The organism is Aeromonas schubertii, from assembly GCF_000820105.1.
GTDB classification, from domain to species: Bacteria; Pseudomonadota; Gammaproteobacteria; order Enterobacterales; family Aeromonadaceae; genus Aeromonas; species Aeromonas schubertii.
Genome location: NZ_CDDB01000072.1, coordinates 1 through 57,131, shown reverse-complemented (window position 1 = coordinate 57,131; position 57,131 = coordinate 1). Strand labels below are relative to the sequence as shown.

General features: G+C 63.2%; 50 protein-coding genes (1 of these 50 running past the window's edge). 21 read left to right on the top strand and 29 right to left on the bottom strand.

From position 1 onward, the window contains the following. The 7 genes from BN1133_RS14835 to BN1133_RS14805 form a co-directional block, all read right to left on the bottom strand. Positions 1–1,014: the 5' portion of an MFS transporter gene (locus tag BN1133_RS14835; protein ID WP_050667268.1), read on the bottom strand. Its footprint begins 360 nt before the window's first position; only the first 1,014 of its 1,374 coding nucleotides appear in the window; its start codon is at positions 1,012–1,014; its stop codon lies beyond the left edge, outside the window. 116 nt (positions 1,015–1,130) lie between these two features. Next, positions 1,131–2,024 (bottom strand): heme o synthase, encoded by an 894-nt coding sequence (gene cyoE, locus BN1133_RS14830; RefSeq protein ID WP_050667267.1) that lies wholly within the window; start codon positions 2,022–2,024, stop codon positions 1,131–1,133. A gap of 5 nt (positions 2,025–2,029) precedes the next feature. Next, positions 2,030–2,359 carry a cytochrome o ubiquinol oxidase subunit IV gene (locus BN1133_RS14825; protein WP_050667266.1) on the bottom strand — a complete coding sequence of 110 codons (330 nt, stop codon included), beginning with the start codon at positions 2,357–2,359 and terminating at the stop codon, positions 2,030–2,032. After that, complete coding sequence (locus BN1133_RS14820; RefSeq protein ID WP_050667265.1) at positions 2,360–2,971, bottom strand: cytochrome o ubiquinol oxidase subunit III; 612 nt, start codon at positions 2,969–2,971, stop codon at positions 2,360–2,362. Positions 2,972–2,975: 4 nt separating this feature from the next. Then, positions 2,976–4,952 (bottom strand): cytochrome o ubiquinol oxidase subunit I, encoded by a 1,977-nt coding sequence (cyoB, locus tag BN1133_RS14815; protein WP_050667264.1) that lies wholly within the window; start codon positions 4,950–4,952, stop codon positions 2,976–2,978. Next, positions 4,952–5,989, bottom strand: a complete 1,038-nt coding sequence (gene cyoA / locus BN1133_RS14810; protein ID WP_330218682.1) for a cytochrome o ubiquinol oxidase subunit II — start codon at positions 5,987–5,989, stop codon at positions 4,952–4,954. The genes cyoB and cyoA overlap by 1 nt, the downstream gene beginning before the upstream one ends. A 631-nt stretch (positions 5,990–6,620) precedes the next feature. After that, positions 6,621–7,592, bottom strand: coding sequence for a nucleoside hydrolase (locus BN1133_RS14805; protein ID WP_050667262.1), 972 nt, complete (start codon positions 7,590–7,592; stop codon positions 6,621–6,623). A gap of 137 nt (positions 7,593–7,729) precedes the next feature. Here BN1133_RS14805 and BN1133_RS14800 point away from each other — a divergent pair, with 137 nt between their 5' ends. Next, positions 7,730–8,290: a HutD family protein gene (locus tag BN1133_RS14800; RefSeq protein WP_050667261.1), complete on the top strand. Its 561-nt coding sequence runs from the start codon at positions 7,730–7,732 to the stop codon at positions 8,288–8,290. 45 nt (positions 8,291–8,335) lie between these two features. Here BN1133_RS14800 and azu read toward each other — a convergent pair whose 3' ends face one another. Then, positions 8,336–8,776 carry an azurin gene (gene azu, locus BN1133_RS14795; RefSeq protein ID WP_050667260.1) on the bottom strand — a complete coding sequence of 147 codons (441 nt, stop codon included), beginning with the start codon at positions 8,774–8,776 and terminating at the stop codon, positions 8,336–8,338. Between the two features lie 192 nt (positions 8,777–8,968). Here azu and BN1133_RS14790 point away from each other — a divergent pair, with 192 nt between their 5' ends. Beyond that, complete coding sequence (locus tag BN1133_RS14790; RefSeq protein WP_050667259.1) at positions 8,969–9,322, top strand: DsrE/DsrF/TusD sulfur relay family protein; 354 nt, start codon at positions 8,969–8,971, stop codon at positions 9,320–9,322. Here the strand turns inward: BN1133_RS14790 and BN1133_RS14785 are convergent. Next, entirely contained in the window at positions 9,319–10,524 is a 1,206-nt protein-coding gene (locus BN1133_RS14785) for an MDR family MFS transporter (protein WP_050667258.1), read from the bottom strand. The two genes, BN1133_RS14790 and BN1133_RS14785, sit on opposite strands and share 4 nt — an antisense overlap. Positions 10,525–10,642: 118 nt before the next feature. Continuing rightward, on the bottom strand, positions 10,643–12,274 hold the full coding sequence (locus tag BN1133_RS14780) for a methyl-accepting chemotaxis protein (protein WP_050667257.1): 1,632 nt from the start codon (positions 12,272–12,274) through the stop codon (positions 10,643–10,645). A 524-nt stretch (positions 12,275–12,798) separates the two neighbouring features. Between BN1133_RS14780 and BN1133_RS14775 the strand changes: the two genes are divergently transcribed. Next, the gene (locus BN1133_RS14775; protein ID WP_153006712.1) at positions 12,799–13,617 is read left to right on the top strand and encodes a hypothetical protein; all 819 of its coding nucleotides are present in this window, start codon (positions 12,799–12,801) and stop codon (positions 13,615–13,617) included. A 33-nt stretch (positions 13,618–13,650) separates the two neighbouring features. Beyond that, a complete protein-coding gene (locus tag BN1133_RS14770) occupies positions 13,651–17,550 on the top strand; it encodes a zinc-dependent metalloprotease (protein ID WP_050667255.1) in 3,900 nt (1,299 codons plus the stop codon). Between the two features lie 66 nt (positions 17,551–17,616). Here BN1133_RS14770 and BN1133_RS14765 read toward each other — a convergent pair whose 3' ends face one another. Together BN1133_RS14765 and BN1133_RS14760 are read right to left on the bottom strand one after the other, a co-directional pair. After that, the gene (locus tag BN1133_RS14765) at positions 17,617–18,051 is read right to left on the bottom strand and encodes a GNAT family N-acetyltransferase (protein WP_050667254.1); all 435 of its coding nucleotides are present in this window, start codon (positions 18,049–18,051) and stop codon (positions 17,617–17,619) included. Between the two features lie 4 nt (positions 18,052–18,055). Further along, positions 18,056–18,226, bottom strand: coding sequence for a YqaE/Pmp3 family membrane protein (locus tag BN1133_RS14760; RefSeq protein WP_082178021.1), 171 nt, complete (start codon positions 18,224–18,226; stop codon positions 18,056–18,058). Positions 18,227–18,455: 229 nt separating this feature from the next. On the opposite strand from BN1133_RS14760, the gene trhP reads away from it, so the two are divergent. From trhP to BN1133_RS14745, 3 genes are all read left to right on the top strand, one after another. Next, positions 18,456–19,820, top strand: coding sequence for a prephenate-dependent tRNA uridine(34) hydroxylase TrhP (gene trhP, locus BN1133_RS14755; RefSeq protein WP_050667252.1), 1,365 nt, complete (start codon positions 18,456–18,458; stop codon positions 19,818–19,820). Position 19,821: 1 nt separating this feature from the next. Then, positions 19,822–20,070, top strand: coding sequence for a YfhL family 4Fe-4S dicluster ferredoxin (locus BN1133_RS14750; RefSeq protein ID WP_017787727.1), 249 nt, complete (start codon positions 19,822–19,824; stop codon positions 20,068–20,070). Positions 20,071–20,401: 331 nt separating this feature from the next. After that, complete coding sequence (locus tag BN1133_RS14745; RefSeq protein ID WP_050667251.1) at positions 20,402–21,364, top strand: DUF481 domain-containing protein; 963 nt, start codon at positions 20,402–20,404, stop codon at positions 21,362–21,364. A 29-nt stretch (positions 21,365–21,393) separates the two neighbouring features. On the opposite strand, the gene BN1133_RS14740 is transcribed toward BN1133_RS14745, so the two are convergent. Next, entirely contained in the window at positions 21,394–21,759 is a 366-nt protein-coding gene (locus tag BN1133_RS14740) for a hypothetical protein (RefSeq protein WP_050667250.1), read from the bottom strand. Between the two features lie 179 nt (positions 21,760–21,938). Here BN1133_RS14740 and BN1133_RS14735 point away from each other — a divergent pair, with 179 nt between their 5' ends. From BN1133_RS14735 to BN1133_RS14725, 3 genes are read left to right on the top strand one after another with little or no spacing between them, the layout of a single operon-like run. Beyond that, on the top strand, positions 21,939–23,093 hold the full coding sequence (locus BN1133_RS14735) for an efflux RND transporter periplasmic adaptor subunit (RefSeq protein ID WP_050667249.1): 1,155 nt from the start codon (positions 21,939–21,941) through the stop codon (positions 23,091–23,093). Beyond that, on the top strand, positions 23,090–25,024 hold the full coding sequence (locus BN1133_RS14730) for a MacB family efflux pump subunit (RefSeq protein WP_050667248.1): 1,935 nt from the start codon (positions 23,090–23,092) through the stop codon (positions 25,022–25,024). The genes BN1133_RS14735 and BN1133_RS14730 overlap by 4 nt, the downstream gene beginning before the upstream one ends. Further along, complete coding sequence (locus tag BN1133_RS14725) at positions 25,021–26,400, top strand: TolC family protein (RefSeq protein WP_153006711.1); 1,380 nt, start codon at positions 25,021–25,023, stop codon at positions 26,398–26,400. Before BN1133_RS14730 ends, BN1133_RS14725 begins: the two co-directional genes overlap by 4 nt. Before the next feature lie 31 nt (positions 26,401–26,431). Here BN1133_RS14725 and BN1133_RS14720 read toward each other — a convergent pair whose 3' ends face one another. Next, on the bottom strand, positions 26,432–27,340 hold the full coding sequence (locus BN1133_RS14720; RefSeq protein ID WP_050667247.1) for a sulfite exporter TauE/SafE family protein: 909 nt from the start codon (positions 27,338–27,340) through the stop codon (positions 26,432–26,434). Between the two features lie 244 nt (positions 27,341–27,584). Further along, the gene (locus tag BN1133_RS14715; protein ID WP_050667246.1) at positions 27,585–28,307 is read right to left on the bottom strand and encodes a phosphatase PAP2 family protein; all 723 of its coding nucleotides are present in this window, start codon (positions 28,305–28,307) and stop codon (positions 27,585–27,587) included. A 173-nt stretch (positions 28,308–28,480) separates the two neighbouring features. Here BN1133_RS14715 and BN1133_RS14710 point away from each other — a divergent pair, with 173 nt between their 5' ends. Further along, positions 28,481–28,993 carry a DUF2937 family protein gene (locus BN1133_RS14710; RefSeq protein ID WP_050667245.1) on the top strand — a complete coding sequence of 171 codons (513 nt, stop codon included), beginning with the start codon at positions 28,481–28,483 and terminating at the stop codon, positions 28,991–28,993. Positions 28,994–29,007: 14 nt separating this feature from the next. Here BN1133_RS14710 and BN1133_RS14705 read toward each other — a convergent pair whose 3' ends face one another. From BN1133_RS14705 to hrpB, 4 genes are all read right to left on the bottom strand, one after another. Beyond that, on the bottom strand, positions 29,008–30,594 hold the full coding sequence (locus BN1133_RS14705) for a response regulator (protein ID WP_050667244.1): 1,587 nt from the start codon (positions 30,592–30,594) through the stop codon (positions 29,008–29,010). Positions 30,595–30,685: 91 nt separating this feature from the next. Next, a complete protein-coding gene (gene gloA2 / locus BN1133_RS14700) occupies positions 30,686–31,096 on the bottom strand; it encodes an SMU1112c/YaeR family gloxylase I-like metalloprotein (RefSeq protein WP_136614061.1) in 411 nt (136 codons plus the stop codon). Between the two features lie 8 nt (positions 31,097–31,104). Further along, positions 31,105–33,417: a penicillin-binding protein 1B gene (gene mrcB / locus BN1133_RS14695; protein ID WP_050667242.1), complete on the bottom strand. Its 2,313-nt coding sequence runs from the start codon at positions 33,415–33,417 to the stop codon at positions 31,105–31,107. A 43-nt stretch (positions 33,418–33,460) separates the two neighbouring features. Then, a complete protein-coding gene (gene hrpB / locus BN1133_RS14690) occupies positions 33,461–35,905 on the bottom strand; it encodes an ATP-dependent helicase HrpB (RefSeq protein ID WP_050667241.1) in 2,445 nt (814 codons plus the stop codon). 83 nt (positions 35,906–35,988) lie between these two features. On the opposite strand from hrpB, the gene thpR reads away from it, so the two are divergent. From thpR to prmA, 4 genes are all read left to right on the top strand, one after another. Continuing rightward, on the top strand, positions 35,989–36,510 hold the full coding sequence (gene thpR, locus BN1133_RS14685) for an RNA 2',3'-cyclic phosphodiesterase (RefSeq protein WP_050667240.1): 522 nt from the start codon (positions 35,989–35,991) through the stop codon (positions 36,508–36,510). Then, entirely contained in the window at positions 36,507–37,250 is a 744-nt protein-coding gene (gene sfsA / locus BN1133_RS14680; protein WP_050667239.1) for a DNA/RNA nuclease SfsA, read from the top strand. The genes thpR and sfsA overlap by 4 nt, the downstream gene beginning before the upstream one ends. A 118-nt stretch (positions 37,251–37,368) precedes the next feature. Then, positions 37,369–37,818, top strand: a complete 450-nt coding sequence (dksA, locus tag BN1133_RS14675; RefSeq protein WP_050667238.1) for an RNA polymerase-binding protein DksA — start codon at positions 37,369–37,371, stop codon at positions 37,816–37,818. Between the two features lie 117 nt (positions 37,819–37,935). Then, complete coding sequence (prmA, locus tag BN1133_RS14670; RefSeq protein WP_005352194.1) at positions 37,936–38,814, top strand: 50S ribosomal protein L11 methyltransferase; 879 nt, start codon at positions 37,936–37,938, stop codon at positions 38,812–38,814. Positions 38,815–38,860: 46 nt separating this feature from the next. Here prmA and BN1133_RS14665 read toward each other — a convergent pair whose 3' ends face one another. Continuing rightward, positions 38,861–39,934, bottom strand: a complete 1,074-nt coding sequence (locus BN1133_RS14665; RefSeq protein WP_050667237.1) for a calcium/sodium antiporter — start codon at positions 39,932–39,934, stop codon at positions 38,861–38,863. Positions 39,935–40,031: 97 nt separating this feature from the next. On the opposite strand from BN1133_RS14665, the gene BN1133_RS14660 reads away from it, so the two are divergent. Further along, a complete protein-coding gene (locus BN1133_RS14660) occupies positions 40,032–40,673 on the top strand; it encodes an SDR family oxidoreductase (protein ID WP_050667236.1) in 642 nt (213 codons plus the stop codon). Positions 40,674–40,698: 25 nt separating this feature from the next. Here the strand turns inward: BN1133_RS14660 and BN1133_RS14655 are convergent, their stop codons facing one another. The 4 genes from BN1133_RS14655 to BN1133_RS14640 are packed head-to-tail and all read right to left on the bottom strand — an operon-like array spanning position 40,699 to position 45,388. After that, the gene (locus BN1133_RS14655) at positions 40,699–41,880 is read right to left on the bottom strand and encodes an ABC transporter permease (protein WP_050667235.1); all 1,182 of its coding nucleotides are present in this window, start codon (positions 41,878–41,880) and stop codon (positions 40,699–40,701) included. Next, positions 41,874–42,995: an ABC transporter permease gene (locus tag BN1133_RS14650; RefSeq protein ID WP_050667234.1), complete on the bottom strand. Its 1,122-nt coding sequence runs from the start codon at positions 42,993–42,995 to the stop codon at positions 41,874–41,876. The genes BN1133_RS14655 and BN1133_RS14650 overlap by 7 nt, the downstream gene beginning before the upstream one ends. Then, a complete protein-coding gene (locus tag BN1133_RS14645) occupies positions 42,996–43,973 on the bottom strand; it encodes an HlyD family secretion protein (protein WP_407922044.1) in 978 nt (325 codons plus the stop codon). It lies immediately after the preceding gene. A 17-nt stretch (positions 43,974–43,990) separates the two neighbouring features. Beyond that, a complete protein-coding gene (locus BN1133_RS14640) occupies positions 43,991–45,388 on the bottom strand; it encodes a TolC family protein (RefSeq protein ID WP_050667232.1) in 1,398 nt (465 codons plus the stop codon). A gap of 278 nt (positions 45,389–45,666) precedes the next feature. Between BN1133_RS14640 and dusB the strand changes: the two genes are divergently transcribed. After that, the gene (gene dusB, locus BN1133_RS14635; RefSeq protein ID WP_050667231.1) at positions 45,667–46,632 is read left to right on the top strand and encodes a tRNA dihydrouridine synthase DusB; all 966 of its coding nucleotides are present in this window, start codon (positions 45,667–45,669) and stop codon (positions 46,630–46,632) included. Between the two features lie 25 nt (positions 46,633–46,657). Further along, positions 46,658–46,954: a DNA-binding transcriptional regulator Fis gene (fis, locus tag BN1133_RS14630; protein WP_005352164.1), complete on the top strand. Its 297-nt coding sequence runs from the start codon at positions 46,658–46,660 to the stop codon at positions 46,952–46,954. A 312-nt stretch (positions 46,955–47,266) separates the two neighbouring features. On the opposite strand, the gene BN1133_RS14625 is transcribed toward fis, so the two are convergent. The 5 genes from BN1133_RS14625 to BN1133_RS14605 are packed head-to-tail and all read right to left on the bottom strand — an operon-like array spanning position 47,267 to position 54,636. Then, on the bottom strand, positions 47,267–50,059 hold the full coding sequence (locus BN1133_RS14625) for an FAD-binding and (Fe-S)-binding domain-containing protein (protein WP_050667230.1): 2,793 nt from the start codon (positions 50,057–50,059) through the stop codon (positions 47,267–47,269). After that, on the bottom strand, positions 50,059–50,703 hold the full coding sequence (locus BN1133_RS14620) for a LutC/YkgG family protein (RefSeq protein ID WP_050667229.1): 645 nt from the start codon (positions 50,701–50,703) through the stop codon (positions 50,059–50,061). Before BN1133_RS14620 ends, BN1133_RS14625 begins: the two co-directional genes overlap by 1 nt. Position 50,704: 1 nt before the next feature. Continuing rightward, complete coding sequence (locus BN1133_RS14615; RefSeq protein WP_050667228.1) at positions 50,705–52,141, bottom strand: LutB/LldF family L-lactate oxidation iron-sulfur protein; 1,437 nt, start codon at positions 52,139–52,141, stop codon at positions 50,705–50,707. Further along, positions 52,134–52,925, bottom strand: coding sequence for a (Fe-S)-binding protein (locus tag BN1133_RS14610; RefSeq protein ID WP_082178020.1), 792 nt, complete (start codon positions 52,923–52,925; stop codon positions 52,134–52,136). Before BN1133_RS14610 ends, BN1133_RS14615 begins: the two co-directional genes overlap by 8 nt. Positions 52,926–52,938: 13 nt before the next feature. Then, positions 52,939–54,636, bottom strand: a complete 1,698-nt coding sequence (locus tag BN1133_RS14605; protein WP_050667227.1) for an L-lactate permease — start codon at positions 54,634–54,636, stop codon at positions 52,939–52,941. Between the two features lie 59 nt (positions 54,637–54,695). On the opposite strand from BN1133_RS14605, the gene BN1133_RS14600 reads away from it, so the two are divergent. The 3 genes from BN1133_RS14600 to BN1133_RS19790 all read left to right on the top strand — a co-directional run bounded on the left by BN1133_RS14600 (position 54,696) and on the right by BN1133_RS19790 (position 56,983). Then, positions 54,696–55,673 (top strand): LysR family transcriptional regulator, encoded by a 978-nt coding sequence (locus BN1133_RS14600; RefSeq protein ID WP_136614073.1) that lies wholly within the window; start codon positions 54,696–54,698, stop codon positions 55,671–55,673. A gap of 101 nt (positions 55,674–55,774) precedes the next feature. Continuing rightward, positions 55,775–56,650, top strand: coding sequence for a DMT family transporter (locus tag BN1133_RS14595; protein ID WP_050667225.1), 876 nt, complete (start codon positions 55,775–55,777; stop codon positions 56,648–56,650). A 216-nt stretch (positions 56,651–56,866) separates the two neighbouring features. After that, complete coding sequence (locus BN1133_RS19790) at positions 56,867–56,983, top strand: acetyltransferase (RefSeq protein WP_082178019.1); 117 nt, start codon at positions 56,867–56,869, stop codon at positions 56,981–56,983. The last annotated feature ends 148 nt before the right edge of the window (positions 56,984–57,131 follow it).

Genomic DNA, 57,131 nt, shown 5'->3' with positions numbered 1-57,131 from the left:
GGTCCCCTTGTAGCCGGGGGGCGACTCCTTGCTGATGAGCGACGGCAACAGGGCCTCCATCAGGTTGAAGGCGACGAAGAAGAGTTGCAGGCCGGCGAGCAGCCCCCACAGCTGCTGACCGCTTTGCCACAGCACCAGCTCTGCCCCCAGCATCACCAGCACGCAGGCCTGAAATACCCGCCTCATCTGACGACGCTTCTCGGCATAGATGATAAAGGGCACCACGCCGACAAAGGCGATAGCCATGGTCGCGAGGTAGGCCTGCCACTGGTTTTCACGCGCCAGCCCCGCCTCTACCAGCAGCGGAGGCAGGGCCACGAAGCTCGCCATCAGCAGGGTATGCACGCAGAGGATCCCGGCGTTGAGCTTGAGCAGGCGCCCATTGGTGAGCACGGTGCGAAAGCCGCCGCGCACCATGGCGGATTCGCGGTTGAGCAGGTGCGCCGCCGGGGTGGGCACGACCCACAGCACCATGACGATGGCGGCCAGGGCCAGCAGCGCGATGAGCCAGAACAGGCCACTGAGCCCGACCGCCCGGGTGATGAGGGGGCCGGTCACCATGGCCACGGCGAAGGTGAGGCCAAAACTCACCCCGATAAAGGCCATCGCCTTGGTGCGATTCTGTTCGCGGGTGAGATCCGACAAGAGCGCCATGACGGCGGCCGAGATGGCGCCGCTGCCCTGCAGGGCCCGCCCGGCGATAACCCCCCAGATAGAGTGAGCGCTCGCTGCCAGCACGCTGCCGGCGGCGAAGAGCAGCAGGCCCCCGACGATGAGGGGCTTTCTGCCGATGCGATCCGAGAGCAGGCCAAAGGGGATCTGCAACAAAGCCTGGGTCATGCCATAGACGCCGATGGCCAGCCCGATGAGGGGTTCGGAGGCGCCGGCCAGCGTCATGCCATAGGTGGTCAGCACCGGCAGCACCATAAACATGCCCAGCATGCGCAAGGAGAAGACGGTGCCGAGCGCCCAGGTGGCGCGCCGCTCACCGCGGGTCATGGTGAAATCGTTCATAACGGCCTCTTTGCTTGGAATTCACGCGCCGGGCGCGTCGGAAAATGGACCGGGGGAGGACCCCAGAGACAGCAGAGCCGGGAAAGTCCCGGCTCTGAATTCTACGCCATATGCACTCAGGGCAACATGCTTACCAGCACAGGCGCCGCCTCGGGCTGGAAGTCCACCGACATCATCACACTCAGACAGGTGATGGTGACGATCGAGAAGAGGAACAACTTGCGCGCCCAGAGGGAGTCATCCACCGCCGGCTTGTAACCCGACAGGGCCATTCCCAGCCACCAGACACTCACGGCACCGGCGACGATAAGGTACTTGTAGCCGGCGTAGCCGCCCAAGAACAACATCAAGGTCGGCACCATAAAGGCCAGGATGTAGAGGATGATATGGCGCTTGGCCACGACAATCCCCTTCACCACCGGCAGCACAGGGATGTTGGCCGCCTGGTAATCCTTGAGACGGAAGATGGCAATCGCATAGGAGTGGGGCATCTGCCACAGGCTGAAGATCGCCAGCAGGATAAGCGCCCCGGAGTCGAACTGGCCGCTCACGGCGCAATAGCCGATGACCGGCGGCGCGGCGCCGGAGAGGCTGCCGACCAGGGTGCCATAGACCGAGTGGCGCTTCATGTAGAGGCTGTAGACCCCCACATAGACGATGAAGCCCAGCACCGCCAACAGGGCGGCCAACGGATTGGCCGCGAAGTAGAGCAGTGCAATCCCCGCAAGGCCCAGCGCCGTGGCGTACCAGAGGGTGACCCCGGGGGCGATCAACCCCCGCACCAGCACCCGGTTCTTGGTCCGCTCCATGATGCGGTCGATGTCCCGATCGATGTAGTTGTTGAACACACAGCCGGAGGCGACCACCAGGGAGACCCCCCCCATGGTCAGGAGGAAGAGAGGCAGATCCAGGCTCCCTCTGGAGGCGAGCAGGAAGCCACCGATAACCGAGATGAGGTTACCGAAGATGATGCCCGGCTTGGTCACTTGCAGGTACTGCTTCATCATCACCGGCCTCAGTGAACCATCATGTTGATGTTGAGGTTGTACATGATCCACAGGGATCCCACGACCACGATGGCGATGATGATCACCGTAAACACCAGGGCGGTCAGGTTCCAGCGCTCCTCGGACGAGGTGTTCATGTGCAGGAAGTAGACCAGGTGCACGAAGATCTGCACCACCGCCAGTCCCACCACGGTCAGCAGGGTGGTCTGGTGGGAGAAGCCCCCGTCCATCACCATCCAGAACGGAATACCGGTGAGGATCAGCGACAGCACGAAGCCGATCAGGTAGGAGTTGGCAGAGCCGTGGCTGGCGCCGTGATTGTCGACAGAATGACTCATTTACATTGCCCCCATCAGGTAGACCACGGTGAAGACGCAGATCCACACCACATCGAGGAAGTGCCAGAACAGGCTCAGGCACATCAGGCGAGTACGGTTGCGCTCGGTCAGCCCCTTCCTGGCCACCAGGATCATCATGACGACGATCCAGACAAGGCCGCTGGTCACGTGGATACCGTGGGTACCGACCAGGGTAAAGAAGGCGGAGAGGAAGGCGCTGCGATCGGGACCGAAGCCCTCGGCGATCAGGTGATGGAACTCGTAGATCTCCATCGCGATAAAGCCGGCACCGAACAGGAAGGTGATGAACAGCCAGGTATTGACCACCGTCACCTTGTTCTTGTTCATGGCCAGCATGGCGAAGCCGAAGGTGATCGAGCTTAGCAACAGCAACATGGTCTCGCCGAGCACGAAGGGCAGCTCGAAGAGATCCTTGCCGCTCGGACCGCCAGCGGTACCGTTAACCAGGACTGCATAGGTTGCAAACAGGCATGCAAACAGGATGCAGTCACTCATCAGGTAGATCCAGAAACCGAACACCTTGGTGGCGCCGGCATCATGGTGCCCATCCTCGTGGGCACCGTGAGTGTGATGTAAAACGTCAGTCGCCATGGAGTTAAGCCACCTTGTTGATGTTGGCAAAATGGTGCGCCTCGATGCGCTCGATCTCGTCCACCTGGACGTAGTAGTCCACGTCGTCGTTGAAGCTGTGGGCAATCCAGGTCGCGATCATGCCGACGAAGCCCAGCCCCGCCATCCACCAGATATGCCAGATCATGGCAAAGCCGAAGAGAACGCTGAAGGCGGCGATGATGACCCCGGCGCCGGTGTTCTTGGGCATGTGGATCGGTGCGTACCTGGCCGGCTGCCTGAAGGCGCTGCCGTCTTCCTTGGCATCCCAGAAGGCATCCAGACCCTTCACCTTCGGCTCGATGGCGAAGTTGTAGAAGGGGGGCGGAGAGGAAGTGGACCACTCCAGGGTACGGCCCCCCCAGGGGTCGCCGGTCCAGTCGCGGTTCTTCTCGCGGTCGCGGATGCTGACCACGAGCTGGATCACCTGGCACAGCACGCCGATGGCGATGAGGGCGGCGCCGACGGCGGCCACCACCAGCCAGGGGTGGAACTCAGGGTCAATCTGCTGGCTGACGCGACGGGTCATGCCCATGAAGCCCAGCACGTAGAGGGGCATAAAGGCCACGAAGAAGCCGACGATCCAGAACCAGAAGGAGCGCTTGCCCCAGGTGTCATTGAGCTTGAAGCCGAACGCCTTGGGGAACCAGTAGGTGATACCGGCGAAGCAACCGAACACCACGCCACCGATGATGACGTTGTGGAAGTGGGCTATCAAAAACAGGCTGTTGTGCAGCACGAAGTTGGCGGCCGGCACCGAGAGCAGCACCCCGGTCATGCCACCGATGGAGAAGGTGATGATGAAGCCGACGGTCCAGAGCATGGGCGAGGTGAACTCGATGCGACCACGGTACATGGTGAACAGCCAGTTGAAGATCTTCACCCCGGTCGGGATGGAGATGATCATGGTGGTGATGCCGAAGAAGGCATTCACGTTGGCCCCGGAGCCCATGGTGAAGAAGTGGTGCAGCCACACGATAAAGGAGAGCACGGTAATGGCGACGGTCGCCCACACCAGGGAGGTGTAACCGAACAGCTTCTTCTTGCAGAAGGTGGCCACCACTTCGGAGAAGATACCGAACACCGGCAGCACCAAGATGTACACCTCGGGGTGACCCCAGGCCCAGATCAGGTTGATGTACATCATCATGTTGCCACCCATGTCATTGGTAAAGAAATGGGTACCCAGATAACGGTCTGCGGTGAGCAGGGCGATGGTGACGGTGAGGATCGGGAAGGAGGCGATGATCAGCACGTTGGCACACAGGGCGGTCCAGGTGAAGACCGGCAGACGCATCATGGTCATGCCCGGGGCGCGCATCTTGATGATGGTGGCGAAGAAGTTCACCCCGGTCAGCAGGGTGCCCAGACCCGATATCTGCAGACTCCAGATCCAGTAATCGACCCCGACCCCGGGGCTGAACTCCAGTCCCGACAGGGGCGGATAGGCCAGCCAGCCGGTCTGGGCGAATTCACCGACCCCGAGGGAGACGTTGATCAGCACCACGGCGGCGGCGGTGAACCAGAAGCTCAGGTTGTTCAGGAAGGGGAAGGCCACGTCGCGGGCACCGATCTGCAGCGGCACGACGATGTTCATCAGACCGATCACCAGCGGCATGGCCACGAAGAAGATCATGATGACACCGTGGGCGGTGAAGATCTGGTCGTAGTGGTGTGGCGGCAGAATGCCGTCGCCGCCGGCAGAGGCCATCACCTGCTGGGTGCGCATCATCACCGCATCGGCGAAGCCGCGGATGAGCATGATCATGCCGAGGATGAGGTACATGATCCCGAGGCGCTTGTGGTCCACCGAAGTGAGCCACTCTTTCCACAGATATTGCCACTTGCCGTAGTAGGTGATGAGCCCGGTGATGGCCAGACCGCCCAGCAGGATGCAGGCGATGGTGACCATGATGATAGGCTCATGAAACGGGATGGCGTCGAGGGTTAATTTTCCAAACATCAGTGAGTACCCGCTGTCACAGTCTTGTCGGCCGGCAGGTGGCCGCTGTGGCCAGCCTGCTCCTCATGGTGCATGGGCGCGTCGTGCGCCATGCCTTCGTGATTCATGCCTTCATGATTCATGGGGGCCTTGGCATCGTCGTGATGCATGCCTTCATGATTCATGGGGGCCTTGGCTCCGTCGTGATTCATGCCTTCATGACTCATTGCGGCGTGCTCACCATGCTTCATGTCGCCCATAAACTTGTTGATCAGGTTGACGAACAGTTGGGGATCGGCGCTGGAGTAGTACTCCACCGGATGGTACTGGGTCGGCTTGGCGAGTTCATCGTACTGGGCCATGGTGGTGAGTTGCCTGGGCGAGCCCTTGACCTTGGCGACCCAGGCGTCGAAGGCGGCCTGGTCCGGGGTGGCGATGGCCTTGAACTTCATGCCCGAGAAGCCGGCGCCGCTGTAGCTGCCGGAGATCCCCTTGTACTCGCCCGGTTCGTTGGCGATGAGGTGCAGCTTGGTCTGCATGCCGGCCATGGCGTAGATCTGGCCACCCAGTTGCGGGATGAAGAAGGAGTTCATCACAGTGCCCGAGGTGACGCGGAAGTTGACCGGGGTGTTGGCCGGGAAAGCCAGCTCGTTGACGGTAGCGATGCCAAGATCCGGATAGACGAACAGCCACTTCCAGTCCAGAGAGACCACATCGACCCTGACCGGTTTCACCGCCGAGTCGAGGGGCTTGTAGGGATCCAGCTCGTGAGCCGTCTTCCAGGTAATGGTCGCCAGGATGACGATGATGATGACCGGAATGGTCCAGACGACCGCTTCGATTTTATTGGAGTGGGCCCAGTTGGGGGCATAGGTGGCCCCGGTGTTGGCGGCCCGATACTTGCGGGCGAAGGCGACGGTCATGATGATGACAGGAATCACCACGATGAGCATCAGCATCAGGGCGGTCAGGATCAGGGATTTCTGCTCCACACCGATCTGCCCTTTGGGGTTCATCAAGGCCATGTCACAACCGCTGAGCAGCAGGCTCAATGGCACTCCCAGCAAGGCTGCACACCCTCTTATCAGCCGAGAAGGTCTCATACTGCGTCCTCTAATACGAAAGGGGTAAAGGTATCGATAAAATGCATTATTCTATTGCAATGCCCCATCCCGTTAACAACGCGAAAAATTAATCGCAACAAGGCGCCTCAATTTATTCAAGCGACCTACCGTGCCGCTTGATATATCGCCTCAACAGGATTAATTATTTCGAACAACAAAACCCCAGAAAGGCTGTTTTCTGTCCGATCACGCGAAAAAAAGCCCGATAAAACCATATGAAAATTGATGCCATTCAAGGATTTTCATTCAACATTCAGAAAGCACCTCCCGACGACACCCAACAACAAGGCCCAATGGAGTCACAAATTAATCACAATAAACAATCTCGGATTGGATAAAATAACGACAGCGCGCATTTCCCACCTCGCCACAAATAAACATTTCATTAACACACCAAGTTAATATGGAAATTAGGAAATAAAGGAGGAAAAACAGAGAGGATAAATTGAATCGGGAAGGAAATAATAAGTCTCAATGGCGACCCTTTCAGGCACCCGCGGCGGCAGAGACATAAGGGGAAAACAGGGTGGCCCGAGCGATAGACGCCACAGGCCACCCAAGAGCGTCAGGGGTGAGACCTTCCCCAGTCGATCAGGGTCTGGCGATAGAGGGCCAGCAGGGCCCCGTCATCCACCGCCACCCCGACCCGCTGCGCCCGGTAATCGGCCCACTCGTCGTGCGGGTGACGCCGGCCGTCAAACTTCTGCAGGGTGTGGCCGATGGCAGGCCCCTCGGTCACCACCCGAACCGGTCCGTCGCGCAGGGTAAACAGGGCTGGGTCGATGACATAGGCGATGGCGGACGGATCGTGCACGTGGCAGCCGTCCATGCCGATGCGCGACGAATAAAAGCGCAGGTAATAGCGGCTGACATCCCAGATGAAACGCCCCGGCTCGCCCGCGTCATCGCGCAGGGCATCCAGGTAGGCGCCGCTGAAGACGCTCTGCTGGGTCACGTCGAGGCCGATGATGACCAGGGGCCAGTCGGCGGTGAAGACCCGATCGGCGGCCTCGGGATCGTCGTGGATATTGGCCTCGGCATAGGGGGTCACGTTGCCCCGATGGCCGTTGACGCCAAACGCCCCCCCCATCACCACCACCTGCCTGACCAGGCCGGTTATCTCGGGCGCATGCTCGAGGGCCAGCGCCAGGTTGGTGAGCGGCCCTATGGCCACCAGGGTGATCTCGCCCGGCGCCGCCTTGACGGCATCAGCCATGTATTGCCAGGCGGGGCGCGGGTCGGGGCATCCCCGTACGGCGCCGGCCTCGACATCCCCGAAGCCGTGTTCCCCATGGACGATAGTGGTCGGCCCCACCGGTGGACGCCGCAGCGGGCGGTCAGCCCCTTTGGCCACGTCCGCCTTCATGGCGTATTTTTCCTTGAGCCAGAGGGTGTTGCGAGTGCCATCCTCGATGGTGGCATTGCCAAAGACGGTGGTGATGGCGAGCAGCTCGACGCCCGGATGGGCCTCGGCAAAGAGGATGGCCATGGCATCGTCGATGCCGGGATCGGTATCCAGAATGATCTTGTGGGTCATGGTACGGCTCCAACCGGGACGAAACCGCCAGTGTAGCGGTGGCAACGGGACAAATCCGGGCCCGGCTCACATCCCCGGCTTTCCATCGCGTCCGCCTCGTGCTATCTCTGCCCCTCCCCTTCCAGCCAGGAGAGAGTGTGTTTACCCTGATCCCCCAATCCCGCTACCGCCCCATGCCGTGGAAGAGTGGCCGCGGCACCACCGCCGAGATCCTCGTCTCCCCGGGCGGCGCCAGCCTGGCAGCCCTCGACTTTGACTATCGCCTGAGTATGGCGCCGATCCGCGAGGATGGCCCCTTCTCCCCCTTCCCGGGTTTCTCGCGCATCCTGCTCCCCATCAAGGGGGCCGGCTTCGTGCTCAACGGGCACCCCTATGCCACCTACGAGATCGCCCACTTCGACGGGAGCGAGCCAACCCACTGCGCCCTGCTGAAAAAAGAGGTGACCGATCTCGGGCTCATCTACGACCCGGCACGCATCAAGGCCAATGCCCGGGTGCTCAACCTCCCCTTCTCCCTGAGCCTGACCCTGGAGCCGGTCAACACCTACCTGGTGGTCCTGCTCGATGGCACTCTGGAGGCGGGCGGACATGAGCTGCAAAGCGGTGACACCCTGAGCATCAGCGGCGAGCCGGCGCTGGCGCTGACCTGCCAGAAGCGGGCGACGCTCGCCTTCTTCACCCTGCAACCCTGCGGTTAAGACATAAAAAGGGGCAGCGTCTGCTGCCCCTTCACTACGGCGGGATTAGCCCACCTTGAAGCTGCCCTTCATGATGGCCCAGTGGCCGGGGAAGGAGCAGAAGAAGCTGAGATCCTTGCCGGCCAGATCCTTGGTCGGGAAGGTGATGGAGGTGCTCTCACCGCCGCCCACCAGCTTGGTATGGGCAATGACGCGGGGATCGTCTTGCTTGATGTAGCTGTTGTCGGCCCCGGCGCTCATCCCCTCGGTGGCGACCGCCTGCATGTCGGCAGTGGCCGCCAGCACCCAGTTGTGGCCCATGGCGGTGACCGGCAACTTGCCCACGTGCTTGAGGGTGACCGTCACCTCCTGGCAGGTGGCCGGCACCGTCATGGCGGCGGTATTGAACTTCATGGCGTCGTCCGCCTCGACGGTCAGGGAGCACTCATCGGCAAAGGCAGGAGCCGCCATGGCCCCCAGCAACAGAAACGGGATTACGGATTTCATCGGACTCTCCTTTCGCAACAGGTTTCACCATGATAACAACCAGACTCATTTCAGCCACATTTTGGTGACAAGCCGTCCCGATTTTGTGAGCGGGTCGCCATAGTCAACGCGATCAATCCCCTTGACCCTTCTCACTTTTACCGCCTCGGTAACGTGTTAGCATCGCCATTTTCTAACCCGATGGAATCCACTATGAGCCAAGAGATTGTCATCATCGCCAACGGCGCCCCCTATGGCAGCGAGTCCCTCTTCAACGCCCTGCGCCTCTCTCTCGCCCTGGCCGAGCGCGAGGGGGTCAGCCTCAGGCTGTTTCTGATGTCCGATGCGGTCACTGCCGCCCTCCCCGGCCAGGCGCCGGCCGAGGGGTACAACCTGCGCCAGATGCTGGAGATCCTGCTGGCCCAGCAGGTACCGGTGCGCCTGTGCAAGACCTGTTGTGACGGCCGTGGCCTGAGCCCCTTGCCCCTCATCGAGGGGGTCGAGATAGGCACCCTGAGTGAGCTGGCCGACTGGACCCTGGCCGCCGACAAGGTGCTCACCTTCTAATCTTCGCAGCCGGCCGGCCCGGCCGATGGGCGCACCTCCCGGCTGCCCGCCCCGTAGAGGGCAAACACCAGCACGCAGATGCCGGCCATCACGGCAAACAGGGCCGGGCCGCCCCATACCTGCAACAGCCATCCCCCCACCAGGGGTGAGAGCGCCCAGCCGAGCCCGGCCAGGGCACTCGCCCCGAAGTAGCTTCCCTTGAGGTGAGCCGGCGCCATCTCATCGATCAGCACGTTGAAAAGCGGGAACAACACCGCCTCCCCCACGCTCAACAAGAAAACCGCCACCAGCCAGGGCCAGTACAGGGCCGGACTCGACAGGGCGAACAATACCTGGGCCGATGCCATCAGCAAGATGGAAAACTGCAGCCGCAGGCTCACCCGCCAGCGCCGGGTCAGATGCAGCAGGGGAAATTGCAATGTGATGATGGTGAGCGCATTGGTGGCCACCAGCAGGGCCACCAGCGTCTCCACCTCCGGGGCACCGGCGCGGGTCAGATACTGGATCAACGGCGACTCCACCTGGGCATAGACCAGCATCATCAGCAAGTTGGCGAGGATAAAGAGCAGGAAGGCCCGATCCCGCCCCACGACCCTGAGCATGGCCCCCAGGGTGAGGCCCGCATCCGGTCGACCGACGCAGTCGCGGCGAAAGCCGAGCAGAAAACCGATACCGAGCAGGGCATAACTGACCGCCGTCACCACGAAGGTCTCCTGGCGCGCCCCCAGCCCCACCATGACGCCAACGAGAGGGCCCACCCCTGCCCCCACGTTGAGCAGGAAGTAGCGCAGGTGCAGGGCCAACTCGCGCTGCGCCTTCTCGGGCAGCAGATCCCCCATCAGCGCCTTGCCCGGTGTGTCGATAAAGGCATAGGAGAGGCCCGAGCCAAACACCCCGATGGCGATGATCCAGAGGGAGTGGCCAAAGCCAAGCAACAGGTAGGCGCCGCACGACAGGGCGCAACCGAGCAGCAGTATGGTGCGCCGGCCGAACTTGTCGGAGAGCCAGCCCACATAGAAGCCGATAAGGCAGGAGAGCACGGCCGCGCCGCCCAACAAGACCCCGATGCCGGAGGCCGACAGGGCGTACTCCCGGTAGAGCAGGATGGAGAGGAAGGGCCAGACCATGAAGAAGCTGGTACGCACCATGAAGGTGCCGAGGATCAGGATCCAGACCAGCGGGGGAAAGGGGGGCAGGCGCATAACGACTCCTTGTGTGCGCCCGGCATGGAGGATGCCGGAAACCTTCAGTGGTAACAAAAGAGACCCACCGGCGCAATCCCCGGCCACAAAAAAGCCACCTTTCGGTGGCTTTGGGCAATCAGGCGAGGCGGAAACGGCCCACCGTCTGCTGCAATCCGGCCGCCAGCTGGCTCAGCTCCACGCAGGCGCTCGCCGTGTGCTGGGCCCCCTGTGCCACTTCGCTGGCCGAGTCGTTGATCCGCTCCACGTTGCGGCTCAGCTCATCGGAGACCGCATCCTGCTCACCGCAGGCGCTGGCAATCTGGATCCCCATGTCGGCGATCTTGTTGGCCGCCTCGGCGATGCGACGGATCCCCTCGCCGGTACGCTCACTCTGGGTGACACACTCCTCGATCATCTCACGACTGAGCTCGGTCACCTGCCGCACCGCATTGGCCCGCTGCTGCAGGGACTCGATGATCCTGGCGATCTCACCGGTAGAGGATTGGGTACGGCCGGCCAGGGTGCGCACCTCGTCAGCCACCACCGCAAAACCACGGCCCGACTCGCCGGCACGGGCCGCTTCGATGGCGGCGTTGAGGGCCAGCAGGTTGGTCTGCTCGGCGATGTCGCGGATCACATCCACCACCATGTTGATGCGGCCGGACTCCTGCTCGAGCTGTACCACCAGGCTACCCGCCTCCTCGATCTGCTCGGCCAGGCGGCTGTTGGCGGCGATCACCCCTTGCACGTCGTGATCCCCCTGGCGCACCAGCTCGCTGGTGGCCGTGGTCTCGCCGGAGGCGATCTCGGTGTTGGCGGCCACATTGGCCACGGTCGCCTTCATCTGGGTCATGGCGGCGGCGACCTGGGTGATCTCCGCCTGCTGGGCACGCACGCCCCCCGACGTCTGCTCGGAGACGGCGCTCACCTCCTCGATGGAAGTACCGAGCTGGGTCACCGCAGCCACCACCTCCTCGATGAGGCGACGCAGATTGTCCTGCATGGCAAGGGATGCGTCGGCCAGTCGGCCCAGCTCGTCGTTACCGATGGCTCGGCGATCGATGCGGGTGGTGAGATCGCCCCGCGCAATGTCGTTGGACAGACGCACCACGGCACTCAGAGGCTGGCAGATCTGGCGGCTCAGAAACCAGGTCATCACCACCATGAAGAGGAGCATGGCCCCCAGGCTCACCAGGGTAGAGGTGCTCACCAAAGAGAGGGTCGCCAGCAGATCGCTGCGATTGTTGCTGACAAAGCCGAGGTTGACCTCGACCAGGGCATCCATCGCCTTCTCCAGCTCACCGAACAGGGAGAGGGTCCCCATCAGGGCGGGCTGGGCCGCGACCATGTTGCCGCTTGCCACCGAGCTCTCGAAGGGGCGCAGGGCCTGTTGATAGCGCTGCCACACCTGCTTGACCTGGTCGAACACCTGGCGCTCGTGGCCATCGCCCACGGTGTGTTCGTAGTCGGCAAACATGCGGTCGATACGGGCCAGGGTCTCACCACGGCGAGCCAGACGGCGCTGCAGCTCCTGGGGATCCGGTATGGTCAGGATGGCGAACTCGGCCCGGCGCAGGTAGGAGATCTCGTAGATGAGCTTCTCCACCGAGAGCACGCTCGGCAGGGTCGAATCGGTGAAGTTCAGCACCCGACTGCGGATGCCGCCGAGTTCGGAGAAGAGATAGACACCGAACGCCATATTGATGGCGGCGATGATGGAGAAGACCACGGCAATCTTCTTGCCGATAGCCAAATCTTTGAATGACATGGGTAATCCTCAACTGGCCTGGGAAGGGGTGCGTTGACGATCACGTCCTTATGATGGGCGTCTAGGCGAAATGAAGCGCAGGATCATAGCAGCCAAATGGCACTACGACAAAACCTGTCCACAGAGTCATAAACCGGGTCGACATGCTCCCGTTGACCCATGGTTCAGGAATATCGACCAACTGGCGAGACTCTTGAGTCCTGGCGAAAAGAGGGGTCAACCACCGATTTCAGCCGGGGAAACCCGGCATAAAACACCACAAAAGAAGCAATAATCAGTGTTTGACACCACCTGAAGTATTAACTTTAAACACAGTAAATCAGTTTATATTTCAAAATATAACGATTAAACCAATCAAAAAAACCATTAATAAAAAAACGATCAGAACGAATCACCACAAAGAGCACAAAAAAAAGAAAATAGCTCAAAAAACATCCGTTTGACGAAGAGAAGGTGGCAATGATAGAACCACTCTCCCTGCATCCCGAATGCAGGAAAGTTCAGGCGCAACGGAAGCAAAAACAATGACAATCAGGATAATGACGGCAGGCCTTGCGGCACTGCTGCTGCAGGCTCTGCCCACCACGGCAGTGGCCCAAGAGTGTGCCCCCGACTCTCCCTGGGGCGGCTCGCTGGAGCTCGACTACACCAGCAACTTCTACGAACACGGCAGCTATCACGAGATGCGTAGCGCCGGTCTCAACGCCATACTCGACTACCGCTTCGACAACGGCAGCAAGGCCAGTATCAACCTGGCCGGGATCCACGCCTTCGATAACCCCAAGGGGCAGTATTGGCAGGATGGCTGGATAAAATATGGCAACAGCGATCTGTTCACCCTGACCGAAGAGATCACCCTGGGTCTGGATGGCAGCCTGCGCCTGCCCTTGTCAACCCAGAGCCGCAAGGACGATCTGCACACCTCACTGCGAGTCGCCACCCCCCTCTCCATCGACCTGGCCAGCCTGCTGGACGGGCTCGAATTCACCTGGCAACCCAGGCTGATGAAGAACTTCCACGAGTACAAGACCCGTGGCGGCCGCTCCCTCAAGGAGTGGACCCTGGAGAACCTGCTCAGCCTCGATTACACCGGCTGGGAGCGCTGGAGCCTCAACGCCAGCCTAGTCTTCAACTCCCATCGCACCTATCAGGGTACTCGGCAGAAGGATGACTATATCCACGCCGAGAGCATCTATTACGACCTGACCGATAACTGGTCCATCGGATTGATGTACTCCAACACCGGGGTTGTCTATGACCTCGAGCGGGGCGGCACCGGCTCCATCGAGCTGTTCAACAAGCGCAACTCAACCTGGTCGGCCCTGATCTCTTACAGCTTCTGACCACCATAAAAAACTAAAGGAAAGGAAACCCTTATGTTCAGGCAAACACTGATTGCGGCATCGGTGAGCATGCTGCTGCTCGGCTGCGGCGCTGGCGACGAGCCCTATAAAGAGGTCCCCAAGGCGGCCGAACAGCAGGCATGGCGCGCCTTCGACACCGGCGAGCTGTGGCTCTACGTTCCTTCGACCGCCGATGCCCCCCGATACGCATCCAACATGGACCCCTTCTTCCAGGGGGACGAGAAGGTCGTCCGCCTGCAGTTCGTCGAAGAGGGGCTGCGGGTGGTCCAGGTAGACCGCGACACCACCGCGGCCGGTCAGCCGCCGCGCTGGAACGATGTGGCCCCCGTGCTTACCATTCCGGGCGACTATCGGGACTATCGCTGCGCCGAAGATGCCTACGGTGAGTGCACCCGCAAGGAAGAGGAGAACACCGACAAGAACGTCACCTGGGACAAGAAGGCCTTCTTCCACCCCGTCTTCAAGGATCTGAAGGGGCACGAGATCAACACCATCGATCTCTGGTACAACAACGACAGCATCAGCGAAACGGCCGACCCCCGAGTGGTACGCTGGGAGATGGATGCCGAGAAGGGCGTTATCAACGTCGAACTCGAGCGCACTTTCACCGTCAAGCGCAACGCCCTGGACGATTACTACAACCAGAGCCTGAGCGATCTCTCCTTCACCACCAGCTTCTACTACTCCCTGGTCAAGCTCGACAAGATCGCCTCCCCCGGCTATAAGCCCATCCGCTATGCCCCGGACGACGAGAGCGAATTTGGCTTCTTCACCTCAGAGTTTGACAAGCTCGACGCCCAGGGCTCCGCCACCGATGGCAGCAAGCGCGCCTACCTCAACCGCTTCAACCCGGGCAAGGCCACCATCGACTACTACCTGAGCGACACCTTCTTCAAGCCGGAGAACAAGCTCTTCCTCGATGTGACCCTGGACTCGGTGCGCCACATCAACCAGTCCCTGGCCGGCACCGGCGTACCGCCCCTCAATATCGTCAACCCGAGCGCCCCCGCCGGTCGCCAGGTCGGCGATCTGCGCGTCAGCATGATCAACCTGATCGACCGCCCCCTGGCCAACGGTCTGCTCGGCTACGGCCCCTCGGTCGCCAACCCCCTCACCGGCGAGATAGTCAAAGCCCACGTGAACCAGTATTCCGGCGTCATCAAGACAGCCGTTCCCCGGGTCTGGAACGATCTGGCGCGTCGCTTCAACCGCCAGGAGCTCAAGGCCGATGGCATCATGTCCGGCATCGACTTTGCCAAGTTGGCCGATCCGGCCAACGCCATGAAGGCCAGTGTCGATCTCTCCGAGCAGCAGGTGGCCCAGGTGGAGAAGAGCTTCACCCAGCAGCCCCTGCGCAAGGAGCAGGCCACCCTTGGCATCACCCAGACCACTCAGGACAGCGATCTCAAGACCCTGGCCAAGGCCAATGCCGAGCGTCTCAAGCGCTGGTCCGAGAACAACGCCTTCGGGGAAGAGGCCATCTGGGTCTCTGCTACCAGCAAGGGGCTGGTCTCCGGCATCGACTATCAGGATGCCAGTCTCTACGAAGACGACGCCAAGACCCGTATGAAGAAGTGGAAGGCCCTCGACGAGGGACAGCGGGAGCGTATCAGCACCGCCATCTCCGCCCACATGTACCGCTCCACCCTGGTCCACGAGCTCGGCCACAACCTGGGTCTGCGCCACAACTTCGCCGGCTCCCGTGACAAGAAGAACTTCTACAGCCCGGAAGAGGCGAAGAGCCTGGGGCTGCAACATGTACCGGCCTACAGCTCCATCATGGACTATGCAGCCTCCGAGTTTGACGAGCTGCCCATCTTCGGCCCCTACGATCGCGCCGCCCTGCGTTTTGCCTATGCCCGTCAACTCGAGGTGCCCTACGGGGAGGCCCCCAAGGATGGGGAAGGCAAGCCGACCGGCCCGCGCCCGGCCGTGCTGCTGCCCCTGGACGAGCTGGATCTCGCCTATCTCAACAGCAACCCGGCGGTGAACTACGGCCAGCTCAATGCGGTTAAAACCCTGCTCGACAAGGGAGAGCTCCTGAGCTCGTGGCAGAGCCTCGACAACTCCTTCCAGGAGCAGCTCAAGAAAGGCAGCCTGGCGCGCAAGCCCTATGACTTCTGTACCGATGGCAACGTCTCGCTCAACAGCAACTGCAAGCGCTTCGACGAGGGGACCAACCTGGCCGAGATCATGGCCTTCCGCCGTCAAAACTATGTGGACAGCTATGAGCGTCGCAACACCCGTCTCGACAAGCAGGAGTTCTGGGATAACACCCTGATGGGATACACGGTGGGGCGCCTCAACGAGTTCTCCGAAGTCCGCGACTTCATCGAGGATTTCGAGCGCATCGATACCATCTTCCGCAACGCCTATGGCTCTGGTGACGAGAAACCCGGTGAGTTTCTGAGCTCCATCGTCACCAGCCCGCGCTTCTGTAACCCGAGCGCTGCGGCGCCGACCGATGCCTGGTTCTGTGCCTATGGCCGCGCCGCCATGGATGCGGCCGACTTTATGCTGGATGTGATCGCCCGTCCGGACAAGGTGTGTGAGGTACAAGACAGCAGCGGTAATATCAGCCAACTTCCCCTCACCAAACTCTATGGGGAGGTGAAGTACGACATGCCGGCCGGCCAGTCCCTGCCGATGAGCTGCTTCGCCCCCGGCTTTGGCGATGCCCTCGCCAAGCACGACAAGGGGTACAAGGTTCTCTCCGAGACCCGGGATGGGGTACCGCTCGATTCGGTCAGCCCCAACGATCCCAACCATCCCTTCTCCAACGAGCGGGATGTACTGGGTGCCTGGCCGGACAAGCTGCTTGCCATGAAGTTCCTGGTCAGCCGCGACACCCGCCGCTGGACCGAGAACGGGGATGCCCTGGCCCTGATCGATCTGCCCATGGTCGAGAGCCGCCTCAAGGCACAGATCCGCGCCATGGTACTGGGTGAGGCCCTGCCCGAGCAGCCGGTCTTTGTGGACAAGGATGGCAGGCAGGTCTTCCCCTTCAGCCCCTATCGCTGGGATAGCAAGCGTACCCTGGAAGGGCTCAACCCCTCCCTGGCGACACTGGCCAACTACTTCGATCTGGATTCGACCTCCAACGCACGCCTTAACAAGGCGATGCTGAGCCAGATCCTCAAGTGGGGTCAAACCGGCGACAGCCTGCAGAAAGAGAGTGCGCGCCGTTTGGTGGACTACATTTCTCTGCCACTCGCCGCGGACGAACAACCGGCACTGCGCACCCTGGATTACAAGGGAAGGAAGTTCACCTTTGGCAACGGCAACGTGCTGGCCTGGGACAGTACCAACCTGCTGTTCGACCGTGCCACCAATCAGGGCATCAAGACGCTGTTTGACACCATCAATCTCCCGGCCTATGCACTGCGTCTGCGCGCCGTGTACGGGGATGTGCTGACCAATCCAAACATTCGCAACCTGTTCAGTGGTGAACAACGTGTGGCCATGGCCAAGGCCGCCATCACGCTGGATAAGGCGATGCTCGACAAGCTGAGTGCCGCCTGGCTCAGCGGCAAGCCCTATGGCGCGGCCCTTGGCGAGCTCACCGTCTCGGCGACTGGCTACAAACTCGGTAGCGGGCCCACCTACACCGACAGTCAGTTGCAGCAGGCATGGGCCACCTTTGACGGTATCGGCAGAGCCATCAAGCAAGAGTTCTGGGGAGAGGTCGTCGGCTGGCTGCCCCAGTGGAGCGAGCAGATCCGCGCCCATGCCAGCAACAGCGCATTGAGTACAGACGAGCGCACCTTCTGGCGCGGTGAGCGGGCCCTGATCGCCTTTGTACTGGCCCAGACCAGCAACCAGAGCATGCTCGACAAACTGACCGATCCGCTCGAATCGATTCCTGCGACGACGAGAAATAACGTCAACGTCAGCATCTATGTCAAAAACTGACGATCCCATGCGGGATCATGATCAAAAAGGGGCGCAAATGCGCCCCTTTTTTTGCCATCTCAACCATCATCCCGCCTGGAGCAACACCAGCCGTCGCCAGGGACCGGTCACCGGGCACTCGCCCCGCTCCATGTCATCCTGCCAACCGAGACGATGATAGAAGCCGATGGCCGCCCAGTTGCTCTCGCTCACCTTGAGGGAGGCCGGGCCCGAGCCCAGAGCCAACGCCCGCTCGAGCAGGGCTCGCCCCACCCCCTGACCTCGGCTCTCCTCCTCCACATAGAGGTGATGGATAAAGCGATCCGCCGGCCACAGGCTGACCAGACCGACGATCCGCTCCCCCCGCTCGGCCAGCCAGACCCGTTCACCGGCACTCTGCTCGGCCCACTCCTCGAGACAAAAGTGATGCCCCGCCACCCAGTGAAAGGTGTTGCGTCTCTCCCGCAAAAAAAGGCGCGCAAGCGCCTCCTCATCGGCTCTCTCGGCCTCTCGAATCCGCATCCTGTTACCCCCTTCTCTCCTTGAGCAGCAACCACAAAGCATGGACCATGCCGGGCAATCCTCCCAGCAGGGTGAGGACTATGTTCAGCAGGAAGTGAAAGGAGAGGCCCACTTGCAAGAAGGCGCTCAAGGGGGGCAGAAAGATGGCGATCAGGATCTTGATAAGGTTTTCCATCGTTGGCTCCTCGCTCAAAGACCCTCTCACCCTATCCCGCAGGGCCACAAGATACAATCGCCGGGGCGAGGCGAGGTCCATTATTACTTAGATCCTGCTCACGCTTTTCTGGTACACTCTGCGCCCCTGCAAACGGGCACAAGATGCCGTCACGCGAGCAGTAACACATTGATTTAACAGCAATACATAGTATTAGCTGCTGATTTGCAATCAGACCAGAGAGACCCCCATGTTCAAGCCAGAATTGCTCTCCCCGGCCGGGACCCTGAAAAACATGCGTTACGCCTACGCCTATGGCGCCGACGCCGTCTATGCCGGCCAGCCCCGCTACAGCCTGCGGGTGCGCAACAACGAGTTCGACCACGAAAACCTGCAGCTCGGCATCAACGAGGCCCATGCCCTCGGTAAACAGTTCTATGTGGTGGCCAACATCCAGCCCCACAACTCCAAGCTCAAGACCTTCGTGCGCGACATGCGCCCCGTGGTGGAGATGAAGCCGGACGCCCTCATCATGTCCGATCCCGGTCTCATCATGATGATGCGCGAAGCCTTCCCGGATATGCCCATCCACCTCTCGGTGCAGGCCAACGCAGTCAACTGGGCCACGGTGAAGTTCTGGCATCAGATGGGCCTGACCCGCGCCATCTTGTCACGCGAGTTGTCACTCGACGAAATCGAGGAGATCCGCATGCAGGTGCCGGAGATGGAGCTGGAGGTGTTCGTCCATGGCGCCCTGTGCATGGCCTACTCCGGCCGCTGCCTGCTCTCTGGCTACATCAACAAGCGTGACCCCAACCAGGGCACCTGCACCAACGCCTGCCGCTGGGAGTACAAGGTGCATGAGGGCAAGGAGAACGAGGTGGGCCAGATTGTCCACCGTCAGGAGCCGATCGCCGTGCAGAAGGTCGATCCGACCCTGGGGGCCGGCAAACCGACCGATGCCCTGGTGCTGCTGGAAGAGTCCAACCGCCCGGGCGAGTTCATGACCGCCTTTGAGGACGAACACGGCACCTACATCATGAACTCCAAGGACTTGCGTGCCATCCAGCACGTGGAGCGCCTGACCAGGATGGGGGTCCATTCGCTCAAGATCGAGGGGCGCACCAAGTCCTTCTACTACTGCGCCCGCACCGCCCAGGTCTATCGCAAGGCCATCGATGACGCCGCCGCCGGCCGTCCGTTTGATCCGACCCTGATGACCACCCTCGAGAATCTGGCCCACCGCGGCTACACCGAGGGCTTCCTGCGCCGCCACACCCACAGCGAATACCAGAACTACGACTACGGCTACTCGGTCTCCGACACCCAGCAGTTCGTCGGCGAGATCACCGGCCGCCAGGGTGACATGGTCGAGGTCGAGGTGAAGAACAAGTTCCTGGTGGGCAACAACCTGGAGCTGATGACCCCCCAGGGCAACCTCAGTTTCAACCTGGAGCAGATGCAAAACCGCAAGGGCGAACTCATCGACACAGCACCGGGCAACGGCCATGTGGTCTATGTACCGGTGCCCAAAGAGGTCGATGTGAACTACGGCATCCTGCTGCGCAACCTGGGCGATCGGGAAGACACCCGCAATCCCCACTCGGCGCCCTGATATGTCCCTGCTCATCACCGACAAGTGCATCAATTGCGACATGTGCGACCCGGAGTGTCCGAACCAGGCCATCAGCCTGGGGGAGGAGATCTACGAGATTGACCCCAGTCGCTGTACCGAGTGTGTCGGGCATTACGAGAAGCCGACCTGCATCAGCGTCTGCCCTATCGACTGCATCATCTGGGATCCCGCCCATGTGGAAACCGAAGATCAGCTGATGGAAAAGTTCGTGCGGATGCACCGGCAGTAACACCGGCAGTAACACCGGCATCAGCGTCAGCTCTACAGGAAGTGCATCCTCCGGGATCCCCTCCATACATAGGGTGGAAACCGAAGAGCCGCTGATGGAAAAGTTCGTGCGGATGCACCGGCAGTAACACCGGCATCAGCGTCAGCTCTACACGGAGTGCATCCTCCGGGATCCCCTCCATACATAGGGTGGAGACCGAAGAGCCGCTGATGGAAAAGTCCGCCACACTGCACGGCTAACCGCGTAAAGTGGCAAAAAAGCGAGGCGCGACCAGGTTGCGCCTCGCCCGCCTGTGGCATTCAGACTACTTCACCAATTCACCGAGTGACCTATGAGAGTTGTGACCCTCTTGCTGTTGCTGCTGGCGCTGCCCGCCGCCGCCGACACCATCTGGCTCAAGAACGGCGATCGCCTGACCGGCGAGGTGACGCCGGGCGAGGAGAGCCTGACCCTGAGCTTCCCCTTCGGCGGCGAAGTCAAGATCCCGCGCACCGCAGTCAAACGCTGGCGTGCCAAGCAGGCCCCCTCCCCGGCGCTGAGCAAGAAGGGGATCGATCTCGCCCTGCTGAGCCCCGACGAAGAGAAGTGGCACCTCTCGGGCAGCAGCGATGTCAGCCTCAAGATCAAGCAAAACAGCAGCCGCACCAACAACCTGAGCGTCAAGGGCAAGCTGGAGATGGAGGACCCCAGCTGGCGGACCGGGCTGGAAGGGGAGTACGACTACGACACCTCCAACAGCACCACCACGGATCACAACTATCGACTGCAGCCGAAGGTCGACTACTTCCTGGCCGATCGCTGGTACTGGCGCACCACGGTGGATTACCAGTACAACATGCTCGACAGCAACTACCTGCAAGTGGACTACAACAGCGGGGCCGGTTACCGCTTCTGGAAACAAAAGCGCAAGCGGTTGGAGTTTCTGCTGCTCGGTGGCCTGCGGGATGCCTATTTTGATTCGAATGAATTTATCCAGATCTTCTTCAATACCCAGCACGTCTCCTACCCCACCGCGACCCTGGGCTGGGACTACCAGCAACGCATTGGCGATAGCCAGCTAGAGCTTTTTAGCGAGGGGAAATACATCTATTACCTCTCCCAGGCCTCACCGTATTTCAGCTACGAGCGCACCATAGATGGCAGCCTGGGGATGCGTTACTACCTGAGTGAACACCTGCGCCTCTCCTGGTCGAGCTCGCTCACTTGGGATGATATGCGCTCCAATATCGATGGACTGACCATGGACGATGACAAGGAGTGGCGCCAGACCCTGAGCCTGGGCGCCAGCTTCTAACGAGAGAGGGCGCCACCGGCGCCCTCTGCTCACTTGTTCTTGCCTTTACCCTTGCTCTTGCCGTCATCGTCATAGAGCTCGATCTTCACACCGCCATCATTGCCCTTGTAGGACTTGTCGTGACCCTTGCCCGGGTTGTTGCCGCTGTGCACGCTGCGGTTCCAGTGCTCCTTGTCCTTGTCACTGCAACCATCGCTGGCGACCCGGACGCTACCGATGTCGATAAAGGAGCAGTCCCCTTTGTGCTTGTCCTTCCACTTCTGCATCTCGTTCTGGTCATCCACATTGATACGGATGCCATTGGAGTCGATCTTGATGCCGCCGGTGTCGATCTGGATGCCGGCCCAGGCCGGGGCGGTCATCGCCAGAGAGAGCAGCAATACGGAGCCTTTCATGGATTCACCTCACACAGAGTTATCCGCCCCATCTTAGCCTGCCATCGCGGCACTGTCCGCCACCCGGTGAAAAAATCCCCTGTCGATTCAGCACTCATTAACCCTTGTTACAGTTTTTCACTTGGGTCACCATGCCCAACCCTGCAAGATGACCTCCCCAACCGACACGAATCATGCCCATGAAGACGCTTCTCTCCCGCTGGCGCTGGCTACTCGCCCTCTCCCTCGTCGCCACCTTGCTCGGCTGGTGGCTCTGGCCCCAGACCCCTCCACCCGATTACCTCACCGCCAGGGTGCAACGCCAGGATATCGAGCAATCGGTACAGGCGAGTGGCGTGCTGCAGGCCCGCGAGCAGGTCGACGTGGGGGCCCAGGTCAACGGTCAGGTGGTGCGCCTGCTGGTCGATGAGGGGCAACAGGTGAAGAAGGGGGCGCTACTGGCCGAAATTGACCCGACCGTGGCCCAAAACAAGCTCAAGAAGGCCGAGGCGGATCTCGCCCGCGCCAGGGCAGATCTGCGTATGAAGCAGGCGCTGCTGCGTCAGGAGACCCTGGCACTGAAGCGCCAGCGCGCCATGATCCGCGACGAGGCCACCTCTCGCGCCGATCTGGAGCAGGCCGAGGCCAAACAGGCCACCAGCGAGGCGGATGTGGCCAACGCCCGCACCGCCATCACCAGCGCCGAGATAGAAGTCGCCACCGCCCGCACCGAACTCGGCTACAACCGAATAGTGGCCCCCATGGATGGCACCGTGCTCTCCCTGGTCACCAGGCTGGGCCAGACCCTGGTCTCCTCCCAGGTGGTGCCGACCCTGCTCAAGCTCGCCGACCTCGATACCATGACCATCAAGGCGCAGATCTCCGAAGCCGACGTCATCCGCATTCACGCCGGCATGCCGGTCTACTTCACCCTGATTGGGGACCCGGACACCCGCTACGATGCAACCCTGCGTACCGTGCAACTGGCGCCGACCAACATCAACGACGCCGCCTCCGCCAATGCCAGCAACAGCGCCGTCTACTACTACGCCCTGTTCGACGTTCCCAACCCGGAGCACAGGCTCAGGGTCGCCATGACGGCCCAGGTGAGCCTAGTGCTGGGTCGCCGTGAGGGGGTGCTCTCCATCCCTCTCACCGCCCTCGGCGCATCCAAGGGCAAGGATAACTTCGAGGTGACGGTACTGAGCGACGGGCAAACGCAGCCGCGCACCGTCCAGACCGGCCTGCGCGACGAGGTCAATATCGAGGTGGTCGAGGGTCTCAAGGAGGGAGAGTCGGTGATCCTCGGTAGTGGCAAACCCGCCGAGCCCCACGACGGGGAGGTCATGCTGTGACCCCCCTCATTCGCCTCGAGGGGGTGAGCCGGCGCTTTGTCAGCGGTGAACAGGAGGTGACCGTGCTGCACCCCCTGGATCTCGACATCATGGCCGGAGAGATGGTCGCCATCGTCGGCGCCTCCGGCTCCGGCAAGTCGACCCTGATGAACCTGCTCGGCTGCCTGGACCGCCCGAGCGAGGGTCAGTACCGCTTTCGCGGCGAGGCGACCGGCCATCTCGACGCCCTCGGCCTGTCGCGCCTGCGCTGCCACCACTTCGGCTTCATCTTCCAGCGCTACCACCTGCTGCCCCACCTGGACGCCGCCGCCAACGTGGAGATCCCGGCCATCTATGCCGGTAGCCGCCGCAGCGAGCGTCGGGAGCGGGCTCTGGCCCTGCTGGCACGCCTGGGCCTCGAGGAGCGAGCCCACCACAGGCCGGGACAGCTCTCCGGGGGCCAGCAGCAGCGGGTCAGCATAGCGCGGGCCCTGATGAACGGCGCCGAGGTGATCCTCGCCGACGAGCCGACTGGCGCCCTCGACAGCCAGAGCGGGCGCGAGGTGCTGACCATCCTCAAGGAGCTGCATCAGCTCGGCCACACCATCATACTGGTGACCCACGATCCGGCCATCGCCGCCCATGCCGAGCGGGTCATCGAGCTCAAGGATGGACATGTGATCCGCGACAGCGGCACCTTGCCGCGCGCCACGGCCCCCGTCCAACCCGAGCCAACCACCCAGGGCAGCTGGTGGGACGGGCTGGATCGCCTGCGCGAGGCATTCCAGATGGCATGGCACGCCATGAAGGCCCACCGCATGCGCACCTTCCTCACCATGCTCGGCATCATCATCGGCATCGCCGCCGTGGTGAGCGTGGTGGCCCTCGGCCAGGGGGCCCGCAACAAGGTGATCAACGACATCAGCGCCCTCGGCACCAACACCATCGACATCTTCCCGGGCTCAGGTTGGGGAGATGAGAAGGCCGCCTCGATCCGCACCCTGAACGAGCGGGATCTGCGGGTGCTGGCCGGCCAACCCTATCTGCAGGGAGCCACACCCCAGCTCGGGGCGGGCTCCCAGATCCGCTGGCGCAACAAGAGTCTGTCGGGCAGCCTGACCGGCGTGAGCCCGGCCTTCTTCGAGGTCAAGGGGGTCACGGCGGTGCAGGGGCGTTTGCTGAGCGAGGAAGATCTGCGCAGCCGCGCCGCGGTGGCGGTGATCGACGAGACCTCCATGAAGAGCCTGTTTGGTGATACCTCCCCCATCGGCCAGGTGGTGTTCGCCGGCACGGTGCCCCTTCGTATCATAGGGGTCGCCAAGGAGCAGAACCGCTGGGGCGGCAGTCAGAGCCTGGCGCTATGGATCCCCTACAGCACCCTGATGAGCCGCATCCAGGTGCAGGACTACTTCAGCCAGATCACGGTGCGCCTGGCCGATGGCGTCACCGTGCCCATGGCCGAACAGGGGATCATCGAGCTGCTCACCACCCGGCACGGCAAACGGGACTTCTTCACCTTCAGCAATGACTCGATCCTCAAGTCGGTGGAGAAGACCACGGCAACCCTGACCCTGCTGGTCTCCTCCATCGCGGTCATCTCCCTCATCGTCGGAGGCGTCGGGGTGATGAACATCATGTTGGTCTCGGTGGTGGAGCGCACCCGGGAGATCGGCATTCGGGTCGCGGTCGGCGCCCGACGGGGCGATATCCTGCAGCAGTTCCTCATCGAGGCGGTGATGGTGAGCCTGGTGGGGGGCCTGATCGGGGTCGGCCTCTCCCTGCTTATCGGCCTGCTGTTTGGCGCCCTGGTGCAGAGCATGCAGATGCACTTCTCCCTCTTCTCCCTGCTGATGGCCTTCGGCTGCTCCAGCCTCATCGGCATACTGTTTGGCTACCTGCCGGCGCGCAATGCCGCCCGGCTCGATCCGGTGGAGGCGCTCGCCCGCGAATGATGACAAGACCCCTGCTACTCATGGTGGGCAGCCTGTTGCTGCTCGGCTGCAGCCAGCGCAGCGACTACCACAGGCCCGATCTCGACCTGCCGACCCACTGGCAGGGTCAGCAGGCCTCCACCCCCTTGCACGAGACCTGGTGGCGCGCCTTCGGCGACCCGGCTCTCGACTCCCTGGTCGAGCGAGTGCTGGCGGCCAACCCGGATCTGGCCATCGCCGGACTGCGCCTGCGTCAGGCCGCGTTGGCGCTGGATCTCGCTCAAGGGGAGTCCCGCCCCTCGGTGACCGGCGCCCTGGGAACGAGCGCCTCGCGTCCTCTCGACCGACACGCCGCCAGTGTGCGCAGTGCCAACAGCAATCTGGGTCTGGGCTATGAGGTGGATCTGTGGGGGCGCCTCTCGGCGGTGGAGGAGAGCGCCCGCTGGGAGGCCGAGGCGACCTGGGAAGATAGAGAGGCGACCCGCCTCACCCTGATCGGCAAGACCCTGGAGGCATATTGGCAACTGGGTTACCTGCATCAGGCCATCGCCAGCGGCGAGGCGGATCTCGCCGCCGCCCGTCAGACCCGACAACTGACCGAGAGTCGCTACCGGGCCGGCGCCGTGGGTCGCCTCGAGCTGGCCCAGGCCGAACAGAGCCTGGCGGGGCGCACGGCGAGCCAACTCGATCTGACCCGCCAGCAGGAGACAGCCCGCAACACCCTGCGCCTGCTGCTCGGTACCCCCCATGGTCCGCTGCCGGTCATTCCGAGCACACTGCCCGATGCCCTGCCCACCCCGGCCCCCGGTCTGCCGGCCGAGTTGCTGTCGCGCCGTCCGGACGTCAAGGCCGCCGAGCTGCGCCTGCGCAAACAGCTGGCCGAGGGAGATCAGCTGCGCGCCAGCCTCTATCCCACCTTAAGCCTCACCGCGGCGGTCAACGGCAGCAGCCAGGCCCTGGCCGAACTGCTGCAAAACCCGGTCGGCAGCCTGGGGGCCAACCTGGCCCTCCCCTTCCTCGAGTGGGAGAAGGGCCGTCAGCGGGTTGCCCAAAGCGAGCTCGCCTACCAACAGGCGGAAATCGCGTTCAGAAAGCAGCTCTACGAGGCGCTGGTGGAGGTGGACAACGCCCTCACCGATACCCGCATCGGGCGTGAGCGGGAGACCCTGCTCGCCGATCAGCTGCGCCTGGCCCGCGAGAGCGAACGACTGGCGCGTGCCCGCTATCGGGCCGGCGCCACCGGCGTGCAATCCTGGCTCGATGAGCAGGGACGGCTGCGCAGTGCCGAGCTCGCCTGGCTGGATCAGCGCCGCACCCTGTTGCTCTCCCTGGCGCGCCTGTGCCAATCCCTGGGGGGCGGAATGGGGAGTGATGCCAGACCCGACCTGCGCACTTGATACGAGGAGGCCGGCATACGCCGGCCTCCTGCTATCCGTGACCGGGCTGGACCGCGAGATCCACGCCCCGCTGGCGCCGTTCCCCACGCCAGGCCGAGAACATGCTCCAGGCGGTGTAGATGACCACGGCACCAACCAGCCACTTGAGCATGGCCAGATCCATGGCACTCACCAGGGAGGAGGCAAGCAAGACTCCCACCGGTCCGAGCAGGGCTACCGCCAACACGGCCTGGGCATCGAAGGCGCCGCGACGGATGAAGGTGCCGGCAGAGAAGAGACTCAGCAGCGCCGCAGATCCCATCATGATGGGGAAGGCGGCGATGGGGTGAAGCCCCAGCAGATAGAGCATGGTCATGCAGGGGGCAAACAGGCCTATTCCTACGTTCATCAGCACTCCGAACAGGAAATTGCCTGCGATCGCGACCGCCAGCTTGCCGCCGCTGAGCCCCATGGCCTCACCACCGAGGGGGAAGAGACCGAGCAGACCGGCGAAGATGAGCCCGGCCACCACCAGCAGCGAGCTGGCCATCACGATACGCACCGTCTGGCGATCGAATGACGAGACGTAACGGGCGCCGACGGCGGCCCCGACCGCCGCGCTGACCATCATGGGGAGCAGCGTGGTCGGCTCGACCCGCACCATGCCGATAAAGATGAGGGCCTGGGTGATGGTGGGCAGCACGCACTGGCCGTTGAGGGTCCCGGGTAGCAGGCGATCGTCGATTAGCTTCAGGTGTTTGTAAAAGGCGGTCTTGACCGCGAAGCTGCCCACCCCGAGCGTATCGAGAAAATTGGCGAAGCAGCCGATGGCACCGACGGTCCAGAAGGGGGTCGACTCCAGCCTCCCCTCCTCCCTGCGACGCCACCAGGCACGCAGCAACATGACAACATAGACGAGGGCGCCGACTACGAAGAGGCAGCGCAAGAGGGACATCAGCATAAGGCTCTCCTGCAGAAGGGGCGGGATTGTAGGGCAGTGGACCCGTGAGGAGAAGTGGGGCGCGGCAAAATAATCTGCCGAAAAAGGGGGAAAGCGTTCGTCGCTAGCAAATGAATCTGCTATTACTACCAGAGGGGGTTCAGCGAGCACCCTGTCCCATCGGAAGTGGTTATAGTCATTCGCGACGACTCATGGTCAACCCGATGGTTACCAAAAGGCCGGGAATTTCCCGGCCTTTGCTTGTCTATTTGGTGGCCACACGCAGCACCTGGGTTAACCACCCCACACGGGCCAGCCCCCTCTCACCACTGCGCACCAGTGCCGGTGCCAGCGGGGTCAGCAGTAACCAGGGCAACAGCAAAGTGGTGATGGCCAGCGACCCCATGTAGATGTCGGTCACCCAATGTGCCCCCACCATGATGCGCGGCAGGGTGAACAGAGGCACCATCAGGCAGGCCGCTACTCCCACCCAACGCGGGGCGAAGCGCAGCATAAAGCCGGCGAAGATCATCAGCATCAGACCGTGATCCCCCGGGAAGCTGTCGCTCGAGGAGTCCTTGGTGGGAAAGTCGATAAGCGCAGTCAAACGCAGGGCCCCCGGCAGGGAGAGGGTCGGACTGGGGCGCTCGACGGGAACCAGATGGCCAACGCGATTGAGGATCAGGGCGGTCACCACCATCAACAGGCTCATGGCCAGCAGGCGGCGGCGAGCGGCCAAATCCCCTTGCAGATATTGCCAACCGAGCAGTACCAGCATGCAAGAAATGGAGACCAGATCAAACAGACGGTTGTTGGTGATGGCCATCAACAGGCGCCACTCACCCGGCTCGGCGATCAACGTGTTGAAGCTGTGGAAGACCTGGAAGTCCCAGCGCGCCCAGAAGCCATGGCCCGGCAACAACAGCCAGCTCAAGGCGATGAACGCACCCAGCAGATTCCAGATCAGAATACGGGGAAGAGATCTCATTGGATACCTCGGTGCCTGATGGGGGGCAAGATGATACCCCCGGCAGGCGGTGAGACAAACCAAAATAGCGTGAGAGAATGTAACAGCCCCCTATATGGGGCCGTGACTGGACTTGGCCGCCCGGGGTCATCCGATCTAGTATGCCCCCCGAATGCTTAACAGGGATTGTCCCAATGCGCAGCTATCTTCGAATGATGTTATTTGCCTTGAGCCTGCTGGCCGGTGTTCAGATCCCCGGCATGCTGGAGCTCTACTTCCAGCGGGTGGATGCCCGTTTGCAACAGGCCGAGGTGAGCCTGGCCCCGTTCCAGAACAATGCCGATGAGCACTTTGCCGGTAGCCTGAAGGGGTTGATTGAGCACTACCGCACCAATCCGGATCCGGTCGTGCAACGGGATGCAAACAGCATCCAGAGCCTGGTCGATCAGAAGGCGTTACTGGAGCGAGAGCGGGCCCGGCAGGGGGCCCCCTGGTATCGCCAACTGCTCCACTTCGCCACCGCAGCCGATCGGACTCTGGTGCAAGACACCCTCAATCACTACAACTATCTGGTGCCCCTCAACCAGGCCGCCATCGTCTGCGGCCTGCTGGCAGGACTCCTGGGGGCCCTGCTCGGGGATCTGCTGTTTGCCATCCTGGCCTGGCCGTTTCGTCCCGCCCCCCGCCGCCGTCTGGATCTGCGTTAACCGAGGTTCGGGCATTATCCCTGATAGGCACTCAGGGGAACCGGCAGGCGCTGCTCCCTGACCAGGGTCAGCAGGGCCGTCACGACCTGGGGATCAAACTGGCTGCCGGCGCGCTCCTCCAGATAGACGAGCACCTGATCCAGCGGCCAGGGCTCCTTGTAGGGGCGCTTGCTGAGCAGGGCATCAAACACATCCACCACCGCCACGATGCGTGCCGAGAGGGGGATCTGCACACCCTTGAGATGTTCGGGATAGCCGTTGCCGTCGAAGTGCTCATGGTGGTAGCGGGCTATCTCGGCACCGAGGGAGAGGTAGCTCATTCCCTCGACCATACGGCTGGCATCGGCCAGTATGTTGGCGCCGATGGCGGCATGCTGCTCCATAATGCGACGCTCTTCGGGATCGAACCGGGCCGGCTTGTGCAAAATGCTATCGGGCGTGCCCACCTTGCCCACGTCGTGAAGGATAGAGGCCATGCCGATCATCTCCCGAAAACGGGGAGTCAACTCATCCCGATAGGTAGATGAAGCCGCCAGCTCCATGGCGATCGCCTCGGAGAGCTTCTGCACCCGCAACACATGTTCCCCGGTGTCACTGTCACGAAACTCCGCCAGCGCGGCCAGGGCCACCACGGTCGCCTCCTGGGCACTGAGCAACTGACGGTTGAGATAGAGGTTGTCATAGGCGGCCGAGATCCGCTGACAGAAGATGCCAAACAGATCCTGCTCGATGGGCTCAAGAGGCCAGGCCGGGGTGAGGCAGAGTACAAACTCGCGGCCATTCTGGGCTCGCAGATAGATGGCCTCACGACTCTGCTCCAGATGGCGGCTCCCGTCGATGGCCTCATCGAGGGCCTTCATCAGATTGGGGAAGCGCGCCAACTCGGCCCCCTCCAGCAGGGGATCATAGATGCCGGTGGTGGCGAGCACCTGCAGCTCCCCATCATGACGAATTCGCTCGGCGCAGAGGATTCCCTCCGCCCCCACATCCAGCAGGGCGCTTACCTGGCGCAGCACCCCGGAGGCAAACTCCTTGAGGGAGCGCAGCCGGTAGAGGTCACCGGCGCCATCGAGGATCTTGGAGAGCCCCTGACGGCTGCACTCCAGGGCATAGAGGCTCTCATAGGAGCGCAGGGAGGCCACCACGCTGGTGAAGAGCTTCTGGGCCGTCAGCTCTGTCTTGGTCTTGTAGTCGTTGATATCGTAGTCGAGCACCACCTGCTTCTCGGGGGCCTGCCCCGGCTGACCGGTACGCAGCACGATCCGCACCAGATGATTGCCCAGCTCCTCCCGGATGCGCCGGGCCACCTTGAGGCCCGCATCATCGCTCTCCATCACCACATCGAGCAGCACCAGGGCGATGTCGGGCCGCCCCTTGAGCATCTCGATCGCCTCGTGGCCGTTGTGGGCGCTAAGCAGCTCCAGGCCCCGCCCCTTGTAATGAATGTCCCGCACCGCCAGCCGGGTGGCGGCATGGATATCGGGCTCGTCATCCACGATGAGCACGGCCCAGGGAAGATGCGGACGTGCGGCCACCGTCTCTTCCGAGGTGGGTTCATCGTCGATAAACAACAGATCCGATTCGTCTTGCTGCTCTGTCATGACTCGCCTCCGTGCAACTCCAATAACTATAACAGGCAAAAATTGCGCCTGATTAAAGAGCAATGCCTCCAAACAGACCCGCCGGCCAGGCTCAGTACTCCTCGTAGAGCTCCAATGGCAGGCCGTCGGGGTCGGCAAAGAAGGTAAAGCGTCGGCCGGTCAGCTCGTCCACCCGCACCGGTTCAACGGCCACGCCATGGGCCACCAGGTGTGCGACAAGAGGCTCGAGCGCCGCCACCCGGAAAGCCAGGTGGCGCAGACCGCACGCCTCGGGACGGGAAGGGCGCGGCGGCGGTGAGGGAAAGCTGAAGAGCTCAATCTGACCGCCCCCCGGCAGGGCCAGATCCAGCTTCCAGGATCCGCGTTCGGCACGCCAGGTCTCGGCCACAATCGGAAGCCCCAGCAACTCGTGGTAGAAGGCCCGCGAGCGGGCATAGTCGCTGCCGATGATCGCCACATGGTGGATGGCGCCGAGCCAGGCTGTCCCTTCCGGTTTCTCCATATCCATACCTACTGGAAGAAGTTGTTGAACCAGTTGTCGAGCACGCTCTGGGGGGCGCCACCACAGGACATGGCCTCTCCCAGGGTCGCCAGCTTGGCCGGCACAGAGACACTGCCCGGGCAGCTGCTGTCGACCCGGCTGCCGCTGGCACGGGAGAAGCTGGCCCAACCTATCCCTTCGGGCAGGTTGAGCTGCAGGCTGTTGACCCCGCGCTGGGCCATGTAACCGGAGAAGAGCTGCAGGGCACCGTTGGCCCCGGTCAGCCCCGCCGGAGTGTTGTCATCGCGTCCCACCCAGACACTCACCAGCTCGTTGTTGTCGATACCGGCAAACCAGGAGTCGCGCAGCTCGTTGGTGGTCCCCGTCTTGCCCGCCATGGTGAGCCCCGGGAAACGGGCGCTCAGGGATCGCGCCGTCCCCTGGCTGACGGTCCGGGTCATGGCAAACAGGGTCAGCCAGCTGGCCTGCCCATCCACCACCTGCTTGGCCGCCACACTTGGCTTGTAGAGGCTCTTGCCACCGCCATCGACGATGCCGCGAATGGCCGACAGGGGCTGGGTCAGCCCCCGGTTGGCGATGGGCAGGTACATCTGGTTCACCTCGAGGGGGCTCAGGGCGATGGCCCCCAGCACCAGGGAGGGATAGGGCTGGATACTCTGATCCACCCCCAGCTTGTGCAGGGTATCGACCACCTTGTCGAGCCCCACCTGCATGCCGAGGTTGACGGTCGGCACGTTACGCGATCCGGCCAGGGCATCCATCAGGGGGATACTCTGGAGGAACTTGCGGTCGTAGTTCTGGGGGGTCCACACCTGGCCATCCTGACCACGAATGCGGATCGGCTGGTCCTTGAGCGGCGTCGCCAGGGTCATGCCGTTGGCCAGACCGGTGAGATAGACGGGGGGTTTGACCAAAGAACCAATCTGGCGACGGGCGTCGAGTGCCCGGTTAAAGCCGGCGTAGCGGGGATCGCGCCCCCCCACCACGGCCACCACCTCCCCCTTGCGCCAGTCGGAGATGACCATGGCCGCCTCGAGTTTCTTCTTGCCGCGGGTCTTCTCTATGGTCGCCAGGCCAGATTCGACCGCCTGCTCGGCGGCGTGCTGGGCGATGGGGTCCAGACTGGTGAAGATCTTCACCCCGGACTGCTTGAGCAAGTCCGGGCCAAACTGTGCCTGCACTTCGCGCTTGAGCAGGGTCATGAAGGCCGGGGTACGGCCATAAGACATCTGCCCGCGGGGGATCAGGGCCAGGGGCTGCTTGCTGGCGAGCTGATACTCGGCATCGGTCAGGCTGCCGTGATCGGCCAGCAGTTTCAGCACCAGGTTACGACGCGTCTTGGCCCGCTCGGGGAAACGCCAGGGATCGTAGTAGGAGGGCCCCTTCACCAGCCCCACCAGGAGAGCAACCTGATCGATGTCGAGCTCGGTGACCGGAATACCGAAGTAGAAGTAAGAGGCGAGGCCGAAGCCATAGACCCCCTGGGAGAAGTTCTGCCCCAGGTAGACCTCGTTGAGATAGGCCTCCAGGATCTCGTCCTTGCTGTAGCGGTAATCGATGATCACCGCCATATAGGCCTCCTGGAGCTTACGCCACAGGCTGCGCTCCCGGGTCAGGAAGAAGTTCTTGGCCAGCTGCTGGGTCAGGGTACTGCCCCCCTGCACCGTGTGGCCAGCCAGCAAGTTGGCCACCATGGCCCGGGCAATCGCCACCGGCGACACGCCGCCGTGCTGATAGAAGTCCCGATCCTCGGTGGTGAGCAGGGTCACCAGCAGGCTGTCGGGCACCTCGGCGATGCGTACCAACAGGCGGTCCTCCCGATCTTCCGTGTTGATCCGGTCGAGCAGCACAGGGTCCATCTGGGCAAACCCCATGGGGCGCCCCTTGTCGAGGGAGGCGATGGTGGCCAGCCGTGGCCCGTTGAAGGTGAGGCGCATGCCGCGCGCCCCGTCGGCTCCGTCGAGGAAGTCGAAGGCGCGGCGCACCAGGTCGATGCTGCTACCGGCGATGGCATACTCACCGGGCTGGCGTGGCTGACGCACCGGCTTGTAGTTGAGCATCTTGAGCTCGCGCACCATCTGGTCACGGGAGAGACGCTGCCCCGGATAGAGCTCCAGCGGACGGCTATAGACCATCACGGGCAGTTGCCACTTCTCGCCATCGAAGCGCTCGCGCACCTTGGTGTCGAGGTAGATGCCAAAGACCACCAGAAACGCCGCCACCACCAGGGAGAGTTTCACCCCCAGCCAAAACAGGGTGCGCCACAGGGCTCGGCGCGCCGGGCTCTTCTTCACCGGTCGTTTTTTTCGTGTTGTTGCCATCTCTTCCACTTTTCCCAAACGGGTTATTCGTTGTGCCTGACGCTCAGCCCTGCTCCATCCGCTTCTTGGTAAAGCGGGTGGGCATGGCTTCCAGGGGGTTATCCGGCCAGTAGTGGCGAGGATAGCGCCCCTTCATCTCTTTCTTCACTTGTTCGTATGACCCGGCCCAGAAGGCGGCCAGATCGGCGGTGATCTGCAGCGGCCTTTGGGCCGGCGAGAGCAGCTCCACCAGCAGCGGCACCCGGCCACCGGCCACGCAGGGGGTACTGGCCTGGCCAAACATCTCCTGGATCCGCACCGGAATGGCGGGCACCTGGCCCGGTACATAGCGGATGCGCACCCGGGTGCCGGTCGGCGCGGTGAAGTAGACCGGCAACTGCTCGTCGAGCAGGCTCGGCAGTGGCCAGGGCAGCTGGGCGCGCAGCGCGGCCACCAGGTCGACCCGCTTCAGCTGCTCGAGCCGGGTCATGCCGAGCACCGCCGGCAGCAGCCACTGCTCGAGACCGGCCAGCAGCGCTGCCTCGCTCACTGCGGGCCAATCCTGCCCGGGCAACCAGTCGGCAGCGCAGCGCAGACGCGCCAGCAAGCCTTCGCTGGCCTCATCCCAGGGCAGGCAGTGCAGTCCCTTGCGGCGCACCCCGTCGAGCAGGCAGCGCCCCTTCTGTTCGTCACTCAAGGCGGCGAGCGGCTCACTGCCGAGCACCAGCTCGCCCAGGGTGCGTTGGCGTTCGGCCCGCACCCGATCGGCCTGCTCGTCCCAGGCGAAGTGGTCGCGCTCCCCCACCAGCTCGGGCAGGTGGCGCACCAGCTCATCCAGCTCGACCGGCTCGGCCACGAAGATGCGGCTGCCCCGATCGCCCTGACCCATGTTGACCGCCACCAGGGCGCGCGCGCCGGTGCAGGGATGATCGTCCATCAGATCGGCGCTCACTCCACCGGCGAGCTGGTAGCGGCTGCCGCTGCGCAGCCGGCCGATGCGATCGGGCCAGGCCAGGGCACACAAGAGCCCCAGCCACTCTCCCTGAGGCTGGGCCGGACGCGCCGCTATTCGCTCGAACCAACGCTGGGCCTGGGTACGCAGGCTGCCGACACGACGACCAAACAGCACCGACAGGCGCTCCGATCCTCGCAGATCTTCCTCCAGCAGGGCTACCAGATAACAGGCGTCGGCGACAATCCCTGACAGACCCCCGGCCTCGAGCTCCACGGCCCGCAGCAGCAGGTGTGCCAGACGAGGATGGGTGCCGAGGCGGGCCATGGCGCGTCCGTGGGGAGTGAGTTGCTGCTCCCCGTGTACAGCACCGAGCGACCTGAGCAGCCCCTCGGCCGCCGCCAGGGCGCCGACGGGGGGCGCATCGAGCAGGGGCAGCGCCTCGACCCGGCTGCCCCACTGGGCCGCCTCCAGCATCAGACCGGTCAGCTCCTGGGTCAGCAGATCGGGGGGGCTCTGCTCATCGAGCCGGTCCTGCTGCTCGGCGCTCCACAGGCGATAGCAGACCCCGGGGGCGAGACGGCCGGCACGGCCAGCCCGCTGCACCGCCGAGGCGCGGGCGATCTGACGGGTCTCCAGGCGGGTCACGCCGCTCTTGAGATCGAACAGGGCGCGTCGCTCCAGGCCGCTGTCGATCACCAGGGTGATCCCCTCGATGGTGAGGGAGGTCTCGGCCACATTGGTGGTGAGCACCAGCTTGCGCCGTCCGGCCGGCGCCGGATCGATGGCCGCCTGCTGGGCGCAGATATCGAGCCGGCCATAGAGGGGGGCAATGTCCACCTCCCCCGCCACCCGCTCGCGCAGCCACTCGGCCAGGCGCTCTATCTCCCCCTGCCCCGGCAGGAAGACCAGGGCGCTGCCGGCGTGATTCGCCAGTGCCTCCAACACCACGGCGCCGAGCTGGGGCTCGAAACGCTGCTGGCGGTTCCAGGGGCGGTAGAAGCACGCCACCGGGTGGCTGCGCCCCTCGGAACGCAGCACCTTGGCCCCGGTCAGCAGCCGCTCCAGCGGCAGCCCATCCAGGGTCGCCGACATCACCAGGATGCGCAGATCATCGCGCAGGGCCTGCTGGCTCTCCAGGGCGAAGGCCAGGGCCGTGTCGGCGTGCAGGCTGCGCTCGTGGAACTCGTCAAAGATGAGCAGATCGACACCGGTCAGTTCCGGGTCTTGCTGCAACATGCGGGTGAGCACCCCTTCGGTCACTATCTCCAGGCGCGTCTGCCGGCTGACCCGGCTCTCCCCGCGCACCCGCAGGCCGATGCGCTCCCCTACCTTCTCCCCGAGCCGGGCGGCCAGGTAGCTGGCGATGTTGCGCGCGGCCAGCCGGCGCGGCTCGAGCATGATGATGCGCCCCGCCACCCGCTCCCGACGAACCAGTTCAAGAGGCAGCAGGGTAGACTTGCCTGCACCGGGAGGAGCTTGCAAAATCAGCTGGTTATGGGTCGATAGGGCCGCCTCTATGGCGGGGAGCAGGTCGGCGATCGGCAGGGTCGACAAATCAGCGCTTCCGTCATGATAAAAACGGCGCCTATGATGCCACACTTTGCCCCTGCCGTGACGGCGTACCGAGAGGTTTTACCTTGTCCCGACTCTTCTTCGCCCTCCCCGCCCGGGAGCTCGCCGCTCCCATCCAGGCCTTTCGGGACGGCCGCCCCTGGCCCGGGGTGCCGGTCCCCCCGGATAACTTCCACCTGACCCTCGCCTTTCTCGGCGAGGCAAGCGACGAGCAGCGCCAACTGCTGATGACGGCGGCAGCCCGCCTCCACTGCCCGCCGCTTACCATCCCCCTCGACACCTGCGGCTGGTTTGCCCGCGCCAGGGCGGCCTGGATAGGTCCGGCGCACTGGCCCAACGAACTCTCGGTGTTTGCCCGCGAGTTGCAGCGCCTGGGAGCACGCCTGGGCCTTGGCAACGGCAAACAGCACTATCACCCCCATGTCACCCTGTCGCGCAAGGCGAGTGAGGCACCGGGTGCCGAACCGGCCCCTAGTTTCAGCCTTGGCGCCGACAGCTTCTGTCTCTATGAGTCGGTCAGCACCGAGCAGGGGGTCCGTTACCGCCCCCTGGCTTGCTGGCCATTGCGATCGCGAGTCTCTGCATGAAATTTCACCCACCGCTCGAAAGTGGCCTGCTTATCCAGCGCTACAAACGCTTCCTGACCGACGTCCAGCTGGAGGCGGGCACGACCCTCACGGTGCACTGCGCCAACACAGGCGCCATGACCGGCTGCGCCGACCCCGGTACCCGGGTCTGGTACTCCACCTCGGACAACCCCAAACGCAAGTTGCCCCATAGCTGGGAGATCGCCCAGAGCCCGCGCGGCCACTTCATCTGCGTCAACACGGCGCGGGCCAACCAGATCGCCCGTGAGCTTATCGAGGCGGGCGAGATAGGGCCGCTCGGCGGCTATGCGCGGCTGCGCCCCGAGGTCAAATACGGGGAAGAGGGCAGCCGCATCGATCTGCTGCTGGAAGATAACGCCCGGCCCGCCTGCTACGTGGAGGTCAAATCGGTCACCCTGCTCGATGCCGGGCGCGGGGATGGCATGGGCTACTTTCCCGATGCGGTGACGACGCGCGGGGCCAAGCACCTGCGTGAACTGATGGCCATGAAGGCCGCCGGTCATCGCGCCGTACTGCTCTTTATGGTGCTGCATTCAGGGATCGAACGGATGAAACCGGCGGGTCATATCGATCCGCACTATAGTCAGCTCATTAGAGAAGCAATAAAGGCAGGGGTTGAAATTTTATGCTATCGGCCCCATGTTGGGGTCGAGGGCATTGAACCACAAGGCTTTATTCCATTTGAAACCGATGGAGAGCCCGCCGGCGAGGCGAAATAAATCGGAATAGGGTAACAATAATGAAAAGGCTCGTTTGCCACGTCGTTACCCATCTGATATAGATACCGGCCTCGATTTATGGATGGCACGGGCATCGTGCAGTATTAGGAGACAGGGCATGCCAACAGGCGAAAACAGGAAATCTCTGGGCCCCCTGGCCATTGCGGGTGTAGAGCCTTACCAGGAGCAACCGGGTGAGGAGTACATGAATGAGCGTCAGAAGACGCACTTTCGCAAGATTCTGGCGGCCTGGCGTAATCAGCTGATGCAGGAAGTGGATCGCACCGTTGATTACATGAAGGACGAAGCAGCGAACTTCCCGGATCCGGTGGATCGCGCCGCGCAGGAGGAGGAATTTGCCCTCGAGCTGCGTACTCGTGACCGTGAGCGCAAGCTCATCAAGAAGATCGAGAAGACCCTGCAACTGCTGGAAGATGACGACTTCGGTTATTGCGAGCACTGCGGCATCGAGATTGGCATCCGCCGTCTGGAAGCCCGCCCGACCGCCGATCTGTGCGTCGACTGTAAGACCCTGGCCGAAATCAAGGAGCGGCAGATGGCTGGCTGATGCCAACCACCACTGGTTTGCAGACAGAGGGAGCCTTTGGGCTCCCTTTTTGCTTTTCGACACCTGCGCCCCCGGGTGGTAGAATCCCGCGGTTTTTTACAGTTAAGAGTCGATGCCATGCCCTGGATACAAATTCGGATCAACGCCACCGCCAAGAGCGCCGACAAGGTGAGCAACATGCTGCTGGGGCGTGGCGCCCAGGCGGTCACCTTCATGGATGCCAAGGACGTGCCCGTCTACGAGCCCATGCCGGGCGAGACCCCTCTGTGGGGCGAGACCGAAGTGATGGGCCTGTTCGATGCCGAGGTGGATCCTGCCCCCATCGTCGCCTTCTTTCAGCAGATCTTCGGCGAAGAGGTCGGCTACAAGGTGGAGCAGCTCGAGGATAAGGACTGGGTGCGCGAGTGGATGGATCACTTCCACCCCATGCAGTTTGGCGAGCGCCTGTGGATCTGCCCGAGCTGGCGCGAAGTGCCCAATCCCGAGGCGGTCAACGTCATGCTCGATCCGGGCCTGGCGTTTGGCACCGGCACCCACCCCACCACGGCCCTGTGCCTGAAGTGGCTCGACGGCCAGGATCTGGCCGGCAAGACGGTGGTCGATTTTGGCTGTGGCTCCGGCATCCTCGGCATCGCCGCCCTGAAACTCGGTGCCGAACGCGTCATCGGCATCGACATCGATCCCCAGGCCATCCAGGCCAGCCGCGATAACGCCGAGCGCAACGGCGTGGCCGAACGCCTCGAGCTCTACCTGCCTGCGGATCAGCCGGCCGGCCTCAAGGCCGACGTGGTGGTCGCCAACATACTGGCCGGCCCCCTGCGCGAGCTGGCGCCGCTCATCGCCGATCTTGGCAAGCCGGGCAGCCTGATGGCCCTCTCCGGCGTGCTGGAGAGCCAGGCCCCCGAGCTGGAGACCATCTATGGCCAGTGGTTCACCATGGACCCGACCGCGGTCCAGGAAGAGTGGTGCCGCCTCTCGGGCACCAAGCACGGCTAAACAACAGGGCTCCTTCGGGAGCCCTGTTTCGTTTAGAAAGATGGCGCTATCTGCGGCGCCATGCCCTGAGTGCCAATATGGCAAGAGTGATGGCAGTAAGTGGCAGCACGAAACCGACCATAGCCGCAGAGAAAGCGCCCTGCATGGGGCTGGCTGTGGCGTGCAGGATCAACCAGACGGTATAGGCGACATAGAAGGCCAGAAAGAGGGCCCCTTCCCAACGGGCTATGGTGTAGCCGGTGAAGAAGATGGGAAGACAGGCGAGGGCCACGGCGATCATCACCGGGATATCGAAGCTCAGGGCCGTCTCCGAGACCTCGAGCCCGCCCGGCGCCACCATGGAGGTGAGCCCCAACACGCAGAGAATGTTGAAGATATTGCTGCCTACCACGTTACCCACGGCGATGTCCCGCTCCCCGCGCAAGGCGGCAACGATGGAAGTGACCACCTCGGGCAGGGAGGTACCGGCAGCCACTATGGTCAGCCCGATGACGAGATCGCTCACCCCGAAGTAGTGGGCAATCTCGATGGCCCCCTCGACCAACAGACGAGAGCCCATGATGAGCAGTGCCAGGCCTGTGACGATAAACGCCAGATTGCGCCCCCAGGTGAGGGGGGTGTTCGCCTCTCTGGCACCAAACTCCTGCTCATACTCCTGCTCAACCGCCTTGCTCTCCTTTCGACTCTGCACCACCAGAAACAACGTATAGGCGACGATACCGGCAAACAGCAGGGCTCCTTCGAGGGGGGAGAGGCGCCCATCCCACCCCAGCAGCAACACCAGCAGCGAGGCTCCAATCATCAGGGGCACATCGAGCCGCACCAGCTGTTGAGAGACGACAAGGGGCACGATCAGGGCGGAGATCCCCAGGATGAAGAGCACGTTGAAGATATTGCTACCCACCACGTTACCCACAGCGATGCCGGCCTGACCGTCCAGTGCCGACTGAATGCTCACCGCCAACTCGGGAGCGCTGGTCCCGAAAGCCACCACGGTCAACCCCACCACCAGAGGAGAGATCCCCACCAGGGTGGCCAGACGCGATGCCCCCCTCACCAGCGCCTCGGCCCCCAACACCAAACACACCAAGCCCAGGGTCATCCACAACAGGGTTGCCATAATTCATCCTTGTAAAGAGAGTTAAATGATGTTAATTCTCATTTAGAAACATAAAGGGCGTCGTTAAGACGCCCTATTTTATTGATAGGATTAATAAATGTCTCGTTTCTTGCTGTTCGGTGCCGGCCGCGGCCTCGGTCTGGCCACTACCCGCCATCTGCTCGCCCGGGAGCACGAGGTGCACGCCCTGGTACGCAGTCAGGCCCAGGCCGTAGAGCTGGAAGCGATGGGGGTGCGGGTCACGCAAGGGGATGCCCTGGATGGCGAGGCGGTGGCCCTGGCCTGTGCCGGAGCCGGTGAGGAGGCCCTCACCATCTCAACTCTGGGTAGCTTTCGCTCCGAGCGGCCGGTCGATTTCGAGGGCAACCGCCTGGTGATCGACACCCTTGAGCAGTGCGGCCTGCGCCGCCTGCTGCTGGTCACCTCCCTCGGTTGTGGCGACAGCTGGCACTCCCTGCCCGAGCGCGCCCGCGCCGTCTTCGGCCAGGAGGTGCGCCTCAAGTCCCTGGCCGAGAGCTGGCTGCAGAGCAGCTCCCTGGCATGGACCATACTGAGGCCCGCCGGCTTGCAGGATGGCGAGCCAACCGGTCACGCCCGTCTCGCCCCCCAAGGGGAAGAGCTGCACGGTCTGGTTCGGCGTAGCGACGTGGCCCGCCTGGCCCATACCCTGATCCAGGATCCCCAGCACATAGGCCGGATCTACGGCTGCGTCGACGACGCCCTGACCCGTGCATCATGAAGAAGGGGCCACAGGCCCCTTCGCTTTACCCCTTGACCCTTAACGGCTCCGCAGGCGCCAGGGTACGCTGGCGCCAAGCGAGCGCCCACCAGGCCAGCAGGCCATAGATCAGCGCCAGGCCCCACAGTTGCCACCAGTAATGGCTCACCTGATCCATGCCCGCCCCCATCTGGTTGAGCCTCAGCATCCCCTGAATCACCGCCGTACTCGGCACCCACTGGGCCAGCCAGTTAAGGGAGGGGGGCACCATCTCCACCGGCCAGATAAAGCCCGCCACGAAGATGAGCGGCATGGAGGAGATCAGCACCACCTGGGTCGGCAGATCACGGCGCACGAAGAGAGCACCGAGCAAGACCCCAAGCCAGAGGGTGGCCAATACGAAGGGGAGCAGGAAGAGCAGCACCTGCCCTGCACTCGCCTCCCGCGCCACCCCGTAGTGGTGCAGGCAAAATCCCATCATGTAGGTGATTGGTGCCAGATAACCGATGCCGATCACCAGGGTGCGTGCCAGCAGCAACGGCAGCAGGGGCGCACTCTGCCAGTACCCCTCGCCACCGCGCACCGTGATCTGGTTCTGGGTCGCCCCGAGCAGGGCACACCCCATCAGCAGGATCTGGTGCAGGATCAGCAGGAAGACCGCCGGCACCACATAGTTCACATAGCCCATGGTGGGGTTGAAGACGGGCACCAGGTTGAGAGCCACCGCACTCCAGCCGCTCGCCGCCCCCGGAAGGGGCTCACCATGGGCCAGCAGCCGGGCCACCTTGATCTGGGCACCCAGGGTACCGCTCGCCGAGGCGAGCCCCTGCACTATGGCCCCGTAGACCAGAAAATAGCTGGCATCGCCGGCGTAGCTCAGGGTCACCGTGTGGCCCTGCATCACATCCCGGTAGAAGTGGCGGGGGATGTGCAGCAGACCACTCGCCCTCCCCCCGTCGATCAGTGCCTTCGCCTCGGCAAGCGTCGCCACCTGATCCACCAACCGCACCTCGGGGGTCGCATCGGCCATAAAGGCGAGACGCCGGGCCAGCTGGCTGCCATCTTCGTCCACCAGCACCACCGCCTGCTCACGGGGAGTCTGCTGCAGATAGGGCTGGGGATAGAGAAAGGAGTAAAACAGGATGCCACCAAACAGGGTCAGCAGTATGGCCCTGTCCGCCAGCAGGCTGCGCAGCTCAAGGCGCAGCAGATCGCGAAACCCTAGCATTGGGCCTCCTTGCGGCTCGCCCTCAAATAGCAGTAGCCGGTCGCCGGCACCATGAGCCAGAACAGGGCAAGAGCCCCGAACTGGGGCGCCAGCTCGACCAGCCCGGCCCCGTGGCTCGCCACCGCCACCTGAATGTCGGCGTAATGGGAAATGGGGAGCAGGGCGCGCCAGAAGGTGGCGAAGCTCTCCATGGAGACGGTCGGGAAGGTGATCCCCATAAAGGCGAGGCCAGGAGCGGTGAGGGCACCGGCCATAGAGACCGCCCGCGCCGCGTCGCGGATCCCGGCGTAGAAGAGCATGCCCAGGCCCACACAGGCGCCGCTGGTCAGGCCAAGGGACAGCGCCAGCAGCCAGGGATCACCGTGTTGGGGATAGCCGAGCAGCCCGTAGAGCCCGTAGCACCACAGCAGACCCCAGCCCCAACCGATGAGCCCATGAAGGGCAAACTTGCGCCCCAGCGCGGGCCAGATCCCGGCGGCGTCCCACTTCAGCCCCAGGCGGTCCTCTCGTGCCAGAGCGTTGAGCCCGTAGAGGATGAGCAGGATCTGCCAGGCGGCCGGGAAGATGGCGCCAAGAAGAAACTGGGCGTAGCTGGAGTTGAGATTGTACAGCGCCGTCACCTGCCCGGTGAGCGGCAGCGACTGGCCAAGGGCGCCCGGCAGGGCGCTGCCGTCGGCCAGCGCCTGCAGCACGCCAACCTGGCCGTTGAGGGTACCCACCACCTGGGCCAGGGCGCTGGCGATCACCTTGGCGATAAGCACAAACTGGCCGTTGTTCCAGGCGGTGATGCGAGGGCCGGTGCCAAGGCGCGCATCCCGCTCCAGATGAGCGGGCATCACCACCAGGGCATAGATCTCTCCCCCGCGCAGGGCGCGGCTCCCCTCCGCCACCGAGGCATACTCATCGGCCAGACGCAGGGAGGGGGAGGCGTCCATCTGGCGGGCCAGCTGGCGCGACATGGCGCTCTTGTCGAGATCGACCAGACCGACGGGAAGATCCCGCACCAGGGCCGCCGAGAAGATCCACCAAAGCAGCAGCATCATGCCAAGGGGAAGCCAGAGCACCAGCATGCGACCCCAGCCATCCTGCCAGAGCAGGCGAAGTTCACGCCCCATTTACTGCTCGACCAGCACGCTCATGCCCACCCGCAACTCAGGGATGGGGTTGAGCGGGCGCGCCTCCACCTCGAAGGTGCGCATGTCGAAGCCCTGGCGGGTATCGGTGGCCCGCCAGGTGGCGAAATCCCCCATCACGGCCACATGGGTCACCCTGAAGCGATAAGGAGCATCACCCAAGGCCGGAAGACGCGCCTCAAACTCGGCCCCCATGGGGAAGCGAGCCAACTGATCTTCACGCACATGGAGCACGGCCCAGGCATCGTCCATGTCGAGCAGGGTCACCACCGGGAAGCCCTGGGGGGCCAGCTCGCCACTGCGCAGCAGCACCTGGCTCACCTCCCCCTGATGGGGGCTGGGGACGCGGGTGTCGGCGAGATAGGCCTCCACCTCGGCCACCGAGCCGGCGGCCATACGCGCCTTCTCACGAGCCGCCACCTTGGTCTCGGCCTGGGCCCCCTCGAGGGCCAGCTGATACTGTTGCCAGGCCATCCCCTCGGTGTAGCGGGCCGCCTGCCAGGCGGTCCATGCTTCGTCCCGCTTCTGCAAGGGGAGCACCCCGTCCCGATGGAGGCTGGCCACCCGCTGATAGGTCTTGCCGCGCAGCTCGGCGGCCGCCTTGGCCTTTTGCCACTGATCCTTGGCCGCGGCGATCTGCTGGGCACGCGCCCCCTTCTCGGCCTGCTGGGCCAGGGCATCGGCCGCCGCCTCGCCGGCCTTGGCCTGGGTCAATTTGGCCTCGATCTCGGGGCTGGCCAGGGTGAAGACCAGATCCCCGGCCTTGAGTTTTTGCCCCTTGTGCACCAGCACCTCGTCGATACGGCCCGGCACCTTGGAGGAGACCGAGTACTGCTGGGCCTCTATCTGGCCCTGCAGTCGCACCGGCTCGGGCTGGTAGGCAAGCCAGAAGCGCCAGCCCAGCCAGGTGACGGCCAGCATCAGGACCCCGAGCAGGATCAGGGGTCGCTTGGAATTCATGCTCTGCTTCAACGCACTCATTGGGTCACCTCTATGCCCTGCTCTTGCTGGTAGTGTCTGAACTGATCGGTCTCGCCACCCAGGGCCATCAGGCGCGCCAGTGAGACCACGTATTGATAGGCGGCGGCGGCGCGCTGGGTCTTGACCCCGGCCAGCTGGTTACGGGCATCCACCACATCCAGTGAGGTGGAGAGCCCCTGACCGAAGGCCTTGTCGCGCAGCTTGACGTTCTCCTCGGCCAACTGCTGGGTCGAGGAGAGGGATTGGTACTCCTCCAGCGCCTGACCTGCCTCGCGCCAGGTTTTCTCCACCAAGAGCTCGAGGTCGCGGCGAGTCTTGGCCTCCAGATGGTTGACCTGCAGCTCGGCACTCTTGGCGGCGGCCACCATCTCGGAGCGACCGTCACGGCTCACCAGGGGCAATGAGACCCCGACCCCCACCAGCCAGTCCGGTGCCATCTTGGCCGCCAGGGTATCCTGCTCGTAGAGGTTGTAGTTACCGTAGAGAAACACCTCGGGGGCATACTTACCCTGCTCGACCCGGATCAGCCCCTTGGCCTGCTCGCGCTTGGCCATCAGCATCTTGAGACCGGGGTGAACCGCCAGGGTCTGGGTCACCAGGGGAGCGAGCGGCGGGGTCTGCTGGTTGACGAAGAGGGGGTTGCTCGGTTCGGCGCCATCGAGCTTGATGAGCCGCGACAGGGCCAGCTCGGCGATCTCCAGGCTGCGGCGCGCCTTCTGGGTCTCGATGCGGGCGCGATCCAGGGCCGACTGGGCGGAGAGCAGCTCGACCCGGGCGATCTGCCCCTGGGCCTCGAGCTTTCTGGCGTGATCGTAGTGGTGAGCCAATCCCTGCTCTATCTCCTGGCGGGTCTGCACCACCTGGCGCGCCAGCACCACGCCAAAATAGGTCTGGGAGAGATTCTCGAAGCTGGCCTGCTGCTTGATGGCCAGCAGCTCACGCGCCTCGTTCACCTGAGCCTCGCGGATGTCCTGGGCCGCATCGATGCGCCCGCCGACAAAGAGGGGCCAGAGCATCTTGACCGAGCTGGTCACCACGTTCTGCTCGGTCAGAGGGGTCACAAAGGAGCTGGCGCCGACCCCGAACAGCCGCCCCAGGGCGAGGATCAGATCCCGCTTGCCTGCCATTGGGTTGAGATCGAGCATGTCCATCTCCACCGGCTGGTCGAGGCGGGTGTAGCTCGCCCCCACGTCAATCTTCGGCAGATAGAGATCCCTGGCGGCCTCGCGCATGGCCTGTGCCCGCGACACCCCCTCCCGCTCGGCGGCGAGTCCCTCGTCCTGCTGCAGCAGACGGCTCCACGCCTCGGCAAACGTCACCTCTGCGGCCCCTACCCTGACCGACAGAAGACAGCACAGCAGTGCGCCCCCTATCCCGATAATCCGTGCTGTCATGGTCACCCTGTAGATGTTAATAAATTGACTAGAGCTTTTGCTCTGCACAAGCGCCGTATGATAGCGCAAAGGTGCGCCAGACAGAAAAAGACAATTGACTCGCCCCTCATTCGGCGCGGGTCGGCATCAATTGGCTGATTTGCAAGCTATCCAGATTTTGCAAGCCTTGGAGGCCATTTTTTTCCGAAAAAAAGTTGCCTGACGCTCAAATACTAACCTTTTCTCCTGCCTAAAAAATGCGTAATATACGCCGCCCTAAGCCGATGGTAACCGTAGTAATGCAGATAGGTCCCCACACGCTTGATACCCCCCTGATCGTCGCTCCCATGGCCGGTGTTACTGACCGTCCATTTCGCGAGCTTTGCTTGCGCCTGGGTGCCGGGATGGCGGTGTCCGAGATGTTGTTGGCCAATCCGGATGTCTGGGATTCCCAGAAGACCCGGATGCGGATGGATCATGCTGCGGAAGGTGGTATCCGTTCGGTACAGATTGCCGGTGCCGATCCGGAGATGATGGCGTATGCGGCCCGCTACAACGTAGAGCACGGGGCGCAGATCGTCGACATCAACATGGGTTGCCCGGCGAAGAAAGTGAATAAGAAGCTGGCAGGCTCCGCCCTGCTGCGCGACCCAGTCCAGGTCAGAGCCATCTGCCGGGCCGTGGTCGATGCAGTAGAGGTGCCTGTCACCTTGAAGATCCGCACAGGATGGGATCCGGATAACCGCAATGGCGTGGAGATCGCCCGAATCGCCGAAGATTGCGGTATCAAGGCCCTTGCCGTGCATGGTCGCACCCGCGCCTGCCTCTATAAAGGGGAGGCGGAGTACGACACCATCAGGGCGATTAAGCAGGCCGTATCGATTCCTGTTGTCGCCAATGGCGACATCAACAGTCCGGAGAAGGCCCGGTATGTCCTCGACTATACCGGTGCCGATGCCGTGATGATCGGCCGAGCTGCACAAGGACGACCCTGGATTTTCCGGGAAATCCGTCACTACCTGGCCACAGGTACCCTTCTGCCTCCGCCGCCGCGGGATGAGGTCAGGGCCCTGATGCTGGAGCACGTCGCCAACCTGCACCGTTTCTACGGTGAGTATCTGGGGGCACGTATCGCTCGCAAGCACGTGGGATGGTATCTGGACGGGGATGAGACGGGCCGAGAATTCCGTAGGCGCTTCAATGGCCTGGAATGTGCCACGGCACAACTTGAGGCACTTGAAGCGTATTTCGATGGATTAGGTTAACGCATAACATAAGAGCCGACCGAATATGTTCGAACAAACCCTGACTTCTGATGCATTGGTAACGACCACTCACAATCACGCCGCCGAGCCGACCCAGCGCCCCCTGCGTGACTCTGTGCAACAGGCCTTGCGTAACTACCTGGCCCAGTTGAATGGTCAAGAAGTGGTGGAACTGTACGATATGGTCCTCTCCGAAGTCGAGGCTCCCATGCTGGACGTGATCATGCAGTACACCCGTGGCAACCAGACTCGTGCTGCCATCATGATGGGCATCAACCGTGGTACCCTGCGCAAGAAGCTCAAGCGCTACGGCATGAACTAAGCTTCAATAGCCAAAACATTGAAAAACAAAGGCACTTTCATTTATATGAGAGTGCCTTTTTCGTTATCGATTCACCACAGTCCCTCAGCAAGGTGGCAATCCTCCCGGCTTAGCCCCTTGGCCTGTTTCTCGCTTGGTTGCTACCTTTCCAACGTATGCCGCTGCCCCCTCCCTCGCTCGCGCCCAGCTGCTCTTGCCGCCTCCACTCGCCCAACTGATGCACTCAAGGCGGCTGTCAGCTGCAAAATAGCCGCGTCATACCTAACCCTGGCAACGAATAACCCCGGCCGAGTGTATTCGGCCGGGTTTTATTTATCTCGCCGCCTGATCCACCAGATAGAGGATGCTGTGATAGGGAATGCCGGCGTGCTGGCTAAGCCCCATTTCACAGGTACGGCTATTGCTAAAGCCCTGGCGGCAATCGGTGGGCACCTGGGCGGGCAGGCTGGCGAGTGCGGCGGCGTTGAGCTCCGGGGTCATCAGCCCCTTGTCGCCGGCAAAGCCGCAGCACTGAATATGCTCAGGCACGATCACCTCCCGGGCGCAGGCGCGGGCGACGCTGAGCATCGCCTCCCCCAGCCCCATGCGCCGGCTGCTGCAGGTGATATGGAGCATCACAGTCTCATCGATGGGAGTCAGCTCAAGGTGGGGCAGCAGGTGTTCCAGCACAAAGGCGGAGGGCTCGAACACCCGAAGGCCCTTGCCGAGCTCCCCCGAGAGCAGCCGCTGCACGCAGGGGCTGGTGTCGAGCAGCACGGGCCAGCGCCCCTGTTCGCTTGCCTGCCACAGGGCCTCGACCAGATCAGTACGCTTGGCTTCCGCTACCTCACTCATCCCCTTGCTGTCATAGGGCATGCCGCAGCAGAGCCCCTCAACTCTCGCCGGCACTATGACCCGGCAGCCCGCCTTCTTGAGCAGGGATAACACCACGTCCGGCAGTGACGGAGCTTCCTCCTGCTGGCCGAATACCCGGCTGGCGCAGGAAGGCAGATAAACCACGGCGCGCTCGCCGGATCCGCCATTGCTCCCCTCCCCTTGCGGCCACTGGTAACGGCTCGGCCCCGGCAGGGTGGGCAGCCAGGCGGGTGTGCGCTGGCCGCTCAGATGGCGAACCCCGTTCACCAATCCGACCAGCGCTTTCTCCCCCAACATCTTGCCGGCAATGGCTTTGAGGCCGAGGGCCCCACGGGCCGTGCGAGTGACCCCGGCGAAGTGATCGGCGCTCCAGCGGGCGATGGGCACGAAGCGGCTGTACTTTTCGCTGCGCAATTTCTTGATAAGGCTGCCGGTATTGATGCCCACCGGGCAGCGATCGGCGCAGAGCCCGGTGGCGGCGCAGGTGTCGATGCCCTGATAGTCAAACAGCCGGGCCAGCTGGTTGGAGGGCTCATCGGCACGATTGCGGCGGGCCAGTTCGCGATAGAGCACGATGCGCTGACGTGGTGACAGCGACAGGGTGCGCGAGGGGCAGACCGCCTCGCAAAAGCCGCACTCGATGCAGGGGTCCACGATGGCATCGCTCGCCGGCATGGGCTTGAGATGGGCCAAGTGGGCATTGGGGTTATCGTTGATGATGACGCCGGGATTGAGCAGGTTATCGGGGTCGATCAGCGCCTTGATGCGCCGCATCAGCGCCATCCCCTCCGGCCCCCATTCCAGCTCCACATAGGGGGCCATGTTGCGGCCGGTGCCGTGCTCGGCCTTGAGGGACCCGCCAAAACGCACGGCGACCAGCTCGGCCACCGCATCCATAAAGGCGCCGTAGCGGGCCACCTGGGCCGGATCGTCGAACCCCTGGGTAAAGACGAAGTGCAGGTTTCCCTCCAGCGCGTGGCCGAAGATGATGGCTTCATCGTATTCGAAGCGATCGAACAGTTGCTGCAGCCCAGCTACCCCTTCGGCCAGACGCTCGATGGGAAAGGCGACATCCTCGATGATGACGGTGGTGCCGGTGGTGCGCACCGCCCCCACCGCCGGGAAGAGCCCCTTGCGAATGGCCCAGAGGCCGGCGCTCTCCTTGGTAAAGGGCACAGAGGCGACCTGGGCGAACTCGTCCGCCATGACCATCACCTGCTCGCAGCGATCCACCAGCACCTCTTTCGATTCCCCATGCACCTCGACAAGCAAGGCGCAAGCGGCCAAGTCCAGCTCTTTGATAAAGTCCGGCAGGCCGGGCTTGCCCGCCACCGAGCGAAGGGATCGTCCATCCATCAGCTCCACCGCCGCCACCGGCGCAGCTTTAAGGCGCGAAGTAGCCAGACAGGCCTGCTCGGCGTCCCGAAACACCAGCAGGGCCGAGGCCTTGTGGGGGTATTCCGGCACGGTATCGAGCACCACCTCGGCGATAAAGCCGAGGGTCCCCTCCGAGCCGATCATCAGGTGGGTGAGGATATCGACGGGGTCCTCATGATCGAGCAGGGCATTGATGGCGTAGCCGGTGGTGTTCTTGAGCCGGTACTTGTGGCGGATCTTGGCGGCAAGCTCGGTATTGGCCAGCACCTCGGCGCGCAGGGCGGCAAGCCCCGTGAGCAGCTCCGGGCGCGCAGCCGCAAAGGCGGCGCGGCTGTGGGGATCGCCGCTCTCCAGCACGGTGCCATCGGCCAGCAGCAGGGTCATGGCATGCAGGGTGTGATAGCTGCTCTGGGCAGTGCCGCAGCACATGCCGCTCGCGTTGTTGGCGGCGATGCCGCCCAGCTTGCAGGCGTTGATGGAGGCCGGATCCGGCCCAATCTTGCGCCCCAGAGGCGCCAGATAGCGGTTGGCATCGGCGCCGATCACCCCGGGTTGCAGGGCGATGCGGGCCCCCTCGTCCAGAATGCGGTGGCCGCGCCAGCTGTCGGTCAGGGTGATGAGCACCGAATCGCTCAGGGCCTGGCCCGAGAGGCTGGTGCCGGCGGCGCGAAAGGTGCACGGCAGGTGCAATTCGCGGCACACCGCCAGCACAAAGCGCACCTCATCGAGAGAGTCGAGGCGCACGATGCGCTCGGGCACCAGCCGGTAGAAGCTGGCGTCCGTGCCGTGGGCCAGCCGAAGATCCGGGTCGCTCACCAGCCGCTCCGGCGGAATACGCGAGAGCACGGCTGCGTCAAATTCATTCCAGCGCATCAGCAATCCTCCACCAGCACTACCAAGAGGCGGCTCGGGCCGTGGGCGCCGTAGGCCAGGGTCTGCTGGATGTCGGCGGTCTTGGAGGGGCCGGAAACCAGCAACAGATTGGTGGGCATGGCCTGCTGCCAGCGCCCTGCCGCCACCAGCCCCGCCAGGTTGTCGGCAATGGTGGAGGCCGCCAGCAGGGCGATATGGCAGGGGGGCACAAGCGAAATAGTGCGCGGCTCGCCACCATCGGGCAGCAACACCAGGGTGCCGGTATCGGCGATGGCCCCCGCGCAGTGGGTGATGCCCGCCTGACAAACGTCAAACAGCTCGTCTTTCCAACTGGCGAACCCACCAGAGGGGGTCAGCACAGAGCGCCCGGCGCAGGCTGCCGCGACGTCGACTTGCCAGCGGCCCCCCTGGCCACAGGCCAGATGCGTTATTGCTTCGCCATCCAGCCAGGCGGCCAGATCCCGGGCTAGATGAGCCTCCTTGACGGTCAGGATCTCGGCGTGGCTGGCGCTGATCCCGGCAAGGAAGCGCTCGCGCCGTGCGCCGTCATCTTCCCCGCGCCAGGGCTGCCAGCCGTGCGGTGCGTGGGCCATGGGGGTGGCGGCGCCGCGCAGGCGGCTTAATATGGCCTCTTTGCTCGACATCTCAGGACTCCTTTTTCTTCTGGCGCAGCAGGGCGTGCAGGCTCTGGGGGGCGGGTTTGGGGGCCTCGCGGCACTGGGTCCAGGGACCCAAGTGTTTAGGCATCAGCCCCCGCAGGCGACCGGCCACCCCGGTTGCGGCGTGATAGAGGCGCGGGTGGGTGGCGGCAAAGGCAAAGCCCTGCATGGCCAGGGTCTCGAGCCGGCTCTTGGCCGCCCCCTGCCCCGCCAGCGGTTCGTGGCCGGGCAGTGCGTCATGTTTGGCCTCCCGGCGCAGGCGCTGCAACAGGTCGGGAATGGGGATGCGCACCGGGCACACCTCGCCGCAGGCACCGCACAGACTGGATGCGGTCACCAGATCCTGGGTGCTTTCCAGCCCCAGCAGATGGGGGGAGACTATCTTGCCGATGGGGCCCGGGTAGATGGTGCCGTAGGCGTGGCCGCCGATGCGGGTGTAGACCGGGCAGTGGTTCATGCAGGCGCCGCAGCGGATGCACTGCAGGGTTTTGCGCAGCTCCTCGTCCCGATAGGCCTGGCTGCGGCCGTTGTCGAGCAGCACCAGGTGCACCTCGTCCGGGCCGTCCAGCTCTCCTGCCCGGCGCGGGCCGCTGATGACGTTGAAGTAGGTGGTGATGGCCTGACCGGTGGCCGAGCGGGTCAGGGCGCTGTAGAGGGGCGGCACGTCGGAAAGGAACTCCACCACCTTCTCGATGCCGGTGATGGCCACGTGGACTTTCGGCACAGTGGTGCACATGCGCCCGTTGCCCTCGTTCTCCACCAGACAGAGGCTGCCAGTCTCGGCCACCGCGAAATTCACTCCAGAGAGCCCCATGCCGGCGCGGCGAAACGCTTCGCGAAGGGCCCGCCGCCCGGTCTGGATCAGTTCGTCCACGTCCGTGGTCGGGGTGAAATCTGCCAGATTGCCGGCGAAGGTATCGCTCACCTCCTGCTTGTTCTTGTGGATGGCGGGCATGATGATGTGGGACGGGGTGTCGCCGTCGAGCTGGACGATAAACTCCCCCATGTCGCTCTCAAGACAGCGAATACCGTGGCGCGCCATCTCGTGGTTGAAGCCCACCTCCTCGCTCACCATGGACTTGCCCTTGACGATGCTGCTCACCCCGTGCTTTTGGGCGATGCCAAGGATGATGGCGTTGGCCTCGTCCGGCGTCTGGGCCCAGTGCACTTGGATGCCGTTACGCTCGCAGTTGGCTTCGAGCTGCTCCAAAAGATCCGGCAGGCGCGAGAGGCAGCGCTGGCGAATTTGCTCGGCCGCATCGCGCACCGCCGACTCTTCCCGCGGATCGGCGAAGGCGTCCCGCCGCTTGCCGCGCAGGTAATCCATGGCGCCGCGAAAGTTCTGGCGCAGCACGGGGTCGGCCAGGGCCGCCTCGGCCTGGGGATGGAAGCGGCGCGGCGAATACTTGGCGTGCTCACTCATGATGGGCCTCCTGTTTTTGCGCTTGTAAGCCCTGAGCCACCGGCTCGCTATGGGCGAGCAGGAAGCTCGCCAGATGGGTGGCAGGGAGCGTCTTGCCCTGATAGGCCAGGGATCCCTTGATGTTCAAGAGGCACCCCCAGTCGGCGCTCACCAGGGTGTCGGCACCAGTGGCCAGCAGGTGGCGGGTCTTGTCCTCCACCATGGCCTGGCTGATGTGGGGATGGCGCACCGAGAAGGTGCCGCCAAAGCCACAGCACTCGCTCTCGTAGGCCTGCTCGTGCAAGGTGACCCCCTCGAGCTGCCCCAGCAGACTGCGGGCCGTGGTGTGCACCTGCATCTCGCGCCGGGCCGAGCAGGAGGTGTGCATGACGATGATCGCCTCCCCCACCGTGCGCCAGCGCACCCGGCAGACCCGGGCCAGAAACTCGGTCAGCTCGAACACCCGCTCGCAAAACGCTGCCACCTCGGGGCTCTCCGGGAAGAGGCGAGCATAGTGATGGTGCATCATGCCGCCGCAGGAGCCCGACAACACCACCACGGGCCAGGGCTCGGGGAAGAGCGCCATCTGGCTTTGCGCCACCTTGCGCGCCTCCTCCTCATGACCCGAGGTGTAGGCCGGCTGGCCACAGCAGGTCTGTTTCTCGACAAAGTGCACCCTTATCCCTTCCCGCTCGATCAGGGCGATGGCATCGAGCCCCGCCACCGGGTCGAACAGGTCCACCAGACAGGTGGCGTAGAGATAGACATCGGCCGGCTTGGCCGGATAGACCCGCATTACCTTCATCACTTGCTCTCCCTTACTTCAACTGCAGCAGTGCGTCCGAGACGTGGAAGCTGTACATGAGCGCCAGCCCGATAAGGCCGCTGGCCAGCAGGTAGTAGAGGGTCGGCAGCGCCGTCTTGCGCAATGTCGCCCCCTCGCGGCCCAAGAGCCCCACGGTGGCCGAGGCCGCCACCACGTTGTGGATGGCGATCATGTTGCCAGCCGCCGCGCCAACGGCCTGCAGCGCCAGCATGGCGGCGGTGGAAACCCCCAGGGTCTGGGCCACCTCGAACTGGAACTGGCTAAACATCATGTTCGACACCGTGTTGGAGCCGGCGATAAAGGCCCCCAGCGCGCCTATGGTGGCGCTGAGCGCCGGGAAGAACTCCCCCACCAGCCCTGCGGCAAAGTTGGCTGTGGTCACCGGCATGCTGGCGAGATCCGCCCCGTTGACGCCGGAGTTGATGAAGATGCGCACCATGGGCACGGTGAAAATGAGCACGAAGCCGGCGCCGATCAGGGTACGGCTCGACTCGCTCACGGCGCGGCCGAGGGGGGCCAGGGCGCGGGCCTGAATGAGGGTGGTGAGCAGGGCGCAGAGCACCAGCAGGCCCCCCGGCAGGTAGAGCGGCTCAATGGAGGCGCTGACCCCCTTCTCACCCAGCAGATCGGTGAAAGCGAGGCTCACCGACAACAGGCTTGCCTTGAACTCCGGGCTCACCCGGCTCGCCACCAGCAGGAGGGCCAGCGCCACATAGGGGAGCCAGGCCAGCAGCAGCGACATGGGGCGGCCGGCGGCCTCTTTGAGATCGAGCTTGAGGGATCCCAGCCACTCGGCGGGCCACTCCTGCTCGGGGGCGAAATCCCAGCTGTTCTTGGGCACCAGAAAACCATGGCGTGCCGCCGTCACCACCAGGGCCAGCCCCACCAGGCCGCCGATAAGGGACGGGAACTCGGGGCCGAGCAGCATGCCGGTGAGGGCATAGGGCACGGTGAAGGCGAGCCCCGCGAAAATCGCGAAGGGCAGGATGGAGAGCCCCTCGGTCCAGCTGCGGTTGCGGCCAAAGAAGCGGGTCAGCATCATCACCATCAGCACCGGCATCAGGGTGCCGACGGTGGCGTGGATGAGGGCCACGTTGGTGGTCACCTGTTGCAGGTAGATGTCCCAGCTGCTGCCGCCGGCGCTTAGGGTGTGGCCGATGGCCTGGTTATCCAGCCCCTTGTTGATCCCCACCAGGATGGGGGTACCCACCGCACCGAAGGAGACCGGGGTGGACTGGATCATCATGCCAAGCAGCACAGCGGCCAACGCAGGAAAGCCGATGGCCACCAGCAGGGGGGCGGCGATGGCGGCCGGGGTGCCAAACCCCGAGGCTCCCTCGATAAAGGCGCCGAAGCACCAGGCGATGATGATGGCCTGGATGCGCCGATCCGGCGAGATATTGGTGAAACCGCCGCGAATGGCGCTGATGGCACCGGTATGTTTCAGGGTGTTGAGCATCAGGATGGCGCCGAACACTATCCAGAGCACGGTCACCGTGATGATAAGCCCCTGCAGGGTGGAGGCGAGCACCCGGGTCGGGCTCATCTGCCAGCCCCACAGGGCGATGAATACGGTCAGGATAAAGGCGATGGGCATGGCGCGCTTTGCGGGCCAGTTGAGGCCGACCAGCAGCACGGCGGCCACCACGATCGGCGAGAAGGCCACCAGGGCCAACAGGGTGTCTGTCATCATTGCGTCCTTGTCCGAGCGGTGCAGGGTGCACCTTGTTGTCATTTTGTTAACCGAACGTGACCTTACCCTGTTCCTTTTTCGCGATATATGGAAATAATGAACAACATTCGTTCCAAAAATCGATAAATATGGCCAGTACCGACGACCTCATTCTCTTCGCCCAGGTGGTGGAGGCCGGCTCCTTCAGCAAGGTGGCCGAACAAAATTCCCTGACAAATTCAGTGGTTAGCAAGCGCATCGGGCGTCTGGAGGAAGAGCTCGGAGTGCAGCTGCTCTATCGCACCACCCGCCGGCTGACCTTAAGCGAGGCGGGCAAGGAGCTCTATCAGGGTGCCAAAAATGTGAAGGCCGCCGCACTGGACGCCTTCGATGCGGTAGCGGGTTTTGGTGAAAAGGTGAGCGGTCATGTGCGGATGTCGGTGCCCACCATCTCGGGGGAGCTCTTGCTCGCCGACGCCGTGGCCGATTTTTGCCAGCAGCACCCGGGGCTCACGGTGGAGATGTCACTGGACAACCGCTTCGTCAACCTGGTGGAAGAGGGGTTCGATCTGGTTATTCGCACCGGCTATCTGGATGACTCGAGCCTGATTGCCCGCCACATCCTCGACTCCCAATGGGTGATCTGCGCCGCCCCCGCCTACGTGCGCCGCTTCGGGGCGCCGCGCGAGCCGTCGGATTTGCTCACCCACAACTGCCTGCGCTACGCCTACCAGAGCACGGGGGCCTCGGAGTGGGCCTTCAAGGGAAAAGAGGGCAACTATCTGTTGTCGGTGTCAGGGAGCTTCTCCACCGACAACGCCGGCGCTTTGCGCAAGGCGGCGCTGGGAGGGCGCGGCATCGTCTATGTGCCACGCTGCCTCGTCTATCACGACCTGATGAACGGCGATCTGGTGGACTTGTTTCCGGACCGGGTGGGCAAGAAACTCGGGATCTACGCCGTCTACCCCTTCACCCGCCAGCCACCGCGCAAGATAAGGCTGCTCATCGAGCACATCCGCCAGCGCTACCTCGATATTGCCCACTATTTTGTGTAGGCACCTGTGTCGGCGATCCCACGCCACCATGCGACGCCCCTAGCCAGAACGGGCCTCTTTTCTTTATCCTCTTCACTTCACCCGATCACCACGGATGCCTCATGTCTCGCCTCCCCCTCCTCCTGATGCTGCTCACCACACTGCTGGCCGCGGCCGGCTGGCTCTTCTCAAAAGAGGCGATCAGCGAACTCCCCCCCGCAGCCTTTATCGGCAGCCGCTTTCTGTTGGCCTCTCTGCTGCTGCTTCCTCTGGCTTGGCGGCGCGAGGGGACCCTGTCCAGAGGAGCCCTGTTGCGGGCCGCCGCCTGTGGTGTGCTGATGGGGTGCAGCCTGCTGCTATGGGTGACCGCCATCAGCCAGAGCGACGCACTGGGGAGCGGCGCCTTTATCATGAGCATCGCAACCCTGATGGCACCTCTGGCCGCCTGGGCTGCCTTCCAGACTCGCCCGGGGCGACGCTATTGGGCCACGCTGCCACTCGCCATCGCCGGCCTGATCCTGCTCTCCCGAAGCACTCAGTGGGGGGTCTCTCTCTCCTTGCTCTGGTTTCTGGCTGCGGCCACCATGCTGGGTACTCAGCTGGCTGTACATCGTCACTTCGCCCAATCGATTCCCCCCACCTGGCTCACCTGTATTCAACTGGCGATCACGGGTCTGCTCGGCACTCTGCTCTCCCTGCTGACCGAATCATGGCCTGCCACCATCAGCACCGGAATATGGGGCTGGTTTGCGGCCAGCGTGCTGCTCGCCACCACTCTGCGCTATCTGCTGCTCACCCTGGCCTTACGGCAGATGAGCACGGCTCACGCAGCCCTGCTGATGCTGCTTGAGCCTGTCTGGACCCTGGTCCTGAGCGTACTCATCTATCAGGAACCCCTGGGCGCACTCAAGCTGGCCGGCGTTGCCTTGGTGCTGAGCGCCCTGCTCTTCTATCAGTTACCGCTGCTGCGACTCCCGCGTCTGCAGCGTGATCGCTGACAGGAGAGCTTGCGCCCGATACAGGTGATGGAAGAGGCCTTCAACGATACCCTTATCCGAAGCCTGCCTTAGGATGGCGCACCACGATTTGTGATCCCAGACTGTCGCAGACAGCTCGGCCACTCATCGGGCTGCGGCATCAGAGATACCTCCTCGGCAGATAAGGCTCACAAGGCATAACAGTGTGGCAATATCGACACCGGATAGACGGTTACCATGCCAAGCAACCGGGGCATGGTCACCCTGGCGCGCAAGGTCGGGTTCAAGGTAGAGGTGTCGATGGAGGATAATCTGGTGAGCATGGTACTGCCGCTCGGCGTGAACACGCCGTGAGGCGTGGATGGAAAACCAGGGCCTGCCGAGCTCGCGGTCGCTCGGTGAGAGTGAGCAAACCCCAAAGAGAAAGAGGCCATCCCAAGTGGGATAGCCTCTTGTTGTCTCGACAGCCTTTCAAAACTGTAAATGCAAAAAGACCATCTCA

Excerpts from the sequence above, each read along its gene's own strand:
- fis (WP_005352164.1), top strand. The coding sequence starts at position 46,658 with ATGTTCGAACAAACCCTGACTTCTGATGCATTGGTAACGACCACTCAC.
- BN1133_RS14645 (WP_407922044.1), bottom strand. The coding sequence starts at position 43,973 with ATGAATTCCAAGCGACCCCTGATCCTGCTCGGGGTCCTGATGCTGGCC.
- BN1133_RS14715 (WP_050667246.1), bottom strand. The coding sequence starts at position 28,307 with ATGAGATCTCTTCCCCGTATTCTGATCTGGAATCTGCTGGGTGCGTTC.
- BN1133_RS14725 (WP_153006711.1), top strand. The coding sequence starts at position 25,021 with ATGATGACAAGACCCCTGCTACTCATGGTGGGCAGCCTGTTGCTGCTC.
- BN1133_RS14595 (WP_050667225.1), top strand. The coding sequence starts at position 55,775 with ATGTCTCGCCTCCCCCTCCTCCTGATGCTGCTCACCACACTGCTGGCC.
- BN1133_RS14745 (WP_050667251.1), top strand. The coding sequence starts at position 20,402 with ATGAGAGTTGTGACCCTCTTGCTGTTGCTGCTGGCGCTGCCCGCCGCC.
- BN1133_RS14775 (WP_153006712.1), top strand. The coding sequence starts at position 12,799 with ATGACAATCAGGATAATGACGGCAGGCCTTGCGGCACTGCTGCTGCAG.
- BN1133_RS14790 (WP_050667259.1), top strand. The coding sequence starts at position 8,969 with ATGAGCCAAGAGATTGTCATCATCGCCAACGGCGCCCCCTATGGCAGC.
- BN1133_RS14665 (WP_050667237.1), bottom strand. The coding sequence starts at position 39,934 with ATGGCAACCCTGTTGTGGATGACCCTGGGCTTGGTGTGTTTGGTGTTG.
- BN1133_RS14780 (WP_050667257.1), bottom strand. The coding sequence starts at position 12,274 with ATGTCATTCAAAGATTTGGCTATCGGCAAGAAGATTGCCGTGGTCTTC.
- BN1133_RS14625 (WP_050667230.1), bottom strand. The coding sequence starts at position 50,059 with ATGCGCTGGAATGAATTTGACGCAGCCGTGCTCTCGCGTATTCCGCCG.
- BN1133_RS14655 (WP_050667235.1), bottom strand. The coding sequence starts at position 41,880 with ATGCTAGGGTTTCGCGATCTGCTGCGCCTTGAGCTGCGCAGCCTGCTG.
- BN1133_RS14770 (WP_050667255.1), top strand. The coding sequence starts at position 13,651 with ATGTTCAGGCAAACACTGATTGCGGCATCGGTGAGCATGCTGCTGCTC.
- cyoB (WP_050667264.1), bottom strand. The coding sequence starts at position 4,952 with ATGTTTGGAAAATTAACCCTCGACGCCATCCCGTTTCATGAGCCTATC.
- BN1133_RS14785 (WP_050667258.1), bottom strand. The coding sequence starts at position 10,524 with ATGCGCCTGCCCCCCTTTCCCCCGCTGGTCTGGATCCTGATCCTCGGC.
- BN1133_RS14825 (WP_050667266.1), bottom strand. The coding sequence starts at position 2,359 with ATGAGTCATTCTGTCGACAATCACGGCGCCAGCCACGGCTCTGCCAAC.
- BN1133_RS14720 (WP_050667247.1), bottom strand. The coding sequence starts at position 27,340 with ATGCTGATGTCCCTCTTGCGCTGCCTCTTCGTAGTCGGCGCCCTCGTC.
- BN1133_RS14660 (WP_050667236.1), top strand. The coding sequence starts at position 40,032 with ATGTCTCGTTTCTTGCTGTTCGGTGCCGGCCGCGGCCTCGGTCTGGCC.
- azu (WP_050667260.1), bottom strand. The coding sequence starts at position 8,776 with ATGAAATCCGTAATCCCGTTTCTGTTGCTGGGGGCCATGGCGGCTCCT.
- BN1133_RS14710 (WP_050667245.1), top strand. The coding sequence starts at position 28,481 with ATGCGCAGCTATCTTCGAATGATGTTATTTGCCTTGAGCCTGCTGGCC.
- BN1133_RS14760 (WP_082178021.1), bottom strand. The coding sequence starts at position 18,226 with ATGGAAAACCTTATCAAGATCCTGATCGCCATCTTTCTGCCCCCCTTG.
- mrcB (WP_050667242.1), bottom strand. The coding sequence starts at position 33,417 with ATGGCAACAACACGAAAAAAACGACCGGTGAAGAAGAGCCCGGCGCGC.
- trhP (WP_050667252.1), top strand. The coding sequence starts at position 18,456 with ATGTTCAAGCCAGAATTGCTCTCCCCGGCCGGGACCCTGAAAAACATG.
- BN1133_RS14765 (WP_050667254.1), bottom strand. The coding sequence starts at position 18,051 with ATGCGGATTCGAGAGGCCGAGAGAGCCGATGAGGAGGCGCTTGCGCGC.
- BN1133_RS14735 (WP_050667249.1), top strand. The coding sequence starts at position 21,939 with ATGAAGACGCTTCTCTCCCGCTGGCGCTGGCTACTCGCCCTCTCCCTC.
- BN1133_RS14640 (WP_050667232.1), bottom strand. The coding sequence starts at position 45,388 with ATGACAGCACGGATTATCGGGATAGGGGGCGCACTGCTGTGCTGTCTT.
- sfsA (WP_050667239.1), top strand. The coding sequence starts at position 36,507 with ATGAAATTTCACCCACCGCTCGAAAGTGGCCTGCTTATCCAGCGCTAC.
- dusB (WP_050667231.1), top strand. The coding sequence starts at position 45,667 with ATGCAGATAGGTCCCCACACGCTTGATACCCCCCTGATCGTCGCTCCC.
- BN1133_RS14805 (WP_050667262.1), bottom strand. The coding sequence starts at position 7,592 with ATGACCCACAAGATCATTCTGGATACCGATCCCGGCATCGACGATGCC.
- dksA (WP_050667238.1), top strand. The coding sequence starts at position 37,369 with ATGCCAACAGGCGAAAACAGGAAATCTCTGGGCCCCCTGGCCATTGCG.
- gloA2 (WP_136614061.1), bottom strand. The coding sequence starts at position 31,096 with ATGGAGAAACCGGAAGGGACAGCCTGGCTCGGCGCCATCCACCATGTG.
- BN1133_RS14610 (WP_082178020.1), bottom strand. The coding sequence starts at position 52,925 with ATGAAGGTAATGCGGGTCTATCCGGCCAAGCCGGCCGATGTCTATCTC.
- BN1133_RS14750 (WP_017787727.1), top strand. The coding sequence starts at position 19,822 with ATGTCCCTGCTCATCACCGACAAGTGCATCAATTGCGACATGTGCGAC.
- BN1133_RS19790 (WP_082178019.1), top strand. The coding sequence starts at position 56,867 with ATGCCAAGCAACCGGGGCATGGTCACCCTGGCGCGCAAGGTCGGGTTC.
- BN1133_RS14705 (WP_050667244.1), bottom strand. The coding sequence starts at position 30,594 with ATGACAGAGCAGCAAGACGAATCGGATCTGTTGTTTATCGACGATGAA.
- BN1133_RS14615 (WP_050667228.1), bottom strand. The coding sequence starts at position 52,141 with ATGAGTGAGCACGCCAAGTATTCGCCGCGCCGCTTCCATCCCCAGGCC.
- BN1133_RS14620 (WP_050667229.1), bottom strand. The coding sequence starts at position 50,703 with ATGTCGAGCAAAGAGGCCATATTAAGCCGCCTGCGCGGCGCCGCCACC.
- BN1133_RS14820 (WP_050667265.1), bottom strand. The coding sequence starts at position 2,971 with ATGGCGACTGACGTTTTACATCACACTCACGGTGCCCACGAGGATGGG.
- prmA (WP_005352194.1), top strand. The coding sequence starts at position 37,936 with ATGCCCTGGATACAAATTCGGATCAACGCCACCGCCAAGAGCGCCGAC.
- BN1133_RS14740 (WP_050667250.1), bottom strand. The coding sequence starts at position 21,759 with ATGAAAGGCTCCGTATTGCTGCTCTCTCTGGCGATGACCGCCCCGGCC.
- BN1133_RS14605 (WP_050667227.1), bottom strand. The coding sequence starts at position 54,636 with ATGACAGACACCCTGTTGGCCCTGGTGGCCTTCTCGCCGATCGTGGTG.
- BN1133_RS14650 (WP_050667234.1), bottom strand. The coding sequence starts at position 42,995 with ATGGGGCGTGAACTTCGCCTGCTCTGGCAGGATGGCTGGGGTCGCATG.